The organism is Pseudomonas sp. FP215, from assembly GCF_030687795.1.
Lineage (GTDB): Bacteria > Pseudomonadota > Gammaproteobacteria > Pseudomonadales > Pseudomonadaceae > Aquipseudomonas > Aquipseudomonas salmasensis.
In genome coordinates this window covers 4,981,853-5,039,523 of sequence record NZ_CP117447.1, presented here as the reverse complement: position 1 = coordinate 5,039,523, position 57,671 = coordinate 4,981,853, and the positions used below count along the sequence as shown (strand labels likewise).

The window sequence follows — 57,671 nt, the reverse complement described above, 5'->3', positions numbered from 1 at the left end:
TCGTCGGGAATTCCGCTTCCGGCAATGGCGCGACGGCCAGGTTGGGGAAGGCAATAATTCCCAGCAACACCAGGGCGAATGTCAGCAGCAGGGTGGCGACTGGGTGATCAACGCACCAGGCCGAGGGCGACCGGCTGGCGCTCATGGTTGCACCTGGGCGTCGGCGGTGTGGATCACTTGCGGCGGCTCCTTGAGCACCTCCACCTGCGCACCGGCCTTGAGCCGCGATTGCCCATCGCTGACCAGCACATCGCCGGCCTGCACGCCTTTGATGATGTTGATGTCGCTGTTCTGGTAGGCGACCTGCACCGGCACCACCTCGACTTTGTCAGCGCTTACGCGGTACACGAAATGTGAGTCCAGGCCGCGCTGCACCACGGTGGGCGGTACCACCAGGGCGTTCTTGTCGAGGGCCGTCTGGATCTTGATGGTCACCAATTGCCCCGGCCATAGCTTATGCGCCGGGTTGCTGAACTCGGCCTTGGCCCGCAGGGTGCCGGTGGTGGAGCTGATCTGGTTGTCGATCAGGCTCAGGTGGCCTTCACCGAGCAGGTCGCCGGTCTGGCCATCGGTGTCGGCGCCCAGGTACGCATCGACGGTGGCCCGGGTGGGGGCGGCGATCAGGCCCTGCAAGGTTGGCAGCATTTGCTGAGGCAGGGAGAACTCAACGGCAATCGGGTCGAGCTGGGTGACGGTAAACAGCCCCTGGGTATCGCTCATGCGCAGGAAGTTGCCTTCGTCCACATTGCGGATGCCCACGCGGCCGCTGACCGGAGAGCGGATCTGGGTATAGGAAAGTTGTACTTGAGCCGCATCAATGGCCGCTTGATTACCTTGCGCCGTGGCCTTGAGCTGGTTGACCAGTGCCTGTTGCTGGTCATAGGTCTGTTTGGACACGCCGTCGTCGACGCTCAGCGCTTTGTAGCGCTTGAGGTTGACCAACGCCACTTGCAACTGCGCCTGGCTTTCACCGAGTTGCGCCCTGGCCTGGTCGAGGTTGGCTCGGATCGAGCGGTCATCAATGGTGGCCAGCAGGTCGCCGGCCTTCACCGATTGGCCTTCCTTGACCAGCAGTTGGGTGAGAATGCCGTCGATCTGCGGGCGAATCACCACGCTGTGCAATGACAACACCGAGCCGATGCCGCTGACAAACCGAGGCACGTCCTGTTGCGTCACGCTCACCACCCGCACAGGAATGGCGGTAGGCGCTGCCAGGCGGGCCTTGGCCGGCCGGGTTAACGCCCAGGCTGCAACGGCCAGTATCAGGAGAGCACCCAGCATCAGGGCCACGTTTCGTTTGATCTGCATAGGAGGACGCCGGCGCAAACTGCAAGTTGGAGTTCGGAACGTCCTTTATAGCGCTGTTCCGCCGTCAGCACGGTGACGGCAAACTGACAGCCGTGACAGTTAGGCCATGTGAGCTTGTCGCTTGAAGTTACTGCTGACCACTCAGGCCCCGTATACTCGCGCTTTTACACCTATTAGCTGTGCCGGAGCCCTTATGACTTCCCCAACCCAACCCGCTGTCGACGCGGCCGACCTCGTCGATCCGGCCACCGCCGACGGCGTTGAAAAAGCCGAGATCCCGGCGTTCAAGTTCCCTTTCAACCCAGGTGAACTGGCTGGCGCCAAGAATGCCAGCCAGCCTTGGTACAAAGGCGGCGCCAAGAACGGCCATACCAAGACGCCAGGCATGGCGCCGCCGGGCACTCGCCGCTCGATGGGTAAACGCTGAGATTAAAGCGTTGAGTGCGTTATAGGCAGTTGCCTACATCGTGCGTAGACATTTCTGCTTGTAGGGCCGTCACCGATTCTTGAAAGCTGCACAGCGTTTGCTTCGTCCCGATGACGCTCATCGGGGCGTGGCGAGTCAGCTTTCCGGAAAAGGACATTCCCGTGGCCCTGATACACCTCTGTGCAGTGCTTGCTCTCTTGCTCTCGACGAGTGCCGTCGCCGCCGACGTTCAACCGCGGCGTGAAATCCGTTTCGCCGTTGCTGCGCATTTTCCGCCCTTTCAAAGCCGCAATGCCCAAGGGCAATTGGTGGGGTTGAATATCGAACTGGGCAATGCCCTGTGCGAGCAGCTCAACGTGCGCTGTACTTGGGTTGACCAAATCGTCATGGAAAACTTCCCGGCTCTCGAGGCCAGGCAGTTCGACGCGATCATGGGCATGGCGACCACCTGCCGTCGGCGGCAACGGGTGAGCTTCACCGATGACCTTTACCCGATCACCACCCGGCTGGTGGCGCGTAAAACCTCGGGCCTGCGTCCTGATCGACGGTCCCTCAAGGGCAAGCGTGTCGGGGTGCTGGTGCGCAGTAATCGTGAAGCTTTTGCCCTGTCGCAATGGGCGCCGGCGGGGGTGATCATCAGGAGTTTCTGGCTCAACGACCAACTGGTGCAGAGCCTGGTTTCGGGCGATATCGATGCGACCCTGCAAGGCGCGGTGGAGATCCGTGAAGCCCTGCTCGACACGCCCCAGGGGCTGGACTTCGATTACATGGGGCCGCCTGTGTCGTCGGGCCTGCTGGGTAATAGCGTGGCGATTGCGGTGCGAAAAACCGATACTGCGTTGCGTAATGAGCTTAATCATGCGCTTGAGCAATTGATGCAGAATGGCGAGTACCAGCGCATTCTCCAGCCGTATCGGCTCGATGTATTGCCGCCCCATTCATGATCGCGAATGTGTGAGTGCCGCTCTGTACCCGTGAGGCGCCTATCGACCTGACACGGCGAGATCCAAATGTGGGAGCTGGCTTGCCTGCGATGGCGGCCTCCCAGCCGACACTTCTCTACCTGACACCCCACAATCCAACTGTGGGAGCGGGCTTGCTCGCGAAGGCGCCTGACAGTCAACACAGTTGGGTTGTGGGCATATCCATTGCTGCGGTAACGGCTACTTAGGGTTCCGCCCTGACGGCGGGTCACTTTGGAAAAGCCCCAAAGTAACCAAAGGGCTCTTGCCCCACCACTCGGCACCTCGCTTAGGCTCGGTGTGCCCGTAATCCGCCAGCGATTTGGGGGGCCGCCGCCACGCGCCATCCATGGCGCGGGGCGGCTAAACCGGCATCCCTGCCGGTTTACCCCCCAAATCCCTGTCGAATTCCGGCCAGCGTGGTTTGACGGGGCGCCTGAAATCAAAAGCAGATCAAGATCAAGAGCGGCTCGCTTCGCATCGTGGTTAGCGTTGGTTGCTGCGAACTACAGTTGTGTCGCTCCCTATGCCGCCATGAGGCCCCAGCGGCCTAGGCCGCTCTCAACGAGATAAACGCATAATTGGCCGGCACTTCGGTGGCAATTTGTGCCCCGGCATCCAGCACCTGTTCGGCGATGTCCATCCCGGACACATGAAACACCCATTCATTGGCCACCGCCGGTTGTTCAATCGCCTGTTCAATGGCCTGGGCAAACGCCTGCATGTCCGGCAAGTACGCGGTAAACCCGTCGCCCTTGAGGGCGGTCGTGCGGATGCCGAGCAACGCGCATACGGCTTCCTTGGTCTGTACGTCATCACGGTCGGCTTGGCGCGAACGGTGAATCAGTTCGGCCAGTTGCGCGTCCATCAACTCGCCACCGACGATCAGCGCGGGGCCTTGCTCCCAGGATTCCGGCGGGCAGTCTTTGGCGCTTGGGTTCAGTGGGATATGCGGGTTGATCTCCATCGGGTAAATGCGGCACACCAGCGGGCGCCGTTCGTAGATGCGGCAGCGGTTGTCTTCGTCAAGATTCCGGCAGCGTCCGGCGTTGTAGGCGGCAAAGGTGATTGCCACAAATGCCTCGGTAGTGCCGCTGGGCACGATCACTGAACGGCGCTCGGCGTGTTCCCGTTGTTGCAGGGGCAGGCCCAGGCCGTTGCCAAGAAAGCCCTCGACCAGAACGATGACGTTGCCGCCGTCCGCCGCCCAGCTGCGGGCTTCTTCGAGGGTCAGGGGCACGTGATGGTCACTGCAGCATTTGCCGCAACCGACGCAGGAAAAGTGTGTGTTCATGGCGGATCTGTCACCAGGCAAGGTCAGAGGGCACGCTTGAGGGGTGACGGGTTTTTACCTCTATCGACCGCTCAGGGGCTCTGGAAGCAAGTTATGCGCCAGTGAGGGTCAGCCGTTGGATAGGATGTCGCGCAGCACAAACCCCATGCCCGCACTTTCATACAGGTGCCGGGCGCGCAGGTTGCTCTCCAGCACCTTGAGGTCCACATAGGGTTCGCCGCGCTGTTTGAACACCTGGAAGCTGTGCAGCAGCAGGGCGCGGCCCAGTCCTTGGCCTTGGGCACAGGGGTGGACGGCCAGGTTCTTGATAAAGGCGCTGGTCCAGCATTGGGCCACGCCGAGAATACCGTCGCGGTTACTGGCCACCAGGCACAGCGTCGGGTCGTACTCGGCATCGGTGACGAACTGCCGACGCCACTCATCCAGATGGCCGACACGGCCGCCGCCTTGGTCCTGGGTCATGCGCAGTACGGCATGGATCGCCGGGGCCAGTTCATCGCGATAATGATCCAGGCGGGTATCTGCTGGCCACTGCGGGGCGGGCAGGCTGCCGGTGAGGTCGCGACGCAGCAGCTGGTAATACTCGGCCAAGGCTTACAGGCCCTTTTGCGCCACGGTTTGCGCGGCGATGACCAGGCATTTGGTCAATTCGGGGGATGAGAATTTGGTGAGTACCGAGTCGGCACCGGCCAGGCGTGCTTTTTCGCTGTTCATCGCACTGTCCAGGGAGGTGTGCAACAGCACGTAGAGGTCCTTGAAATCCGGAGTTTCGCGCAAGGTGCGGGTGAGGGCGTAGCCGTCCATCTCAGACATCTCGATGTCCGACACCACCACGTTGATCTGTTCAACCGTGCCTTGCAGCTCCAGCAACACGTCGATGGCTTCCTTGGCGCTGCGGGCGGTGTGGCAGGTCAGGCCGAGGTTGCGCAGGGTGTGTACCGATTGCTGCAAGGCCACCTGGCTGTCGTCCACCACCAGGATGCGGGCGTTGCCCAGCACTTCGGCTTCTTCCATGGTCAGGTCGGTCGGCGCCGCTTCAACCGGTGCCGGGGCGATGCCATGGATGACTTTCTCGATATCCAGCACCTGCACCAGGCCACCTTCCACCTGAGTAACCCCGGTGATAAACGCCCGATTGCCGCCGGAGCCGTAGGGCGGTGGGCGGATATCGGTGGTCAGGCAATGCACGATCTTACTCACCGCCTGCACATGCAGGCCCTGCTTGGAACGGCTGACATCGGTGACGATCAGGCAGCCGCCGTCCGGGTCTTGCAAGGGCATTTCACCCAGGGCGCGGCTCAGGTCGATCACTGACAAAGACGCGCCGCGCAAGGTGGCGATGCCTTTGACGTGCGGGTGTGACTCCGGCAGCTTGGTCAGCGGCGGGCAGGGGATGATCTCGCTGACTTTCAACAGGTTGATGGCCATCAGCTTGCCGCTGCGCAAGGTAAAGAGCAGAAGCGAGAGTGAGTCTGCGCGGGCTTTGGTGGTGGACATAAAAACCTTCTGTGGATCAGGGATGACGATCTATAGAGAGTTATCGACTTGGCTGGCCGGGGCTTTAACCGGATTTTGTGTCGGCCACTGTTTATGTGCAAGCTGGCTTGCCTGCGATGGCCATAGGTATCTACACAACTGTGCAGTTCGCCGCAGCCACCGCTAACCACGATGCGAAGCGAGCCGCACTTGATCTGCTCTTGATCTGCTTTTGATCTTAGGCGCCCCGTCAAACCACGCTGGCCGGAATTCGACAGGGATTTGGGGGGTAAACCGGCAGGGATGCCGGTTTAGCCGCCCCGCGCCATGGATGGCGCGTGGCGGCGGCCCCCCAAATCACTGGCGGATTACGGGCACACCGAGCCTAAGCGAGGTGCCGAGTGGTGGGGCAAGAGCCCTTTGGTTACTTTGGGGCTTTTCCAAAGTGACCCGCCGTCAGGGCGGAACCCTAAGTGGCCGTTACCGCAGCAATGGATATATACACAATCCAACTGTGTTGACTGTCAGGCCGCCTTCGCGAGCAAGCCCGCTCCCACAGTGGGATTGTGGGGAGTCAGGCAGAGAAGTGTCGGCTGGCAGGCCGTCATCGCAGGCAAGCCAGCTCCCACCTCAAGTCCGGTATCAGCCCTTCCAGACCTGCGGGTTCACCAGGTCCTGGGGGCGTTGACCCAGCAGCGCGCTGCGCAGGTTGTCCAACGCGCGGTTGGCCATGGCTTCGCGGGTTTCACCGGTTGCCGAACCAATATGCGGCAGGGTCACCGCATTGCTCAGTTGGAACAACGGCGATTCAGCCAACGGTTCCTTTTCATACACATCCAGCCCGGCACCACGAATCCGTTGGGTTTGCAGGGCTTCGACCAGCGCCGGCTCATCCACCACCGGCCCACGGGAGATATTGATCAGGATCGCGCTGGGCTTCATCAACGCCAGCTCCCGCGTGCTGATCAGGTGACGAGTCTTGTCGCTCAACGGCACCACCAGGCAAACGAAATCCGCCTCGGCCAGCAGCTGATCCAGGCTGCGAAACTGCGCGCCCAGTTCTTGCTCCAGCGCGGTCTTGCGGCTGTTGCCGCTGTAAAGGATCGGCATATTGAAGCCCAGACGCCCACGCCGGGCCACGGCTGCGCCAATATTGCCCATGCCGACAATGCCCAGGGTCTTGCCGTGCACATCGCAACCAAACAACGGCGCGCCCACGCTGGCTTTCCATTGGCCGGCCTTGGTCCAGGCGTCCAATTCGGCCACGCGGCGTGCGCTGCTCATCAGCAACGCAAAGGCCAGGTCGGCAGTGCTTTCGGTGAGCACATCGGGGGTGTTGGTGAGCATGATCCCGCGTTCGTTGAAGTACGGCACATCGTAGTTGTCGTAGCCCACCGACACGCTGGACACCACCTCCAGCTTGCTCGCGCTTTCCAGTTGCTCGCGGCCCAACTTGCGGCCCACGCCGATCAAACCGTGGACATGGGGCAGGGCTTCGTTGAACTGTGCGTTGATGTCACCCAGCTTGGGGTTAGGCGCGATCACCTCGAAATCCTGTTGCAGGCGTTCGATCATCGGCGGGGTAATACGGCTGAAGGCCAGGACAGTCTTTTTCATTGTAGAACTCCACTCAACATGTGGGAGCTGGCTTGCCTGCGATGGCGGTGTGTCAGCCACTATTGTGTTGGCTGATTCACCGTCATCGCAGGCAAGCCAGCTCCCACAATGAATTTATAGGGGTTGGGAAGCAGCATTCCAAAATCAGGTCGCCATCCGCACGCCACCCACACCACCACTCAACTCATACGCCACCAACTCCGCCTGGTGCGCCGCCAGAATCTCCGGCAACGAACCGCGCAGGTATTCCACCCAGGTCTTGATCTTCGCATCCAGGTATTGGCGCGAAGGGTAGATGGCGTACAGATTCAGCTCCTGGGAGCGGTAGGTCGGCATCACCCGTACCAGCGTGCCGTTGCGCAGCCCTTCGATGGCGGCGTACACCGGCAGCAGGCCGACGCCCATGCCGCTGGTGATCGCGGTTTTCATCGCGTCGGCCGAATTCACCAGAAACGGCGAGCTGTTGATTGCCACGCTTTCCTGGCCTTCCGGGCCGTTGAAGGTCCATTTGTCCAGCTGGACCACCGGGCTGACCAGGCGCAGGCACGCATGGTTGAGCAAATCCTGGGGGCGTTGCGCGCAGCCCTTGGCCTTGACGTAGTCCGGCGAGGCGCAGGCGATGCTGTAGGTGATGCCCAGGCGCTGGGACACGAAACCTGAGTCCGGCAGTTCGCTGGCCAGCACGATGGACACGTCGTAGCCCTCGTCGAGCAGGTCCGGCACGCGGTTGGCCAGGGTCAGGTCGAAGGTCACGTCGGGATGGGTGCGGCGGTAGCGGGCAATTGCGTCAATGACGAAATGCTGGCCGATGCCGGTCATGGTGTGCACTTTCAACTGCCCGGCGGGGCGTGCGTGGGCGTCGCTGGCTTCGGCCTCGGCTTCCTCGACATAGGCGAGGATCTGCTCGCAGCGCAGCAAATAGCGTTTGCCGGCTTCGGTCAGCGCGATGCGTCGGGTGGTGCGGTTGAGCAAGCGGGTTTGCAGGTGGGCCTCAAGGTTGGAGACCGCGCGCGAGACGTTGGCCGTGGTGGTGTCCAGTTGCACGGCGGCGGCGGTGAAGCTGCCGGCCTCGGCCACACAACTGAAGGCGCGCATGTTTTGCAAAGTGTCCATGGAGTGTTCTCAAGGGAGATAGCAAATTGTGACAGAAAGTTACGCTTTGAGTGATCCCTACCAACGGATTATCGCCTGAACGGTAACAAAGATTCACAGGAATGCCAGCTTATCGTCCTCCCTGCCGCCGCCTAGAATTGCGCCACCTCTTGCGCAACACCCTCTCAGGAATTCGCTTGCCGTGCCGCGTCGCATCAGCAGAGAGCTGAAGACTCTCAGTGTTTGGGCTTTAACGTCAGTCATCAGCGGTTGCATCGGAACCGGAGGAATCGCCCCCCAAGGCCAGGCGATCAACGCCACTACCCTGGCCACCGACGCCGCGATCCAGAGCGCCGCCCGCGACGCCCACTGGCCCACCGCCCAATGGTGGCAGGCCTACGGCGACCCGCAGCTCAACCGTTGGGTCGAACTCGCCACCCGCAACAGCCCCAGCCTGGCCGTGGCCGCCGCCCGCGTGCGCCAAGCCCGGGCGCTGGCCGGGGTGGCCGAGTCGGCCGAGTCGCTGCAGATCAACAGCGACACCACCCTCAAGCGCCACAACTGGCCCAAGGATCAGTTCTACGGCCCCGGTGAACTGAGCGGCGCCAACACTTGGGACAACAATTCGTCCCTGGGCCTGAGCTACGCTCTCGACCTGTGGGGCCGGGAAAGCAACAGCACCGAACGCGCCGTCGACCTGGCACACGTGAGCGCCGCCGAAGCGCGCCTGGCCCAGCTCGAACTGCAAAACAATGTGGTGCGCGCATACATTCAGCTGTCGTTGCAGTACGCCAACCGCGACATCGCGGCCGCCACCCTGGCCCAGCAACAGCAGATCCTGGACCTGGCCAGCAAACGCCTGAGCGCCGGGATCGGCACTCACTTTGACGTCAGCCAGGCCGAAACCCCGCTGCCGGAAACCCACCGCCAACTGGATGCCCTGGACGAGGAAATCGCCCTGAGCCGTAACCAACTGGCGGCGTTGGCCGGCAAAGGCCCGGGGGAGGGCGCGCAGTTGCAGCGCCCGACCCTGGCCCTTGCCGCGCCGTTGAAACTGCCCTCCAGCCTGCCCGCGCAGTTGCTCGGCCAACGCCCGGACGTGGTTGCCAGTCGCTGGCAGGTAGCGGCCCAGGCGCGGGGTATCGATGTGGCTCATGCAGGCTTCTACCCCAACGTCGACCTGGTCGGCAGCCTCGGCTACATGGCCACCGGCGGCGGCATGCTGGAATTTCTCGCCGGTAAGAAATTCAACTACAACGTCGGCCCGGCGATCACCTTGCCGATCTTCGACGGCGGCCGCCTGCGTGCGCAATTGGGTGAAGCCAGTGCCGGCTACGACATCGCGGTGGCCCAGTACAACCAGACCCTGGTCAATGCGCTCAAGGGCATCAGCGACCAGTTGATCCGCCGTGAATCCATGGACAAACAGTCCGCCTTCGCCGCGCAGTCGGTGGCCTCGGCGCAGAAAACCTACGACATCGCCATGATCGCCTATCAGCGTGGCCTCACGGACTACCTCAACGTGCTCAACGCCCAAACCTTGTTGTTTCGTCAGCAGCAGATCGAACAACAGGTGCAGGCCGCACGCCTGAGTGCCCATGCCGAACTGGTGACCGCCCTGGGCGGCGGCCTCGGCGCTGGCGACGATGTGCCCACGGCTGCCAAGACACGCCCAAGCAAGACCCCGGCGGCGCTCGCCGTGTTTGATCACTGAGTAGGATTCGATGACTCCCTTGCCTGCACCGCTGCGCTGGCTGCATTCCCTTGAGTGGCGCCGTGGTTTCTTCGACTGGGCACGCAGCGATGGCGTGACCTGGGTGTATATCTTCAAGGTGCTGGTCGCCGCGTTCCTGACGCTGTGGCTGGCCATGCGTCTGGAACTGCCGCAACCGCGCACGGCGATGATCACCGTATTTATCGTGATGCAGCCCCAGAGCGGCCAGGTGTTCGCCAAGAGTTTTTATCGCTTCCTCGGGACCTTGGCGGGCTCGGCGGTGATGGTGCTGTTGATCGCCCTGTTTGCGCAGAACACCGAACTGTTCCTCGGTGCGCTGGCGATCTGGGTGGGCATTTGCACCGCTGGCGCCACGCGCAACCGCAACTTTCGCGCCTATGGGTTTGTGCTCGCCGGCTACACCGCGGCAATGGTCGGCCTGCCGGCCCTGGCCCACCCGGACGGCGCCTTTATGGCGGCGGTGTGGCGGGTGCTGGAAATTTCCCTGGGGATACTGTGCTCGACGCTGGTCAGCGCCGCCATCCTGCCGCAAACCTCCAGCGCCGCCATGCGCAACGCGCTGTACCAGCGCTTTGGCGTGTTCGCCTTGTTCGTGACCGACGGCCTACGCGGGCGCAGCCAGCGCGAAGGCTTCGAGGCCAGCAACGTGCGCTTTATTGCCGAAGCTGTGGGCCTGGAAGGCTTGCGCAGTGTCACCGTGTTTGAAGACCCGCACATGCGTCGGCGCAACGGGCGGCTCAGTCGCCTCAACAGCGAATTCATGAGCATCACCACACGCTTCAACGCCCTGCACCAGTTGCTTGAACGCTTGCGCGCCGATGAGGCCGACCATGTGGTGGCAGCGATCAAGCCCGGCCTGCAAGACCTGGCCGAAGTGCTCGACAGCTTCTCTGGCCGCGCCCTCACCAGCCCCGATGCCGCGCGCCTGGTCAACCAGCTGAGCGCCTACAAGGACGGCCTGCCCGCCAAGGTGCGCAGCCTGCGGGCGAGCTTTCAGGAAGACAACCCGACGGACGCCGAGCAGTTGGATTTCCACACCGCCTACGAGCTGCTGTACCGCTTCGTCGACGACCTGCACAACTACGCGCAAACCCACGCGTCCCTGGCCGACCATCGTCATGCGCGGGAGGATTGGCACGAAGCCTACACGCCAAAAACCAACTGGTTGGCCTGCGCCGCGGCCGGTGTGCGCGCCTCGTTTATCTTGGTTGTGCTGGGCAGTTACTGGGTGGCCACGGCCTGGCCCAGCGGCGCCACCATGACCTTGATCGCGGCGGCCACGGTGGGCCTGTCTGCCGCCACGCCCAACCCCAAGCGCATGGCGTTCCAGATGGCCTGCGGCACCTTGATCGGCGCCTTGGTCGGCTTTGTCGAAATGTTCTTCGTGTTCCCCTGGATCGACGGTTTCCCGCTGCTGTGCGTGATGCTCGCACCGGTGATTATCTTCGGTGCCTTTCTGTCGTCACGCCCCCGATACGCCGGCGTGGGCGTGGGCCTGCTGATTTTCTTCAGCACCGGTTCGGTGCCGGATAACCTCACGGTCTACAACCCCTACACCTTTATCAACGACTACATCGCCATGGTCATTGGCATGCTGGTGTGCGCGGCGGCGGGGGCGATCATTCTGCCGCCCAACAGCCGCTGGTTGTGGCGCCGCCTGGAGCAAGACCTGCGTGAGCAAGTGGTGTATGCCATCAGCGGCAAGCTCAAGGGCCTGGCGTCGAGCTTTGAAAGCCGTACCCGCGACCTACTGCACCAGGCCTACGGGCTTGCGGTCGGCCAGCCGCAGGTGCAGCGCGATTTGCTGCGCTGGATGTTCGTGGTGCTGGAGGTCGGCCACGCGATCATCGAGTTGCGCAAGGAACAGGCGATTTTGCCGGTGCACCCGGCGTATGCCGAGTCCCAGCCGTGGCGCCAGGCGATCCGTGTGATGGGGCGCTCGTTGGTGCGGCTGTTCCTGCAACCCAGCGCCAGCAACCTGGAGCGCGGGTTGATTGCTGTCGACCATGCGATCAGTCGCGTGCAGGCCACCGACGAACCCTTCGCCCCGCACTTCGACACCTCGGCCCTGCGCCGGGTGAAGAGCTACCTGCACTTTATTCGCACCTCGTTGCTGGACCCGCAATCGCCTCTGGCCGCCCTCAAAGGAGCCCCGAATGCCGCGTGAAATTGCATTCCACGGCATCTATATGCCGACCATGACCCTGATGTTCTTGATCGCAGCGGGGCTGGCCTGGGCGGTTGACCGCTTCCTGGCCGGGTTCGACCTGTATCGGTTTTTCTGGCACCCGGCGCTGCTGCGCCTGAGCCTGTTCGCTTGCCTGTTCGGCGCCCTGGCGCTGAGCGTCTACCGTTGAGAATGCCCCGATGAAAAAGTTTTTCAGCCTGCTCGCCACCTTGCTGGTTCTGGCCTTGGCGATCTGGATTGGCCGCACGTTGTGGGTGCACTACATGCAAACGCCGTGGACCCGCGATGGCCGGGTACGCGCCGACATCATCAATGTGGCGGCTGACGTCACCGGTGAAGTGGTGGACGTGCCGGTACGCGATAACCAGTTGGTGAAAAAGGGCGACCTGCTGATGCAGATCGACCCCGAGCACTACCGCATTGCCGTCAAGCAAGCGCAATCGCTGGTGGCTTCACGCAAGGCCACCTGGGAAATGCGCAAGGTCAACGCCCACCGCCGTGCCGACCTGGACGCTTTGGTGATCTCCAAGGAAAACCGCGACGACGCCAGCAACATCGCCGACTCGGCTCTGGCCGATTATCAGCACGCCTTGGCGCAACTGGAGGCCGCCGAACTCAACTTGAAACGCACGCAAGTGCTGGCGGCGGTGGACGGTTATGTCACCAACCTCAATGTGCATCGCGGCGACTATGCGCGCATCGGCGAAGCCAAAATGGCGGTGGTGGATATGAATTCGTTCTGGGTCTATGGCTTCTTCGAAGAAACCAAGCTGCCCCATGTGAAGGTGGGTGACACAGCCGATATGCAATTGATGAGCGGCGAGACCTTGAAGGGCCATGTGGAAAGCATCTCGCGTGGCATCTACGACCGTGATAACCCCGAGAGCCGTGAACTGATCGCCGATGTGAACCCGACCTTCAACTGGGTGCGGTTGGCCCAGCGTGTGCCGGTGCGGATTCACATTGATGAAGTGCCGGAGGGCGTGTTGTTGGCGGCAGGCATTACCTGCACTGTCATCGTGAACCCAACGCAAAACTAAACTGTGGGAGGCTGGCTTGCCTGCGATGGCGGCCTGACAGCCGACACTGATCTACCTGACACAGCACCATCCAAATGTGGGAGCTGGCTTGCCTGCGAAGACTGCCTAACAGTCAACACAGTTGGACCGTGTACATATCCGTTATTTAGGTAACGGCCACCTAGGGTTCCGCTCTGACAGCGGCTCACTTTTGAAAAGCGCAAAAGTAAGCAAAACGCTCTTGCCCCACCACTCGGCACCTCGCTTGGGCTCGGTGTGCCCGTAATCCGCCAGTGATTTGGGGGGCCGCCGCCACGCGCCATCCATGGCGCGGGGCGGCTAAACCGGCATCCCTGCCGGTTTACCCCCCAAATCCCTGTCGAATTCCGGCCAGCGTGGTTTAACGGGGCGCTTGAGATCAAGATCACAAGCAGATCAAGATCAAGAGCGACTCGCTTCGCATCGTGGTTACCGTCTGCTGCTACCTCACGAAGTTGTGTAGAAACCTATGCCCATCGCAGGCAAGCCAGCTCCCACATTTGACTGCGTCAGGCTTTGATAAAGGTCTCGTGCAAGTGCCGCCAAAGCAGCGCGCCACTGGCCTGTTTCTCAAACACCACCGTGGCGCGACGGTCGGTGTGGGTGCCGCTGTCGTCAATCTGATGCTCGCGATACGTCACCGTGGCGCCGCGTGCATGGCGGTCGATGCCGGTCATTTCGCTCAAGGTGATTTTCAACCCCGGACGCATTCCGCCCAGGCGCGTAAACAACGCATTGACCCCGGCCCTGTTGACCCGCGTTCCGGTGGCGGGCGCGATCATGCTGAACTCCGGTGAGAAGCGCGCGAGCAGATTTTCCAGCGTGCCCTGAGGCGCAACCCCGGCAAACCATTGCTCGATCTCGACGTGGGTCTGGATCACTTCTTCAAAAAAATCGCTGTAGTCAATCATGCTTGGGCTCGCTGCAAGGGTGAAGCAGCATACGTACTCTGGAAGCATCCAGGCGCAACACTGCGAAAAGCGGCAACAGGGTCAGAGCTGCCGCCATCGTGAAGGTTATGGCGAAGGAATCCAAGGCCGACAGGATTGCACTGAGCACGGCGGCGCCGACGCAGAAGCTTACTTGGCGGTTCATGTTCCACAACGCACTGGCGTGGCCCATGCGCTCGGCGGCAATATCCAGAAAGGCCAGGGTTTGCGCGGTGCTGCTGCACAGGCTGCCGCCCAGGCCCATCAAGACGTAGGCCGCAATAATCAGCGCGGGCTCGTTGAGCAACAGGATCCCAGCGCATTGCAGCGCCATGCCCGCCAGCAACAGGGGTTTGGGGCCGCAGCGATTGAAGAGTTGCTTGCTCAGGTAGATTGCCACTGCCGAGGCCAGCGCCCAGGGCAACATCAGTGCGCCGGTTTGGGTGGCGTCATAGCCCAGGCTGCGCACATAAAGGATGGCGATCAGGCTCGTGCCGATAAACACGCCGGGTATGCACAGGTAGACCAGCATCGCCACGCGCAGCATCGGGCTGGCAACCTGTTTGAAGATACTGCTCAGGTCCAGAGGTGGGCGCACGCGGGTGGGCGTGTCGGGTTTTATCCACAGCAAGGCCAGCAGCAGGGTGATCAGGGCCAGGGGCAGGTTGGCGTAGAAAATCCAGCGCCAGGACACACTGTCGACGATCACTCCACCCAACGTCGGCGACAGCGCTGGCACCAGCAACGCCACCGACATCACCCGCGCCGTCAGCTGGCTGCGCTCGGCGGCGGGGAAGTGCCGGTACGCCATGGCCTGGCCCACGGGAATCAGCAAGCCGCCGCCGAGCCCTTGCACCGCGCGCCAGCCTATCAACGCCTCGATGGAACCGGCCTGGCCCACCAGCACCGAGGCGCCGGCGAACAGCAGCAGGCTGGTGGCGATCAGCGTGCGTTCGCCCATGATCGCTGCCAGCCAGACACTCAAGGGAATGATCAGGGTCAGCCCGAGCATGTAAGCGTTGCTGATCCACGCCAGTTGCGTGACCGAGGCGTGCAGCTCGCGGGCAATGTCCGGGTAGGCGACGGTGGCGACAAACATGTTCACCAGGTCCAGGGCAAAACCCAATAAAAAGATCCAGGCGACTTTCGAGCGGTAGGTCATGAACGCGTTCCTGCGAGTGAAGCCGGCAGGGTAGGCCGCACGCAGGGGTTGGGATACGTCGGTTTGCCTGCTAGTTTGTCAAAAATATTTTGACAAAGGAGGGCGTCCACCATGGTTAGCCTGGACCGTTTTGACACCTTCAAGGCCGTGGTCGAGGCCGGCTCGCTCACCGCCGCCGCGGACCTGCTCGGCCAGACCCGCGCCGTGGTCAGCTTCAACCTCAAGCGCCTGGAGGCGGAACTCGGCGTCACCCTGCTGACCCGCAACACCCGCCAACTGGCGCTCACCGACGCCGGCGAACGCTTCTACCTGCGCTGCACGCGCATGCTTGAAGAGGCACGCCTGGCGGTAGAAGAGGCCCGCAGTGAGCATGCCCAACTCAAGGGCACCCTGCGCATCACTACCACCGTCGAATATGCCCTGGCTGTGGTCGGCCCTGCGGTGGAAGCCTTTCGGCGCCTGCATCCGGACCTGAACATCCACTTATCCACATCCTCCACCCACGCGGATCTGATCTCCGAGCGTTTTGACGTGGCGATACGGCTGGGGCGCTTGCTGGACTCCAATCATCGGGCGGTGCAGTTATCGACGTTCGAGGTGTTTGCCGTCGCGGCGCCGCAGTTTGCCGGGTTGCAGACCCTGGAGGAGTTAGAGCAGGTGCCCAGGCTGGGCCATGGCCGCTTGAGCGAATTGAGGGTGACCGACCCGGCAGGTCTCGAACACCCTTATCGAGCCGGCCCGGCAGCCTTGGTGGCCGACAGCGCGGCGGTGCTCCAGGCGTTTGCGGTACGTGGCCACGGTGTGGCGGTTTTACCGCAATGGTTGGTGCAGGAGGATCTGGACGCGGGACGCTTGGTGCGCCTGTTGACTGACCACCGTTTTGCCCCGCAAGGGGTTTACGCGATGTATCCGGACACGCGGCATTTGCCGCTGAAGGTGCGGGCGTTTATTGATTTCATGAAGCCTTAGAGCGTACCGCCCAGGCCAAAGCGCTTCTTCAACACCTTCTCCAACAGCCCCTTGGGCAACAGCGCCGCCATCAACGGCAGCGCTCGGCTGCCGTTGCCCGAGCGCAGCAGGCGCGGTGGTTGTCCTTGCTGCACCGCCTTGAGCACGTCTGCGGCAAATTCACTGGCTGGAGTGGGTTTGTCCTGGGACGCCTGGCTGCGTGCACGAATGCCCTCGCGCAATGGCCACCATGGCGACTGCTCGTGGATCAGCAATTCGGCCTGGGCGCCGGCATTCTTTGCAAAACTGGTATTGATCGCACCCGGCTGGACTTCCATCACGCGCACGCCAAACGGTGCAAGCTCCATGCGCAGGGCGTCGCTCAACGCATGCACAGCGGCTTTGGACGCGCAGTAGGCGCCGGCGAACGGCGTTACCAATACCCCGGAAACGCTGCCGATATTCACCACAATGCCCTTGCTGCGACGCAAGGCCGGAAACAACGCCTGAGTGACGCCGACGATGGAAAACACATTGGTCTCGAATTGGCGCTGCATCGCCTCGGTGCCGCCGTCGAGCAATGGGCCCATGGCGCCGTAGCCGGCGTTGTTGATCAGTACATCCAACTCGCCCCACTGCTCCGACAAGCGTTGCAGGGCAGCGCTGTCGTTGACGTCCAGTTGTAGGGCATTAAAGCCTGCGGCGGTAAGCGCGGCGACGTCATCGGGTTGGCGGGCGCTGGCCCATACCTCGAAACCTGCGGCTTTGAAGGCGTCGGCGAGGGCGCGGCCGATGCCGCTGGAGCAACCGGTGATCAGTACATTGGGCATGGGTCCATCCTTTGTCAGTCCGAGAAACTGCCTTGCAGGTGCTCGGCGCGAAATTCCAGGGTTTGTGGGCGATAGCCAGGGCGCAGCGGCGGGGTGGGCAGGCAGTCATCCCAGGTGGCACCTGCCTGCAACTCGCCGGGGCCACGATAGCGCGGGGCGGCGTAGACATTGTCGGCCAGGTTGACCGTATCGCCCGGTGCATAGGCAGCGACGCGCCAGCGCAGTTCGGTGAGCGGTACGTCGTTGCCGTTGTTGAGGGTCAGTTTGAGCGGTCGGTCGGCGGGGCAGTCTTGCGGCGCGTAGGTGATGCGCAGCTCAAGGCGCGCCAGTTGCGACGCTTCGCGGTTGTCCAGCCATACCACCCACACTGCGACAAACCCCAGGCCGACGGCAGCGGCCAACGATACCGGCAGCGCCTTGGCGGGGTAGCGCAGCAGCAGGACCAGCCAGGTGATGATCAGGAGAACGCCGAAGAACATGGAGACCACCTCGAGTAGGGAACCAGCATCCTAACTTAAGCTTAGGTGGGATTGGTTACCTTGAGCATTGTGTTGGCCGGGCGGACGCTATCGCAGGCAAGCCAGCTCCCACATTCGACCGCATTCTAAAGTGGGTACGCGGTCAACTGTGGGAGCTGGCTTGCCTGCGATGAGCATAGGTATCTACACAATTTTGTAGGTTGTAGCAGCCAACGGTAACCACGATGCGAAGCGAGTCGCTCTTGATCTGCTTTTGATCTTGATCTCAAGCGCCCCGTTAAACCACGCTGGCCGTAATTCGACAGTGATTTGGGGGGTAAACCGGCAGGGATGCCGGTTTAGCCGCCCCGCGCCATGGATGGCGCGTGGCGGCGGCCCCCCAAATCACTGGCGGATTACGGGCACACCGAGCCTAGGCGAGGTGCCGAGTGGTGGGGCAAGAGCGTTTTGCTTACTTTTGCGCTTTTCAAAAGTGAGCCGCCGTCAGGGCGGAACCCTAAGTAGCCGTTACCGCAGCAATGGATATGTACACAATCCAACTGTATTGACTGCCAGGCCGCCTTCGCGAGCAAGCCCGCTTTCACAGTTTGATCGCGGGGCGTCAGGTAGATAAGCAGCGGCTGTCCGGTCGTCACGGGAGCAAGCTCCCTCGCCACAGGTTCGGCGCAATACCCGAAGTTGTGTAGATACCTATGCTGCGATGAGGCCTGTAAAGGCACCACAAACCCCAAAAAAAAGCCCCCACCCAACCCACTGCGGATAGGGGACGCAATGGGCTGGGCGAGGGCTTCTTGTACGACTGTTTTACTGCGCGATAGTTTTCACCGATACGCCACGTTCAACCGGTGTCGAGCGACCGTAGATATCTTCGAAGCGCTCGATATCGTCCTCGCCCAGGTAGCTGCCCGATTGCACTTCGATGATCTCCAGCGGGATCTTGCCCGGGTTGCGCAGGCGGTGCACCGAGGCGATCGGGATGTAGGTGGACTGGTTTTCGCAGAGCAGGAACACGTTCTCGTCACAGGTGACTTCGGCGGTGCCGCTGACCACGATCCAGTGTTCGGCGCGGTGGTGGTGCATTTGCAGCGACAGGCACGCGCCCGGCTTGACCGAGATGTGCTTGACCTGGAAGCGCCCGCCCATATCCACCGAGTCGTAGGAGCCCCACGGGCGATAGACTTCGCAGTGGTTCTGGGTTTCGCTGCGGCCTTGCTCGTTGAGGGTGTTGACCATCTGCTTGACGCCCTGGACCTTGTCCTTGTGGGCAATCATCATCGCGTCCTTGGTTTCCACCACCACGATGTTATCCAGGCCGATCACCGACACCAGTTTGCCGTTGCCATGCACCATGCAGTTGCGGCTGTCCTGGATCACCACGTCGCCTTTGCTCACGTTGCCGTTGGCGTCTTTGTCATTGACCGCCCACAGCGAAGCCCAGCAGCCCACGTCGCTCCAACCGGCGGCCAATGGCACGACGCAAGCGCGTTGGGTTTTTTCCATCACGGCGTAGTCGATGGAGTTGTCCGGGCAGCAGGCGAAGGTGGCGTCGTCGAAGGTCACGGTGTCGGCGGTCTGCTCGCTGCGTTCCAGGGTCAGCACGCAGGTGTCGTAGATGTCCGGATCATGCTTTTTCAGCTCTTCGAGGAAGCGGCTGGCGCGGAACAGGAACATGCCGCTGTTCCAGAAGTAGCCGCCACTTTTGACGAACTCGACCGCACGTTTTTCATCGGGCTTTTCCACGAACTGTTGCACGCGGCTCACGCCTTCAGGCAGCAGCGAGTCGTTGGTGGACTTGATGTAGCCGTAGCCGGTTTCCGGGCGGGTGGCCGGCACGCCGAACAGCACCATCTCGCCACGCTCGGCGGCCACGGTGGCCAGGGCCAGGGCGCGTTGCAGGGCTTTCTGGTCGTCGATCACGTGGTCGGCGGGCAGCACCAGCATCAAGTCGTCACGGCCTTCGTTGACCAGCATCATCGCGGTCAGGGCCACGGCCGGCGCAGTGTTGCGGCCGAAGGGCTCCATCAGGATGCGTTGGCAGTCGAGCTTGCGTGCGCTCAGTTGCTCGTTGACGATGAAGCGGTGGTCTTTGTTGCAGACCACGATAGGGGCGTCCATGCCTTCGAACACCAGGCGCTCCAGGGTTTGCTGGAACAAGGTGTGCTCGCCGGTCAGAGCCAGGAACTGCTTGGGGAACTGTTTGCGGGAAAGCGGCCAAAGACGTGAGCCGCTACCACCGGAAAGGATTACTGGGATCATGGGTGTTTCTCCTTGAATCAGTTTGGGTCAGAGCTACGAAGGTTTGTCGTTTCACTCTTGTTTTTGTCTCGGTCCTGAGTTGAAACCCGGTCAGTGTGGGAGCTGGCTTGCCTGCGATGGCGGTCTTATAGGCGCCATCGCAGGCAAGCCAGCTCCCACAAGGGGGCGTGTCAACTCAGGGAAATAGTTAGCGGGTCGACACGGGGCGTTTCACCCACACTGGCGACAGGCTTGAACCTGAGCCGGTGACATACAGCACCGCCGCTTCACCGCGTTCCAACGCAACCGGCTTCACATCGCCGACTTTCTTGTCACCGTCATACAACGCCAGGCTTACCTTCACCGGGTTGATCTCACGCTCGCCACGGCCCTTGGCTGCTACCGACTTGACCACATCGGTCTTGCCGTCGGCGGTTTTCAGGGTCAGGGCCTTGTCGCTGAGGTTCTGCACGCGCACCAGGGATTTCTGCTTGTTCTTGAACGGCGGTTCTTCGATCAACTGCGGCTGGCCGCTGCCGCTGTTGACCAGGGTGTAGTAGTGGTCGGCGGCCAGCTTGACCGGCAGGGTCTGGCTGCCGACCTTGGCGCTGTAGTCACCGCCGGGCATGAAGCTGAAGTCGCTGCTGGCCAGCGGCGCAACGTCGCTGAGGTTGGTGCTGCCAACGGTGGCGCTGACTTCCTGGTTGCTGGCGTTGTAGATACGCACAAAGCTGGAGCCTTTTGGCGCGGTCGGGCCGTACAGGGCGGCGTCACCGGCAGCGAAGGCCGACAGGGATACGACGCTCAGGCCCGCTGCGATAGCCAGGGTTTTAGCGAGACGACGAGGAGTAGTAGTGAAAGTCATTGTGAGTTACCTCTCTTTCAGTTTTGCGCCCGGTCGGGCGTCTCGGATTTAGATGTGTTGATTGCCATGTTCTGTTGGCGCGAACCGGCTTGTTTAAGCTGCGCAACCCAGGCCGGGTCGGCATCACCGATTTCGTTGTTAACGGGCAGATAACGTTCAGGAAACTCCCAGATCAGCACCTGCGGCGGGCTGTTCTTGAAGTCATCACTTTTGAGGTAGCTGAGCATCGGCAGAATCGGGCCATGGCCGTCTTCGGCGTAGCTGACCACGTCGCTGTGCAAGGCTTGCTTGAGCGCACCGACGAAGTTCCAGTTGGGGTTGGCGCTGTAGCTGGTGCCCACCAATGCCACCGGGGTTTCGCTGTCGCTGAACAGCGCGTCGTCACCTTTCTCTTCGGCCAGGTGGGTCACGCGTTTTTCCAGCGGCTCTTTAGGCGGCATCAGGTTTTCGAACAGCGGGTCCAGGGGCAGGAACAAACGCAAGTCGCCTTTATGCGGCTCGGTTTTCTCGGCTTCGGTGACAAAGCGCTGCGGCTCGCCGCTCAGTGGGGTATTGTCGGCAATCGCCTTGGCCAATTGCTTGGCGGCGACTTCGGCACCGTCTGGGGTCCAGTGGGTGTCGGTGCGCAGGAACACTTGCTTGCCACTCAGCTTGGCCTGTTGCAGCGGGCCAAGCAGGTCCGGAGCCGGGATGTTATCGGCAGCCACTCGGGCGTGGAAATCCTGGTACAGATTGGCGTGCACGCTGGCCGGTTTTACTTCACCCAGATGCTCCGGATACAGGCGCACCTTGGCCGGCACGATGGCCATCACCAGTTGGATGCCCTGGGCCTTGAGCTTCTGGCGTACGCCTTCGACCAGCGCGTAGTTGCCTTGCAGGTTCTGGTCTTCGTTGACGGCGGGGTTGAATTCCTCGTCGCTGTACAACCAGTGATCACGGCCCAGCACCACGCCAGGACGGCCTTCATTGAACAGCTTGTAGTCCAGCGCCGCCCACAGGTTGGTGCCCAGACGCTTGATCGGGAACTCGTCGTCGTAGTGGGTCTCGACGGCTTTGGTCCAGCGACCATTAAGCACGGTGGCATCGGCGTTGGTGCTGAAGCCAAAGAAGCTGCGCAGCGACCAGGCGCCAAGTGCCATCAACAGCACCAGGAACAGGCTTATGTAGAGGACGCGTAATGAACGGGTCATGGTCGGCTCCCTCAGAATTGGAAGTAAAGGAACGGCGAGAAACTCTGCGCCGACAGTTTGAGAATCGACGCCACGAACAGCAGCAGCACCGCGCCGCGCATGGCGTAGCGTGGCCAGTCAGCCGTCCAGTAGGCCGGTTGCACGGCAGCGTCACGGCCCACGCTGAAACCGGGCTCGTGGATGCTGCCAGGGTTGTCGCCGGGTACGGCCTTGATCAGGCTCGGGTCGGCTGGCTTGGTCTTGTCGGCAGGGCGGTTGGTGTAGAAGTCGCGCAGGCCGAAGAACGCCAACGTTGCATAGGCCACCACCAGGGTTGCCACTTGCAGGCCGGTGAGGTTGGCGCGGTTGAGTTCCGACAGCGACCATTCGCCAAAGCTGAACATCGCACCGTACATACGCCCGGCGACGTGCAGGTTTTCGGCGCGGAAGATCACCCAGCCCATCACCACCAGCAGGAAGGTGAAGGCCCAGCGCAACACATTGAAACTGCGCGGCGCGGTGTTCAGGCCGATGGCTTTTTCAATCGCCAGCCACATGCCGTGCCAGGCACCCCACACGATGTAGGTGATGTTGGCGCCGTGCCACAGGCCACCGAGCAGCATGGTCAGGAACAGGTTGCGGTAGGTGGTCAGCGTGCCTTTGCGGTTGCCGCCCAGGGTGATGTACAGGTAGTCACGCAGCCAGGTGGACAGGCTGATGTGCCAGCGCCGCCAGAACTCGGTGATCGACTGGCTGATGTAGGGCTGCTTGAAGTTTTCCATGAAGCGGAAACCCATCATCAAGCCCAAGCCAATGGCCATGTCGCTGTAGCCGGAGAAGTCAAAATACAGTTGCGCGGTGTAGGCCAGCGCGCCGAGCCAGGCATCGCCCGTGGTGGGGTTTTGCAGGGCGAAGCAATGGTCGGCCACCACCGCAAGGGTGTCGGCAATAAAGACCTTCTTGATGAAACCCTGCATGAACCGCGTGCAGCCCTCGGAGAATTTATCCAGGGTGTGGGTGCGGTTGTTGAACTGGTCGGCCAGGTCGCGAAAGCGCAACACGGGACCGGCGATCAGGTGCGGGAAGATCGCCACGAACGCCGCAAAGTCGATGAGGTTGCGGGTCGCCGGGGTGTCGCCACGGTACACGTCGATGATGTAGCTGATGGACTCAAAGATGTAGAACGAGATCCCGATCGGCAACAGCACGTGGGTGAGGATGAACGGCTCCAGGCCGGCCGACTTCATCATCACGTTGATGCTGTCGACGCCGAAGTTGGCGTACTTGAAGTAGCCGAGGATGCACAGGTCGACCGCCACGCCGAGCAACAGCCAGCGCTGCGCCGGTTTGGTGCGAACGCCCGCGGCACCGACCTTGAGGCCGATCCAGTAGTTCCACAGCGTGACGGCCGCGAACAGCGCCAGGAAGTCCACTCGCCACCAGGCGTAGAACACGTAGCTGGCAATCAGCAGCAGCAGATTGCGATAGCGTTGCCCGCTCAAATAGTACAAGCCGAGGAAGATCGGCAAGAACAGAAACAGGAACACATTGGACGAGAAAACCATCCCGATCTCTCCATGTTTAACCAACAGTCAAGGGCCAGAGCCCCCCCAAACCCCCCACGATGTCGGGGGAGGTTGTGATCGTTCCCACGCTCTGCGTGGGAATGCCTCTTGTGGCGCTCTGCGCCACGCTTTGGGACGCACAGCGTCCCGTGCTGCATTCCCACGCAGAGCGTGGGAACGATCAGCGACTAGCTGCCTTTGTTGCCTTTTTCATGCGCCGGGTCGTAGACCTTGGTCAGGTCACCCCCCAGGCGGAAGGTCTTAAACGGTTGCATACCATGCTTGCGTTCGATCACATCCGGCGCGCAGGTATAGAGGGTGCAGAAGGGCTCAAGCCAGGCAAATTTCATGTCTTCCTTGAGGTCCTTCATGTCCTGCTCTTTGCCGTTCTTCTGTTCGAAGATGTCCGGGTCTTTCACCCCGGCCAGCACCTTGTCACCCAGGCGCTTGAGCGCGCTGTTGTTTTCCTGGCGCAGGTCCACGCCGTTGACCAGGGCAAAACTGGCGATCATCGACAGCGGCGGCAGCGCGTAGTTGTGGTACGACAGGGCGCGTTGCTGGCGCTTCAATTCGTTCGGCAGGAAGCCCTGGTCATCGACCTGGTTCACGCCGACCTTGTATTCCTTCACCGCCCAATCAAACAGGTCGCGACGGTTGGTGGCGATGGACGTTGCCATCACCGACCAGGCGGCCCAGTAGGAGTGGTTGTTGGTTTTTTCCAGGGGCAGGTTGTCCCAGTCACTCACCACCTGGTCGGCGAGCTTGTTGAACCAGGCTTCGATCTGCTGGGCTTCCTGCGGGTGCTTGGCCAGTGGCTGCGACTCGGAGAACTTCAGGCGCACATAGGCCGAGGCCATGCTGCCCAATGCCCATTTGCGCATGGACTTGCCGGTGTGGTTGAAGTCCTTGGACATCAACGCATCGGCCTTGGCCCAAGACACTAGCCAGTTCAGGGTGCACTCAAGTTGCTGCGGGCGACCGTCACGCATGAACTGCATCACGCGCTTGCTGGTGTCTTTTTCCAGCTTGGTGATATCGGCGGTGCTGTCGCGAAAGGCTTTTTCCGACTGCACATTCAGGGTCGAACGGGCCTTGTCGGAGCCTTCGTACTTGCTGCGAAACTGCAACGGCCCGGTGTAGGGCGTTGGCATGGCGTCGCAGTTTTCCTTGAAGTCGCCGGTCTTGAACGCTTCGATCGGTGCGAAATAGCCCTGGGGCGGACGCAACGGCGCCGCCGCATTGACGGAACCTGCGAACATGGCCAGGCCCAGCAGGCCAGGGAGCAATAACTTTTGCATAGGTAACCTCACTTCCCGAGTTGGGCGGTCTGCTGACCACCGCTTGGAAATACGTTGCGTGTGCAAATTTTCGCTTCAACCTTCTGCGCCGCAGCGCCCGCTTCGGGGCCCTGCACTTCCACGGCCAGCAAGTTCTGCGAGGCCCAGTCTTCATCGGTGCGCAGTTCAAAGGCGAAACGCCCGTCTGTATCGGATGTTTCGGGTTTCTCGATCTTGATGTCCTCGTGGCGCCCGTTCATGTACCAGAGGGTGGCTTGCAAGGTTTTCACCGACGGATCGGCGAAGCGGATATCCACCTGGTGGTTGGCGTTGCGCAGGTCTTTGTTGGCGCTGTTGACCATCAGTTCGTTTTTGCCGGGTTTGAGCGTGGTGCTCGCCGACATCTGCGCGGTCTTGCCTTCGCAGCCGTTGTCCAGCAGCGCCATCATCTGGCGGTAGATGGTTTCCTGGTCGAGGCGGTACAGCGGCGAGAATTCCCAGATCAGGATCTTCGGCGGGCTTTTCTGAAATTCATCGCTGCCCAGGTACTGCAGCATCGAACCTTCCAGGCCTCCGCCGGGGAAGGCGACGTTGAGGATGTCGGCACCGATTTCTTCTTCCAAGAAGCCGGCGAAGTTGTAGTTCTTGCCACTGTGGCTGGTGCCCACCAGGGTGATCTGCGGGTTGCCCGAATCGCCGAACAGGTCGCCGTCACCGGCTTCGCCCTTGGGCTCGGTGGTGAACTGGTCCATGTACTGGATCGCATAGCTGGTGCCACACAGTTGCCCGGCCATGTTGTGCAGGGTGCCGGTCTTGCCCATGCGGCCCGAGCGCTTGGTCTCGAATTCACGCTTGGGAATCTCGGCATATTCCGGCATCTGCTTGACCTTGGCCGCGACGATTTTTGCGGTGCGCTGGGCGCCGTACGGGGTCCAGTGCTGGTCGCCACGGAAGTAGAAATCGTGGGCTGGCAATTCATCCGGCAGTTGTTCGTTGGTCAGCGGCGACAGGTCTGGCACCACGTAGCCCATCTTGGCGAAGCGGCCGAGCATGCTCTTGTAGTTGCCCAGGGCCTTGTCGAAATCGAACGCGGCTTTCTCCGCCGGGTTGAGCTTGTTGCGGTTCACCAAGCCACGGGTTGGCTGGTAGACCACCACCAGTTCCACGCCCTTGCTCTTGAACGCATCGTGCAACTGTTGCATGCGCTTGTAGCCGGCCGGGGTGGTGTCGAACTCGGTGCGCAGGTCTTCCTGGGTACGGAACAGCCAGTCGCCCTGGGCTTGTACCAGGGTAGTGAAGTTCTGCTGGTAGCGCGTGGTGTAGTTCTTCGCGTCATGGGCGGCCGGGCACAGGCTGCAGCACGGTTCGGCGGTGAAGGTTGGGGCTTTGACCTCATCGGCGCGTAAGCCCTGGCTGGCCGCCAGCAGGCCGAGGGTCAGACCCGAGAGGCTCAGCAGTTTGATCATGTGTGGGTGCATAAGGGTCATCCTCAGTCCTGCAATTCGGTCTGGCGTTCGACGGGGTCGATCAGCACGGCTTTCTGCTGGCGTACCAGCAGGTCGAGAATTTCTTCCTGGCGGTCACCCAGGATGCCGGAGAAGCTGATGCCGCTGGATTTGGTCGGCGCCAGCATCGACACGCGATACAGCTCGATACTCAACGGCGAGTCGATGGACAGCGGCCCGCTGCCGTTACCCGCCAGTTCACCGCCAACCACGATCAGCGAGACCTTGGCGTCGAACGGGTCGAGGGCGATGTCGCGGTCGGTGTCGGTCAAGTCTTTGATGTGGCCGTACACGCCGGTCAGCCCGTTGGCCATCGAGGTGTTTTCGTAGAGCTTGATGTTCACGCTGTTACGCACGCGGATCCCGTGGCGACGGTTGCTGATCACTTTGTTGCCCCACAGCAGGTTGTCACCGCTCTCATAGAGGGTGATGCCGTCGGTGTGGTTGCGGTAGATCTCGTTGTCGGCGATCAGGTTGTTGACGCTGTTACGGTCGATCACCAGGCCCGAGAGCTTGTTGTCATAGCTGCGGTTGTTGAAGATGAAGCTGTCGTTCACTTCCCGGGAAATGATGATGCCGTGCTTCTTCTTGGTGCCGTACACGGTGTTGTCCGCGATAATCAGGCCGTGGGAACGGTCATGGGGGTCAATGCCGTAGACGATGTTGTCTTTGTAGGTATTGCCCTTGATCACAAAGCCTGTGGTCTCGTAGCAGTAGAAGCCGTACCACATGTCCGAGAACTCGGAATCGATGATCCAACCGGTCGGCTCAGGGCGCTTGAGCACTTTGGCCATGTTCGGCGTGTACTGGGAAATACTCACCCCGTACGACTTACTGTTGGCGTAACCGAAGCTGGCCATCTTGGTTTTGGAGATATAGGTCTCGGTGCCGCCCCAGGCCAGCAGGAACGGGCGGAACTCCTTGGCCGACTTGAACAGCGCCGGGCCGTTGGCTTTTTCGTCCCAACCGGTGACCTTGGTATCGCGCACGAACAGTTGGCCGTCGTTGATCAAAAACGAACCGGCTTGCTGGGACAGGCGCAGCTCCTGGGTGTTTTTGTCGATATCGAGGATGCCTTTACGGCCTACCACGATCGGCAACTTGGCCAGGAACACGCCCGGCGAGGTTTCGCTGAAGTACTGCTTGGGCACCTTGCCCAGCAGGTCCTTGAGGTTCATGTAGCCGTCGTCGACGAAGATCGCCTGGGGAATGCCGTGCTGGCGCACCACCCATTCGGCCATCTTGTTATCGCCGCCGATAAAGTCCTTGAGCGCGTCTTCCTGCATCATGCGGCGGATGCTGATTTTGCCCGTCTTGGTCTTGACGATCTTCTTTTCCATCGCCTGCGCGGTGTAGCCCGACAGGTCGGGCAGCGCCGGCTTGGCCATTTCCAGCGGCGCGGTGGGTGGGCTGGAAATGGTGTAGGTCTTGGCCTGTTGCAGTTCCTTGGCGATGGTCGGCGCCTTGGCCGCCGTATCGGCGAACGCTGTGGCGCTGGCCATCAGCATTGCCGCGACGAGTAGGCTTTGAGCATTCATGGCGCGGGCTCCCATCAGAATTTCCAGACCACGTCGACAAACGCGCGGTGCATGTAGGAGTCGACCTGGCTGCCATAGGCATCGCCGGGCTTGAACACGCCGGCACGCAAGCGCACCAGGGCCGATGGCTCGTCGATCGACTGGCTCAGCGCCGCAGGCAGCAAGCCTTTCTTGAAGTACTTGGTGACCACCAGGTCCATCTCTTGGCCGAGGTCTTTCTTGCCGTCTTCAAGGGGCAGGGAGGTGCTGGAGAGGATCGCGCCGGTGACGTCATCGGTGTTGTTCTGCACCGCGTCGATACCGTTGCTGCCCACCGGCTTGTTGCCGTCCACGCGCCAGAACTTGTGGTACACCAGGCTGGCGTCGTAGTCCTCGCGCAGCTGCCAGGAACCGAACAGGCTCATGGACTGCATGTTGTTCATCTCGCCGCGAAACGCTTCACCGAAGCGATGCACGCGCGATTGGGTGCCGGTCCAGTTCGAACGGTTGCTTTGCAGGCCGTTCTGCTCGTACTCGGCACTGGCGCGCGAATAGGCCGCGCCGACTTGCCACTGCGGGTCCAGGCGCAGGCGCACGCCGATGTCGGTGGCCCAGCCGCTCAGGTCATCGCTGCGCTTGGCGCTGGTGGGGCGCGTGCCGTCGGCGTTCAAGGCGTTGACCTTGTCGCGGTCGCCGCGCATGCCGGTGATGCTCGCCCAGTAGTTGACGGTGTTGGTGTTGCGCCAGTTGTAGGCGTCGCTGTTGGCTTCGATGCCCAGCCAGGTCAGGTCGCCGTTTTCGCGCTTGTCCAACGGGTCGCTGGCCACACCCGGTTCGGCGTAGTCGAGCTTGCCGTCGTCGTGGGTGTGGTGGCCGCGCACGCCGATCCACTGGCCCGGCGTCCACTGGTAGGCGGCGTCGGCGTAGAAGTGCTGGCGGTCTTTGTCGACCGGTGACAGTTCCTTGAGGTCGGTGCGGTATTCGCTGAAGCGTTCGGCGGCGCCGACATTGGCCTTGAGCAAGGTGGTGTCAAAGGTCCAGTTCAACGCTTCGATGTTGGTGTCGCGCCATTGGCCGTCGTCATTGCGCAGGCGCTGGCGGCCGAACTTGAGGATCTCGCCGGGGTAGGGCGTGAAGCCGCTGTAGCCGACCCAGAACTCACGCAGGGCCAGGTAGTTTTTCTTGGCCTTGCGGTCGTCGTTGCTCGACTGCTGTTCGGTGGTGTCATCGGCCGACTGTTGCAGGGTGTCGGTCTCGATGATGTCGCTGGACACCACTGCCTGGCCCATGGCGTAGGCGCTCCACGCGCCGCTTTCGCCGTAGATCCAGGGGCGCAGGTCCAGACCGATGCCGTTGACGTCGCCGCCTTTCTGGGTGCCGAGGTCGCGGTCATCTTCAGACTGCGCGGTGGCTTTGACTTCCAGGCCGAAGTTCTTCGCTTCGGTGAGCGCGGCCAGGGTCGGGCACGACCACAGCAGGGCGAAGGACAGGCCGATGCCGGCCTTGACGAATGGGTTGAGCTTCATAGGGATTCCTCGCCGTCTTCTTCTTGCAGGGCGTGCAGTTGCAGCGTGCTTTGGGCCAGGGTGCCGCGGGCGGCCAGTTCCTGTTGCACCAGGCGTTGGCCTTCGGCGCGTTGCGCAGGGGTCAGCGGCGCTTCGAGCTGGGTGGCCAGGTCATTGGCTTCTGGCGTGTCCTGGGCCTTGGCCAACTGGCTGAAGACATAGGCGTTCAATGGGTCGGGCTTGGTGCCCTTGCCTTGGGAAAACAGTTGGGCGATGGCGAAGTCGGCGCTGTTCTGGCCGTTGCGCGCTGCGGTCAGCAGGTGGTCCAGGGCTTTTTGCGGGTAAACCTTGCCCAGGTAGCCACGGCGGTAGATCTGGCCGAGGTAGTAATCGGCGGCCACTTCACGGCCCACGGCTTTCTCGAAATGCGCCTCGGCGGCCTTGGCATCGGCGGGCACCCACTTGCCTTCGTAGTAGAGCTTGCCCAGCAACAATTCGGCGCGTGGTTGGTCGGCGGCGCGGCCGTTGTCCAAGTACTTCATCATCTGGTCGACGTCGCCCAGTTCGGGGAAGTCGTAGAGCAGTTGCGCCAGGCTGACCCAGGACGCCGGGTAGCCGGGGGCGATTTTTTCAAGCAACGCCTGGGCGGTTTTCTCGTCCGGGGTGCCAAGGGTGGCATCGCCGAGTACGCGGGCGACGCTGTCGACGCGCTGGGCGGTGACGGTGCCGCGGCTGTAGCCTGCTTCCATCTGCTTGAGCAGTTCGGCCTGTTGTTCCGGCTGCTGTTTTTTCTGATAGACCGTGGCCAGCTCGACGTAGCAGATATCGGTGGTGTTCAGCGCGGCTTTGCAGATGCGCTCCACGTCATCCAGATGCTGGTCGTAGGTACCCTGGGTGCGATACAGCAGCACCTGGGCCAGGCCGGCTTCCGGGTAACCGGCTGCCTGCCATTGGCTGATCTGCTGCTGGGCATTCACGTTGGGAAAGCTGTGCGGGTATTGCAGGTACAGCATTGCCAGCGGGATCAAGGTATTGCCTTCGCCATTGGCAAAGGCTTTTTTCAGTAGGCTTTCGGCTTCGTGGTGTTCGGCCTCGGTGGCGCCGGGCTTGGCCACCAACAGGCGGCCGAGGCGTGCCTGGGCGCGGGGCGAGGTGTCTGCCGCTGCACGGTAGGTGGCTTCGGCCTGCTTGATTTGCGCCGGGTCGCGGGTGCCGACCTGGATATCGGCCAGGCCCACTTGGGCCTCGCTGTAACCCAGTTCTGCCAGTTGCTGGTAATTCTGCTGCGCGGTGGCGGTGTCGCCGCGTTTCAGCGCTTCATTGGCCAGGCGTTGGTCGGGCAGGCCGGCGCAACCGGCCAGGCTCACGGCCAGTGCCAGCGCGCAGTACGCAGAGGCCAAGTGAAATCTGCTCTGTGTGGGAGCTGGCTTGCCTGCGATGGCATCGCTGCGGTGCAACTGATGCACCGAGTCGCCTGCATCGCGGGCAAGCCCGGCTCCCACATGGGTCAACGGTGTATTTGGAAGAGTCACAGGCATGTCCTCGCTTACAGACCGTGAGCCATGGCTTTGTCGATCAGCCAGTTCAGCGATGGGCCACGGTCGCTGGTGACTTCCACCGGGCGGCCGGCATAGGTGCTGTCCAGCGGTGCATCAGGCTTGATCTGCACGCGGATGTCAGAAGACAGGTCGGCGCTGTTCAGGCTGGTGCTGCTGACGATGGTGCCGGTGCGCACTTGTTCTTCGTCGGCGACCTGGAAGTTCACCTGCGTACCTGGGCGCACATCACCGAACTGGCGATAGCTGAAGCGCGCTTCCACATTGGCCTGGCTGCCGCGTGGCACCAGTTGGAAGATCACATCACCCTTGCTGGCGTACTGGCCGTCGGCGACCAGTTGCTGGGCCACCACGCAATCGCAAGGCGAGGTCAGGGTGCCGGTCATTTGCTTGCCGAACAGTTCCTCGACCTTGGCCGGTTGCAACTGGTCTTCGTCCAAGTGGCCCTTGAGCACATCGAGCATGCTGGTGCTGAAGGTCGCCAGTGGCGCACCTTTGGCCGCTACCGAATCACCTTTGAGCAGGCTTTGCACGGTGCCGTCACGGGGCATGGTCACGTTCATGCCCGGTACGCTGACGAGGCCGGCCTGGGCGTGGCTGACGAAGTACATGCCGTAGAGCGACTTGACCACAAAACCGAAGGCCGCCAGGCCCACCAAAAAGATCGCCAGGCTGAAGGTCACGGCGCGCAGACGACCGAACGCGGTCATGCCGCTGCCGCCGTCCTTGACCTTGCGTGCCTTGGTGAAGTTGTCGCGTTGCAGGGTCGCGAGCACGTCGCCCATGGTCACGATGTCGCCGGACAGGTGCGAGGTGATCAGGTGGCGCAGGGTGGAAATATCCTGGGCATCGAGGTTCTGGAACTGGCAACCGGTGCGGCCGGTCTGGCGGTCGTAGGAGCGAATCTGCAGCTCCACGTCCATGGCCAGGCCGAGGTTATCGATCACGAACTGCAGGCGGCCTTTGTGCACTTGGCCGATGGTGAGCGGCTGGGTAGCGGTGAAGGCCAGGCCGCCGGCGGACAGGTCGATAACCTTCGCCTCAGTCGGCGTGCGGTCGCTGTTGAAGAAGCGAAGCTTGGCCGGGATTTTGACCCGGGCGTGTTGGCGCTGAGCTTCGGATTCATGGACAACGTTGGCGTTTACTTGGCTATTCATCGGGTGTAATTCCTAGGTTAATTCAGGCTTGGCTGGGTCAGACCATCATCAGCAACACGGCAACGAAGATGCTGCCGGCGGAGAAGGTCATGGTCCGAGACGACCAGGTGTTGAACCAACGTTGAAAGCTGGCCAAATCGCGGGTCAGTTTGGTGTCCTGGCGGGTCCAGGACTGTTGATCAAGGCGGAAGAACACGTAGATCTTCACCAACGCGCCCATGATCTGGTTGTAATAGAGAATCAGCGGGTAGGCCGGGCCGATCTTGTGGCCGGAGCACGACAACAGCAGGGTGAGGATCAGGCGGGTAATGCCGATCCACAGCAGGTAGGCGAGGATGAACGCGCCGCCGTACTTGAAGGTGGCGATCATTGCCACGGTCAGGCCGAGCAGGGAGGTCCACATCGACACGCGCTGGTCGAACAACACCACGCTGGTGAACAGGCCGAGGCGACGCACGCCCAGGCCGAGCGCGCGGGAGTTCTGGCGCAGGTTGTTGCCGTACCAGCGGAACATCAGCTTGCGGCTGGCCTTGATGAAGCTCTTTTCCGGCGGGTGTTCCACGGTGTTGATCGCCGCATCCGGCACGTAGAAGGTGTCGTAGCCCAGGCGCATCAGGCTGAACCAGCTGGACTTGTCATCCCCGGTGAGGAACTTGAACCGGCCCAGGCGCCAGTGTTGCAGCGAGTCACTTTCCACGTCGGCGATAAAACCCGGGTCGGTCACTACGCTGGCACGGAACACCGACATGCGCCCGGTCATGGTCAGCACGCGCTTGGACAGGGCCATGGAGCACATGTTGATGTGGCGTTGGGCGAAGCGCAGTTTGTGCCATTCGCTCATGATGTAGCCGCCGCGCACTTCGCAGAATTCGTTGGTGGTCAGGCCACCGACATTGCCGAACAGCTGGAACCACGGCACGGTCTTGCGCACCACGCCTTCGGCCAGCACGGTGTCGCCATCGATCACGGCGACCACGGCGCGGTCGTCGGGCAAGTGGCGGGAGATGGCGCGGAAACCAAACGCCAGGCCGTCACGCTTGCCGGTACCGGCGATGCGCACGAAGTCGAGCTTGACGTGAGCCGGCGGGTTGAGTTTTTCCCAGAGGCTTTTGACCAGCAGCTCATCGGACATTTCTACCAGCGAGCACACCACGGTGGTGGGGAAGCCGCAGTCGATGGCTTCGCGAATCACCGAGCTGTAGACCTGGGCGGTGGTCAGCGCGTCGATACGAAAACTGGTGACCATCAGGAACACATGGGACGGGTCGGCGGCTTTGCCCAGCTTGCGCACTTTGCGGCGCAGGTGCGGGTACACCACGTACAGGAACAGCATGCCGCGAAAGAAATGCGTCGCGCCCATCGAGTAGCGCCAGATACCCACGGCACCAATCAGGAAAATAAAATTCTTCGATTGCGAATCGAAGGTGCTCGCCGGCAACAGCAGGGCGAGACCCATCAGCAGGCTGAGAAAGAACAGCCAGCCGGCCGATTGCAGAAATACATGTTTTAACTTGGACATAAGCGTCATCCGCAAGGTGAGGAGGCTTCAGGCTGCAAGCGCTGGGGATAAAGCCACTTGCAGCCTGAAACTTGCCGTTGCTGTTACCAGCAAATACCTTCGGTACGGCCGCTCACGCTGGTGGCCTTGGACATGAAGCCCACCAGGTCGACCACTTGTTTGCCTTCCGGAGCGTTATGCGCCAGGGCACGGAACTTCTCGTCACGGTTACCGAGGATGATCACGTCGGAGTTGTTGATCACATCATCGAAATCCGAGTTGAGCAGGGACGACACGTGGGGGATCTTGCCCTCGATGTAGTCCTTGTTCGCGCCGTGCACACGGGCGTATTCGACGTTGCTGTCGTAGATGCTCAGGTCGTAGCCCTTGCCGATCAGCATTTCTGCCAGTTCTACCAGCGGGCTTTCGCGCAGGTCGTCGGTGCCGGCCTTGAAGCTCAGGCCCAGCAGCGCAACTTTGCGTTTTTCGTGGCTGGAGACGATGTCGAAGGCGTTCTGTACCTGGGACTCGTTGCTGCGCATCAGCGAGTTGAGCAGCGGCGCTTCCACGTCCAGAGAGCCGGCGCGGTAGGTGAGGGCGCGCACGTCTTTTGGCAGGCACGAGCCACCGAAGGCGAAGCCTGGGCGCATGTAGTACTGGGACAGGTTGAGGGTCTTGTCCTGGCAGACCACTTCCATCACTTCGCGACCGTCGACGCCGACAGCCTTGGCAATGTTGCCGATCTCGTTGGCGAAGGTGACTTTGGTGGCGTGCCACACGTTGCAGGTGTACTTGATCATTTCGGCGACGGCGATGTCCTTGCGGATGATCGGCGCATCGAGTTCTTCGTACAGCGACTGCAGGACATCGCCGGAGGCGGTGTCGAACTCACCGATGACGGTCATCGGCGGCAGGTCGTAGTCGGCGATGGCGGTGGATTCACGCAGGAACTCCGGGTTGACCGCGACGCCGAAATCAACGCCGGCTTTCTTGCCGGAACAGTCTTCGAGGATCGGGATCACCACGTTGGCCACGGTGCCTGGCAGTACGGTGCTGCGCACCACGATGGTGTGGCGGGTGGTCTTGTCACGCAGTACAAAACCGATCTCGCGGCATACCGACTCGATGTAGTTCAGTTCCAGGTCGCCGTTTTTCTTGCTCGGCGTACCCACGCAGATCATCGATAGGTCGGTGTCGCGGATGGCTTCGGCGAAGTTGGTGGTACCGCGCAGTCGACCGGTTGCGATGCCTTGGCTCAACAGTTCGCCCAGACCTGGTTCAACGATGGGGGATTTACCCGCATTGATCAGGTCGATCTTTTCCTTGGAGATGTCTACGCCGACCACTTCATGGCCACGGGCAGACAGGCAACCGGCACACACGGCGCCAACGTAACCCAAACCAAATATGCTGATGCGCATCGCAATTACCTCTATGTTTAAATCATGCCATTAGATGGCCGGAGTTCATGTTTGCAAGCGTCACTGATGCCGCGAAAGTTAGGCGAATAGACGCCGACTTACCGCGTGCAGGCATGTTAAATAGCGAGTGACTAACTATTGCACTCAAGTTGTGCGCAACGTGGCCTTGTTATTGGGGCTTGCCCTGAAATGCAGCCGGTTTTCCGTGGCGGAAGGGTCCGGCGCCAGTGCCGCTGGGCTTTGATACAGGCAATAAGCCTTTTGATATCAATGCCTTGGGTGTTAACACTGGCTCATTTAGGTCAGCGCTGCCTTGGCCTTTAGGGGGTTGGCAATGAGTCCTTATCGCCGCCCTCAACTCAATCAGTTGATGATATGACCCTCGAGCCAAAGTGCTTTATGACAACTTGGCTACTTCCATTGGTCGGTATGTAAGTCATCTCTTACGTAAACAGAGAATTTCGTTACCGGTGGTATGAGCGGTGCTTCAGGACGAAGTTCCGGGCCGCTCATCCCCTTTCCGGAAATTTTTTGAAATATTAGAAAAGATGGCACTGGTACTATATTGATAGCACTTGCTATTTAGGCCAGTAGTTATGGGGAGTTGGTGCGAGAGGATAGTTTTGTGCCACTACCGTTAAAAAAAAGTGGTGCCACTACGAAAAAAACCGACGAGTGTCGAGTGAAGAAATTGTTAGGGATGTGTCGAAATATTTTTTGACGCCAAATAAATGACGATTCTGGGGCTGAAATGCAGACAAAAATGTGGGAGCTGGCTTGCCTGCGATAGCGGTGTATCAGCAACAGGTGAGTCGGCTGACCCACCGCTATCGCAGGCAAGCCAGCTCCCACAGTTGATGTGGGTGGCTGTACAGGCCTTATTCCGGTGCGTGATCGCGCAAAAACACCAGGTTGTCCGGCTTGGACTGCTCCGCATTGAAGCGGTAACCCTGCACATCGAACTGCTTGAGCTGTGCCGGGTCGCTGATGCGTTCTTCAATCACAAACCGGCTCATCATGCCTCGGGCTTTTTTCGCGTAGAAGCTGATGATCTTGTACTGACCGTTCTTCAGGTCCTTGAACTCGGTATTGATGATCCGCGCCTTCAACGCCGTGCGCTTGACCGCCGAAAAATACTCATTGGACGCCAAGTTGAGCAGCACATCGTCGCCTTGCTCGGCCAGTGCTTCATTCAACCACTCGCTGATGCGCGTACCCCAGAAGGCATAGAGGTCCTTGCCACGGGCATTGGCCAGCTTGGTGCCCATCTCCAGGCGGTACGGCATCATCAAATCCAATGGGCGCAGCAAGCCGTAGAGCCCCGAGAGCATGCGCAGGTGGTCCTGGGCGTAGCTGAAATCGGCATCGCTGAACGTCTCGGCATTCAGGCCGGTATACACATCGCCCTTGAACGCCAGCAGCGCCTGCTTGGCGTTGTCCGCAGTGAAGGCCGGCGTCCAGCTGCCGAAGCGCGCGGCGTTGAGGCCACCGATCTTGTCGGAGACGTGCATCAACTCACTGATTTGCGCCGGGCTCAGTTCGCGCAGTTGCTCGATCAGTTCCTGGGAGTGGTCCAGGTACTGCGGCTGGGTGAAGCGCGCAGTGACCGGCTTGGACTCGAAGTCGAGGGTTTTGGCGGGGGAAATCACCATCAGCATGAAGTTGGCTCCTGGAATCGTGGCGTGTAGCGTGGGCGCGATTCTAGGGGGTTGGGCGTTTTGACTCCACCTATGATGGTGATAGGCACTGTCTTCGCCTTCCTGCCTTTCGCCGACCCAGTTCCTGGCGGACGCCTTCTTCGCCAATACGGGACCCCACTTCGCGAGGCTGCTTGGGTTGACGGCTTGTAGTCAGGGGGCGGTGCGTGACTCCAGGTCTAGTTCGGCTGGCCATCGCACTTTGGGCGCCAAGCGACGCGCGAGATTGAAGGTCACGTCTTCGTTGTTCCAGTCACGAGGTGGGCGGGGAAAAGCGGGCAGGGCTTGCGGGCCTTGTTGCATGAACAGTTGGGCCATGGCCCAGTACATTTCGCCTTGTTGAATTTCGTGGGCGAAATGAAAACGATCTATTACTTGGTGGGTGCCAGGTTTCACCACGGCAAGGGTGACGGTTTCGATGAGGCCGCCACTGCCCATGGGGCCGTACACGCTGCTGGCTTCGGCACGCAGGTTATCCCAGTCATAGACTTCGGCCCGAACGCCCCAGGCGGTGCGGCTGAAGGGTCTGAGGCCGTCGCGGTAAAAGCGGTAGACGTAGACTTTGCGTCGGAAGCGGTTGAAGCGGATGGGTTCGTCGCGGGGAGGGTCAACGTCCATTCGCCAGATATAAATGCCTAGCCATATGCCAGTAATAAATACGATGGGGCCTAGCAAACTTAGCACTAAGGGAGGGAGGTGTTGCTCCGTGACAACATAGCTAATCATACCTGCTGGTGTAACCATGGACAGCAGGAACATAAAAAGAGCTATCCAAATACCAATCCCCCGAGTTCGCACTGTGGCGCGTGCCAGTTCAAAATATACATCGTCAACATGATTGGGCGGATTCGATAGTACGGGTGGATACGGTTCGTTGGAGGGCGATTCGTTGGGTCCCGGCAGATCGTGCTTCCAGCCAGGAGCAGGTTTGTCGAGTAAAGGTGTTTTAAATACCATGATGAGCTGTTCCAAGTTCGGGCTGAACGCCGCTTGTAATCTTTAGCCTGTTGTATCGAGGCTGCTTCGGTTGATGGCTTGTAGTCAGGGCTCGGTGCGTGACTCCAGGTCTAGTTCGGCTGGCCATCGCACTTTGGGGGCCAAGCGACGCGCGAGATTGGAGCTCACGTCTTCGTTGTTCCAGTCACGAGGTGGGCGGGGGAAAGTGGGCAGGGCTTGCGGGCCTTGTTGCATGAAGAGTTGGGCCATGGCCCAGTACATTTCGCCTTGTTGAATTTCATGGGCGAAATGAAAACGATCTATTACCTGGTGGGTGCCAGGTTTCACCACGGCAAGGGTGACGGTTTCGATGAGGCCGCCACTGCCCATGGGGCCGTACACACTGCAGGCTTCGGCACGCAGGTTATCCCAGTCATAGACTTCGGCCCGAACGCCCCAAGCGGTGCGGCTGAAGGGCCTTAGGCCGTCGCGGTAAAAGCGGTAGACGTAGACTTTGCGTCGGATGCGGTTGAAGCGGATGGGTTCGTCGCGGGGAGGGTCAACGTCCATTCGCCAAGCGTAAACGCCCAACCATATGCCTGTGATAAATCCAATAGGCCCAAAAAAAATCAGTACTAAGGGGGGCGCGCTTTGCTCTGTCACAACAAACATGATCAAACTGATCGGAAAAGCCATGGACATCATGAATATAAAAGGGGCTATCCAAACACCAACCCCACGAGTCCTTACTGTGGCACGTGCCAACTCAAGGTACACATCGTCAGCATGATTGGGTGGATTCGAGAGTGCTGAAGGGTACGGCTCAATAGAAGGCGACTCGTTTGGTCCCGGCAGATCGCGCTTCCAGCCAGGAGCAGGTTTGTCGAGTAAAGGTGTTGTGAATAGCATTGGAGTAGTTCCAGTTGGGGTGAGAGCTGTTTTTTTACCTTCGTTTCAAGCGGGCAGCAGGCAACCATAAGCAGGCACGCGATTGTTGCTATGGGAAAAGTAGGCAAATGCCCATGCCGAGCTCACCCAAGGCTGTGGTTTACAAGCTATCCATCAAGATGAGCTCGGCGTAGGCATCGTGAATGTCGCGATCGGGCCAGTAGGTTACCGACAAGGTTGCCGCTTCAATGTTGTGCCGGCGGCGGTCGGGCAACAGTACAACTGCGCCTTTAATGTCGTTGACCTGCGAGGTACGGTTATCGGGCAATGAGACGGTGCGAACCTCCTGCGTGGGCAGGGTGCTGTCGGCTCGGTAATCTGGCTTGTTCGGGCGTTTGGGTACAGCCAGCGCTGCTCGGCGCTCGCTGGCTGCGGTTGCCAGGGTGGGGGGATTCAACTCGCCTTCGGCCAGCACTTCTCCGCCGGTGTACTGGTTGGCCGTGCCGTCGCCGTGGCGATGCACTGTCAGTGACCAACGATAGGCCGACCGGTTGGCATCGAAGAACGGCAGAACCAAGCGATATTCGAGGTGCTGTTCATGGACCTGCGCGCCAACGCTGCCCATGGGACCGCCCCAGCCATGCGAGCCGCTATCGACGATTCGCAAGCGAAAGTTGACGCCGGCCTCAACGCCAATGGTCGCGGCATTGAGTTCTGCGATGGCGATGTGGGCATGTTCAGATTTAATCCAATGAATGGGCGGGTTTTCGTTGTGTTTTCCGAAATAACAACGGCGTGCCCAGTGGTCGAAGCGTGTTGACTCTTCGTCTTCGGCCCATCTGTAAAATGCATAACCTACTAGTCCGAGCAGTACGGCTATACCCAACGGCCCCAGCAGAACCATGTTTCCTGATGCTGCGGCTAGAACACCTGCGACAGCTCCGAAACCTGAAGCAGCGGAAGAGAAGACATATCCTGCTGCAGCCGAGGTATCACCCGCTTTGGAGGCACGATTAGCAGCAAACCCTGCTCGCGTAGCATCGTACAGTCCCGCCACAGCACCAATACTCCCCCCGGCCCGTACGAATACGTTGCCCACCCGTGAAGTCGCTGTTGCGTTAGCTATCGCCCTGGTAGACAAGCTGCTGACCTGTTGCACCCGTTCCGCCCCCTTTTCCAATGCAATGCCTACAATTTCCACCCCTCCACCCAACACCCCCAAGCTACTGCCATACACCGCCAACCTGGCCTCAACGGCCTTTTCGCCCATGGCTTTCTCCGCGTCCTTGAGACTTTTGTTCAGAGAGTCGCTAAGCAGGTACATCCCGCCCATCGCCATCAAAAACTCGCTACTGCCGACCGCGCCACGCAGCCCGGTAAAGCCGGTGCGAACCCATCCAGCCGCCAGGTACGAGGACACCTTGACCCCCTGCAACACCTTGCGCGCCTGCGGGTCCAGGGTGCCAACCCCAACTGCGATTTCGACTAGCGCAGCGTGGGCACCTTTGCCCAGTTGATCCACGCCGAGGTTGGCCTGGCGCATCAGGCTGTCCTGCAGCTCGGTGACCTGGCCTTCCACCCAGACGCTGAGGGTCACGCTGAGGTTGGCTATTTTTGGGTCCAGCACTGCCAGGCTGAGCAGGCCGCCCTGAATCAACGGGCGCACCTGTCTGCGCACCTTGCGGGCCTCTTCGTCGGTTTTGCCCAACTCGTCCTTGAGGCCTTCCCAGGTGCGGTCGATGGCATCCGCGGCCTTGCGTTGCAGGTTGCGCAGGTGCTCGCATTGCAGGGCGTAGTATTCACCGAGCTTCATCTTCACCTTGAGTTCGGTCAGATGAATGCCGTTGTAGAGCAGTTGGCTGGCACTGTTGAGACGCGAAACCGCCCGCCCCACGCCAGGGCCGAGTGACGGTTGCAAGCGGGCGGCAGCGGCATTGAGGGCGCCGAGGAGCTGCGCCATGGCATGCTGTAGACGGGGGCGGACATGCTGCTTGAAGTCGTCGTTGGCGATGAGCTTGGTAAGGGTAGAGTAGAGCTTTTCGCTGTCGTTCCAGTCGCCATCACCTGTTGCATTGAAACTGGGCAACAGATCGGCCAGCAAGCCTTTGTCACGCAAGAGAAGGGCGCGGTAGATCGGGCTCTGTGGGTCGTTCAGCCATTCACTCCACAGGGAGGCGGTATGGCCGTTATCTTGCGTTGCGGGTGCTTCACTGATACCACCTTCAAGGCACAGCGCCATGGTCTGGCTGTAGGCCCGTCCTGATGGGCGGTCATTACCGTCGTAGTCATTTTGCTCGACACACGCAAACAGGCTGGAGCGGCAGGCTGCCGCGTAGGCGTGTGCGCTTTGGTCGATGTAACGCTGATAGTTGGCCCATTCCTGCTCATACAGTTGGTGAAACAGGGCACGGCTCTGTTCATCGTAGCGTTCCTCCAGTTTCTGGTTGTGGGCGAGTGTGCGCTTCTGGACGATTCGCTCGCGTTGCTGCTCAGGGCTGGAAAATACCGGTGGGCCATCGCCGGTCATGGGCTCGACAGACGCCGGTAGGGGAGTCTGGCCTTCTGCCTGTTCGCGATGGACTTCGCGAATGGCCAGCAGTAACTGAGAGGTCTGGTAGCGATAAGCCCGGTCCGGGTCGTTCATCCAGGCCTGGCGCTGCTGCACCCAGCGGTTGCGCGTGTCGTTGAGTTCCTGCACCAGGCCAACGATGTCATCCAGTACAAACGCGAGGACGCCTTGTTGGAGCTTGTGCTGTGGGATGGCGCTGCGCAGGAAGCCCTTCAGCGCGCCCAGGCGATGGGCGCGGCTATGGAAACCGTGCACGCTGTCGAATCTTGGCGCTGCCTCTTGCGGGGGATGCTCATAAAAACGCCAGTCGGGTTCGGTAGGGATGGGCAATGGGCTCGTCGGGTGATGTTGGTATTCGTAAACCTGCTTGTCCACCTGCAGGTTTTCATCGGTCATGGCCAGGCCAACGCTGGCGGGGTTGTCGCGTGCGCTGGCGAGGTCGAGTGTCTGGAACCGCTCTGAAGCCTGACCGGCCTTGTAGGCGTCCAGCACGCTGGCGGGCCACGGGTCATTGGCAAAGGCCAGCCACGCTTGGGTGTGTTTTTCAGTGTCGATGTTGAGGAACGAGGCCGGGCAGTCGTGGTTGGCCGCGACGCACGCATCGGACAGCGGGGTCTCGTTGGCGGGCGGCGGTGCGTAGGGGTTGAATTGACGTAGATAACCGTCCGGGCTGATCTGGTAAGCCTGCCAGATTTTGCGATCCAGCAAGACATACAGGTAGCCGGCGCGCAAGGTGCGCAAGCCCAGGCGCGTGTCAATATGCACGGTGTCCGGGCGCACAGGCTCGTTCGGTGAGCGCGGCACCAGCGCGTGGCGCAATGGCAGGATGGGCAACCCTTTACGTTGGCAAGCTTTGCATTGATCGTTTGAAATGGCGGTTTCGGCTATAACGATGCCCAGTTGTGTGCCCAAGGTCATTGAGATGCTCCGGCATAGGTCAGGTCCGACACTGCCCTTTGCAAGGCGATGTCGTTGTAGGGGACCAGCAGTTGGCTGAGCGGCGCTTGCCCCTGAACCGCTTGTTCAATCACGGCGCGAAAGCCGGTGTGCTGGTGCAGATGCGGATGCAGCATCAGGCGATGCAAGGCGAGTGTCAGGATGTCGTCCTGGCGGCTAAGCCCAAGCTGACGGGCTTGCTGGATATGGATATAGGCGTGTGCCGCCGCTTGGGGCGGCAGCGCAGTAGTGCCGCTCCAGCGAGCCGGGGCATACGCCAGCGGCAATTGGAGTACGCGACGCCAACCGCTCAACAAGGCCGCAACCAAGGGGGCGTCCTGCTGTACCGCCGTCGTGTGGCTGCCCGGTACGGTGCGACGTTCGGGCGCGCCTACCAATACGCTGCCGGCACCGCTGCTTGTGGGCAGGAGCCAGCGTCGAATTGGCCACCAGGGCCCCTCATTTTTGTCGAAGGTGCCAGCCAACAACTCCAGCCGAACGGGCTCATGGATCGGGAAAAACACTTGGCCTTGCTTCGAGGGCAGTAGCCCGAGCGAAACGATGTGGGCACTTAGCTCCTGGGAGGGGGCGCTGCTACTGAGCCAGCCGCACACGTAACGCTTGTGACGATCCATCTCCTCATGAGCGCGTAAGGCAGATAGCGCCAATAGTTCCTGCGACGGCGAAGTTCCGGGTGTCGCGAGGGCCACCAGCGCCGGGCAGGCCGACGGCGTATGGATCAGATCGGGCCGATGCACAGGCGTGACGGCATCGTCGCCGAGCGTTTGGCGCAATACCTCTATGCGTAATGGATCGTCTGCGGCGCAGTCGGCCAAGGGGTCGAGTAATAAATACAGGGTGCATCGGGCATGCTGTTCGGCCACGAACGCCTGGACGCTCGCCGGCCTCATCGGTTTTTCTCCACACAGGCCTGACCTGTTTCGGGCTGTAGCTGCAGCTTCAGGGCTTGGCCGTTGCCTGGGTTTGTGGCGTTGACCGGGCCACGCAGGGTTATCGCTATGCCATTGAGGTGAATGCCTTGCGCGTCGAGCGTGAGGCTACCTCCCGGGCTTTGGAAGACCACACGCTCACTGGCTTGCAGTTGGTAGACCGTGGTGGTGTGGTGTATGCCTTGGCCGGCAGTTAGACGATGTTGCCCCGAGATCGTTTGCTGGCAGTGACCGCCCACTTCGCTGTGGTGGTTGGCCGTTGTGGTGTCGTAGCGGTTATTGCCGACCCGCTCACTGCGATCCCGACCGACAGTTGTCTCATGGTCACGTCCCGACGAGAGCGTGTGGTCCCGGCCGATCACGTGGGACTGGTCGTTCCCGATAGTGATCTGCTCGTCATTGCCTACTTCTTCTTTGCGGTTATTACCTACAAACGTTGTGTTGTCATGTTTGACATGAACGTTCTTGTCCTTTTCAGCATGGATAAACACCTCCTCGTGCCCTAGCTCATCCTCAAAACGCAGCTCATTGAAGCCATTGCCTTTATGGGTTTGGCTCTTGATGGTCATCCGCGTCTTGTGTTTGGGCAGCTCATACGGCGGCAGATTGGTCTCGCGGTAGGTGCGGCCCGTGGCGATGGGCTGGTCAGGATCGCCATCCAAATAGCCAATAATCAGTTCCTGACCGATTCGCGGCACGGCCATGGCGCCCCAGGTCGCACCGGCCCAACCCTGCGCTACACGAATCCAGCATGAGCTGTGATCGTTGTTTTTGTCCGAGCGATCCCACGGGAATTGCACCTTGACCCGACCCCATTCATCGCAATAAATCTCCTCGCCTGGAGGGCCGACCACCGTGGCAATCTGCGGGCCGTCGATGCAGGGTTTATCGCGTAGTGGGGCTTTCCAATCCGAGGTCCAGCGGATGGCGCTGGCTTTCAACGAATAAGACGTACCGAGGCCGCTACCAAAGGATTCTTCCTGCAAGCTGGTGTGCTGTTTGCCTTCGTGGGTGATGGCGATGGTGCGCCAACGGTCGTTGAAGTCTTCGCGGGGATGCTCGTTGAGGTCGAACGCCAGCCCCGGTTGCAGGCGCGCGTCGTCACCGGCCAGGTGCGCCAGTTTGGCGTCATTGCGCAGGGCGGTCAGCCGGGTCTTGGTGAAGGGTTTGCCGGCGATGTCGCGTTTATAGCGGCCAGGGTAGTCGTAGCGCTCGTAGTCCTTGTGCTGGTTTTTCAGGTCCTGGTCGCCGGTGGCGGTGTGCTGTTGGTCGTAGCGCGGGTGGGTGAAGGTGTAGTCGCGTTGTACCTGGCGGGCGGTGCGTACTTGTTCGGTGTAGTGAAAACGGGTCAAGGCCGGTTCCGTGGCCTCGCCGCCGGCCATGGGTTGGTAGATCACGGGGCAATGTTTGTGCGTGCCGATGGTGCCCAGGCCGCCGACGCGGTCGGTGAGGACGAGGGTGTGGCCGTCGTCGCGGTGTTCGAAGGTGTAGAGAAGGCCTTCCTCGGCCGCGAGGCGGGCGATGAAATCGAGGTCGGTTTCGCCGGCCTGTACGCAGTATTCGCGGCGTTGGTGGTCGAAGCAGATTTCGCGGCGGATGTCGGTCAGTCGGTGCTCGGCGAGCACACTGGTGATGATGTCGGGCACTGTCTGGCCCTGAAAGATGCGCCAGTTGGAGCGCAGGTCGAAACGCGCCAGGGTCGGTTCGATGACGGCGGTGTAGCGGGTGCGATGGAAGCCGGTGTCGCCCTGGGTGAACAGGCTGACCAGGCCGTGTACGTAGCGCACCGGCATTTCGCCGCGCCAGATCGTAAACAGCCCTGCCAGGTCGAGCACGTTATTGAAGTCGATGGCGGCGTTGTGGCTGGCCAGTTCCAAATGCAGTTTGAACGGCTGGGACAGGCCTTCTTCAAGCGTGAAGGACACCACATCGAAGGCATCGCCTTTCAAGGGCTCGAACGTGAATCGCAGGTCGCTTTGGCGGGGCATGGAGCTTCCTTTTTTCCTGTTGCCCCGCCAATTGCAATTGCCGTCAGCCGGGACACGATGGGGAACATGCTGCTCGCAGAGCCGCAGGTAGGGGCCGATCTTAGGAAGCCGTAAGCGAGCCCTTCAATAGGGTGGAGGGAATCAAGAGGTCTCTTACTTATTGGAGGGGCAATAGCTGTAGGACTTATCCGTCATGGCCAGCCAGAGGCCCGTCGAACCTGGCCAATGCCATCTGGGCGGACGTGATCAGCTATAGTGGCCGACGACTCTGCAGAGGGAGACCCCGCGTGCGATTAGCGCTTTTATTGTCCGCTTACCTGCTGTGCCTGAATGCCCAGGCCGCGCCGGTGGATGTCGCCAGCCTGGACCGTGGTACCTGGCCGGAAAAACTCGTCAGCCCGGCGCTGTTCGATGTGGCTTCGCGTGCGGAGATTCTGATGTTTGCCCATGGCCTGCTCGCCAGCGAAGCCCTGGACGACGCCGCGCTCAAGCAGCGCTTGGGGTTGAAGATCATCAACCTGGCTGCCATCGACGACCTGCGTCGCCAGCTCTGGCAACGGCTGTTGGAGAACTACACGTTCGCCCAGCAGAGCTGCGAAGAAGACGCCTCGTTCTGCTACCTGGTGGAAAACATGGACGACCTGCGTGAGCAGGCCGGCAAGTTCGAGGTCGGTGACAACTCTTTCTATATAGGCTGGGCCGCCCCCAGCCGGCACTTCCACGCACGCTATCTGGACGAGTTGTTGCGCAAGGCCGCGCTGTTTCCGCAGATCAGCAGTGAAGTGGCGCGCTTTGGCGATCATGAGCGCAACGGTGATGAACTCAATGACCGGATGTTTTTGCTGACCTTCGACGGTGGCCCTGCACCGGTCAGCGGCAATACCGACTGGCTCACCGATTACCTGCGCAAGCAAAAGATGAACGCGACGTTCTTTGTCCTTGGCAGCAGCTTGCAAACCCGCGTGGAGCGCAGTTCCGCTGCCGATGTGCAGGCGCTGTACCAAGGGCAGTGCGTGGGTCTTCAGGGCTGGCAGTACCGCTCCCACAGCCATTGGGTCGACTGGCAAAGCTCCATCACCCGCAGTGCCGGGCTGGTACAGAACCTGATGCCGGAAAATTATGTGCCCTTGTTCCGCCCACCGTATGGGCAGCGCCGCGCAGACAGCCAGGGCTTCTTCCAGCAACAGGGCTTGCAAGTGGCGTTATGGGACATCGATTCCCAAGACGAGCCGGGCAAGCTCAAGGCCGATGAGTCGGCGCAACGGGTGCTGACGCTGATGCTGCTGTGGCGCAAAGGCGTGATCGTGTTTCACGACACTCAGGACAAGGCGCGGGTGGCATTGCCGATGGTGCTGCAGGCGACGGCGCAGAGTGGCTTGGGTTGGCAGGAGTGTCGCGAGGCATTTCGATGAAGTGCCCGAATTTGCTGGGGATGGGGTGTTTTCGGGGCGATTTGCTGCGACATTTCGATGCAGGCGGACTTCCGACTTTAACGGGGTACATGGCACTCGGCTAGTGCTATTCGTCATCCTGAAAAATAAACTTCAAAAAAGCGTCAAAGTGCTTTTTCCTGTCATGGGTTTTGCGGTATTACGAAGTCAGATCGCCGAAACCTGCAGCACAGGTGGCGTCTTCCAAGACTCCTCCTGTGGGCACTGCACTTGACCTTACTCAAGGTGCAATCGGTGGTCGAATCGAGGCGCAGCACCGCCCAGGTATTGCGTCGAATGGCTCCCACAAAGGTGACCGAGTATGGATGATCATGGACGTAACCCTTCTTCCGACCAGCCAATCCTTTATGTGCTTGATACCAATGTATTGATCCACGATCCAAACGCACTGCTGAACTTCGAAGAACACCACGTCGCCATCCCGATGATCGTGCTTGAGGAGCTCGACAAACTCAAAAGCGGCCACCACAGCGTTGCCGCCGAATGCCGCCAGGCCATCCGCCTGATCGACAAGACCCTGGGTGAAGCCTCGCCCGAGGACGTTGAAGTTGGCGTACCGATCCAGCGTGGCAAGGGCGGGCCCAAGGGCTTGCTGTCGATCCTGATGAGCAAGCGCAGCGAGCCCAACAGCCTGCTGCCGGAAAACCTGAACGACAACAAAATCATCAACCAATTGATCGACCTGCATGCGCGCGACAAGGACCTGCGCGTGGTGCTGGTGACCAAAGACATCAATATGCGCCTCAAGGCACGAGCGTGTGGGATCGCTGCCGAGGACTACAGCACCGACCAACTGGTCGACGACGTGTCGATGCTGTCCCGTGGTTATCACATGATGACCGGCTCGTTCTGGGACCGTGTGAGCAAAGTCGAAACCCGTCAGGACCACGGCCGCACCTGGCACCAGGTACAGCTGATCGACAACCTGCCGGCCGTGCATATCAATGAGTTCATCGTCGATGAACAGGGCTTCGTGGGCTGGATCAAAGAGATCCAGGTCGACAAGCTGCTGATCCTCGACCTGCATCAGGAACCCCTGTTGCACCAGGAAGCCTGGGGCCTGAAACCGCGTGATATCTACCAGAGCCTGGCGCTCTACGCGCTGCTCGACCCGGACATCCACCTGGTCAACCTGACCGGCGCCGCAGGTTCAGGCAAAACCATCCTGGCCCTGGCCGCCGCCATCGAACAGACCATGGTCACCAAACGCTATCGCCGCATCATCGCCACCCGCAGCGTGCAGGGCCTGGACCAGGAAATCGGCTTTCTGCCCGGTACCGAGGCGGAAAAAATGGAGCCGTGGCTGGGGGCGATTACCGACAACCTCGAAGCCTTGCACATGGATGACGAAAACACCCATGGCAGCGTCGACTACATCCTCAGCAAAGTGCCGTTGCAGTTCAAATCCCTCAACTACATCCGAGGTCGCAGCTTCCAGCAAAGCCTGATTCTGATTGATGAATGCCAGAACCTTACACCGCACCAGATGAAAACCATCATCACCCGTGCGGGCGCCGGTTCCAAAGTGGTGTGCCTGGGCAACCTGGCGCAGATCGACACCCCTTACCTGTCCGCGACCAGCTCCGGGCTGACTTACCTGACGGAACGCTTCAAAGACTTCCCGAACGGCGTGCACATTGCGCTGCAAGGGGTACCCCGTTCGATTCTGGCTGAATACGCCGAGTCCCATTTGTAACTACAGCGAACCTGCGACGAAAAGCCCCGGATTTTTCACGAAGTCCGGGTTTTTTGTTTTGTGCGACATTTGCCTGCGTTAACGCGTCCCGGGTGCTTGTGGTCTCTGTAATTATTTTGTTACATTTTTTCTTGCGGTAAAAACTATAAGAACACTGCAAGACCCCGTCGGAACACCACCTCCTTGATTCGACGAACGTTTAGAAAACCTGTCCAGGGTTTTCACCGTGACCCTGCCTATTACAAAAGCCCGAAACACCGCTCATTGATGACGCACATATCCAAAGGGAAAGGAAAATGGACGTAGCAGGTAATGGCTTCACTGTGTCGCAACGCAATCGCACCCCCCGTTTCAAGACCACACCCCTCACACCCCTCACACCCATAGCACTCGGCCTGGCCTTATGGCTGGGCCACGGTTCCGTGGCCAGGGCAGACGACAACCCTTACACCCCGCAGGTGTTGGAATCGGCGTTCAGGACAGCCGTCGCCTCATTCGGCCCTGAGACTGCCGTGTACAAAAACCTCAGGTTTGCCTACGCCGATATCGTCGATCTTGCGGCCAAGGACTTCGCGGCCCAGTCCGGCAAGTTCGATTCGGCCCTCAAGCAAAACTATGAGCTGCAACCCGAAAACTTGACCATTGGCGCCATGCTCGGCGACACCCGTCGGCCACTGGACTACGCCTCGCGCCTGGATTACTACCGCAGCCGGCTGTTCAGCAACAGCGGCCGCTACACCACCAATATTCTGGACTTCTCCAAGGCCATTATCGCCAACCTGCCGGCCGCCAAGCCTTACACCTACGTCGAGCCGGGCGTGAGCAGCAACCTGAGCGGGCAATTGAACGCAGGCCAGTCTTGGGCTGGCGCAACCCGTGACTGGAATGCCAACGCGCAAACCTGGAAGACCCCGGAAGCTCAGGTCAATTCCGGCCTGGAGCGCACCAACGCGTACTACGCCTATGCCTTGGGCATCACCGGCAAGGGGGTGAATGTCGGCGTGCTGGACTCTGGCATCCTCACCGAACACTCCGAGTTCCAGGGCAAAAATGCCCAGGGCCAGGACCGGGTGCAGGCGGTGACCTCCACGGGCGAGTACTACGCCACCCATCCGCGCTACCGCCTTGAAGTGCCCAGCGGCGAGTTCAAGCAGGGTGAGCCTTTCAGTATCCCAGGGGAATACGACCCGGCGTTCAACGACGGGCATGGCACGGAAATGTCTGGGGTGCTGGCCGCCAACCGCAACGGCACCGGTATGCACGGCATTGCTTTTGACGCCAACCTGTTTGTCGCCAACACCGGCGGCAGCGACAACGACCGCTACCAAGGCTCCAACGACCTCGACTACAACGCATTCATGGCCAGCTACAACGCCCTGGCGGCGAAGAACGTGGCGATCGTCAACCAGAGTTGGGGGCAGAGCTCGCGCGATGACGTGGAGAACCACTTCGGCAACGTCGGCGACAGCGCCGCGCAAAACCTGCAGGACATGACCGCCGCCTATCGCCCGTTCTGGGACAAGGCCCACGCCGGGCACAAAACCTGGATGGACGCCATGGCCGATGCGGCCCGGCAAAACACGTTCATCCAGATCATCTCGGCGGGCAACGACAGCCACGGCGCCAACCCGGACACCAACGCGAACCTGCCGTTTTTCAAGCCGGATATCGAAGGCAAGTTTCTCTCGATCACGGGCTATGACGAGACCAGTGCCCAGGTCTACAACCGCTGCGGTACCTCAAAATGGTGGTGTGTGATGGGCGTGTCGGGCATTCCGTCTGCCGGCCCCGAGGGCGAAATTATCCCGAATGCCAACGGCACCTCGGCCGCCGCGCCGAGCGTTTCCGGGGCCTTGGCGTTGGTGATGCAGCGCTTCCCCTATATGACGCCCAGCCAAGCGCGGGACGTGTTGCTGACCACCTCCAGCCTGCAAGCGCCGGATGGCCCGGACACGCCGGTTGGCACGCTGACCGGTGGCCGCACCTACGACAACCTGCAACCGGTGCACGATGCGCCGCCGGGTACGCCGCAAGTGCCCGGTGTGGTCAGTGGTTGGGGCTTGCCCAACCTGCAAAAAGCCATGCAGGGGCCGGGGCAGTTCCTCGGTGCGGTGGCAGTGGCGTTGCCCAGCGGTACCCGCGATATCTGGGCCAACCCGATTTCCGATGAAGCCATTCGCGCCCGTCGCATAGAAGACGCTGCCGAACAGGCGAGCTGGGCCGCCACTAAAGCGCAGAAAGGCTGGCTCAATGGTCTGCCCGCCGATGCCTCGGCCGATGATCAGTTCGAATACGACATCGGTCATGCTCGCGAGCAGGCGACACTCACCCGCGGCCAGGACCTGCTCACTGGCAGCACCTACGTCGGTAGCCTGGTCAAGTCCGGGGATGGCGAGTTGGTGCTGGAAGGCCAGAACAGCTATTCGGGCAGCACTTGGGTACGCGGTGGCAAATTGTCGGTGGACGGCGCGTTGACCTCTGCCGTGACGGTAGATGGCAGCGCCGTGGGCATGCGCAATGCCGACAATGGCGTGATGACCACACTGGGCGGCACCCTGGCCGGCAACGGCACGGTGGGCGCCTTGACCGTCAACAACGGCGGGCGCGTGGCCCCGGGGCATTCGATTGGCACGCTGCGCACCGGCGATGTCACGTTCAATCCGGGTTCGGTGTATGCCGTCGAAGTCGGCGCCAATGGTCAGAGCGACCAGCTCCAGAGCAATGGCGTGGCGACTCTCAACGGTGGTGTGGTGAACGTGTCCCTGGAGAGCAGCCCCAATCTGTTGACCGCCGCCGAGGCGCGCAGCTTGCTGGGCCAGCAGTTCACTATCCTCAGCGCCAGCCAAGGTATCCAGGGGCAGTTTGCGGCGTTCGCGCCCAGCTACCTGTTCATTGGCACTGCGCTCAACTATCAACCGAACCAGTTGACCCTGGCGATAGCCCGCAACCAGACCACCTTCGCCAGTGTCGCGCAAACCCGCAATGAGCGGTCGGTGGCGACGGTAGCCGAGACATTGGGCGCTGGCAGCCCGGTCTACGAAAGCCTGCTGGCGTCGGATTCCGCCGCTCAGGCGCGGGAAGGGTTCAGGCAACTGTCGGGGCAACTGCACTCGGATGTGGCGGCGGCGCAAATGGCCGACAGTCGCTACCTGCGTGAAGCGGTCAACGCTCGCCTGCAACAGGTGCAGGCACTGGACTCCAGCGCGCAGATCGACAGCCGTGACAACGGCGGCTGGGTACAGCTACTCGGTGGACGCAACAACGTCAGTGGTGACAACAACGCCAGCGGCTACTCCTCGTCCACCAGCGGCGTACTGCTGGGCCTGGACACCGAGGTGAACGACGGCTGGCGCGTGGGCGCGGCGACCGGTTATACCCAAAGCCACCTCAACGGCCAGTCGGCGTCGGCTGACAGCGACAATTATCACCTGTCGGTCTATGGCGGCAAACGCTTCGAGGCGATTGCCCTGCGCCTGGGCGGTGCCAGCACCTGGCACCGTCTGGACACTTCGCGACGGGTGGCCTATGCCAATCAGTCGGACCATGCCAAGGCCGACTACAACGCGCGTACCGACCAAGTGTTTGCCGAGATCGGTTACACCCAGTGGACCGTGTTTGAACCCTTCGCCAACCTCACGTACCTGAACTATCAAAGCGACTCGTTCAAGGAAAAAGGCGGTGCCGCAGCCTTGCATGCCAGCCAGCAAAGCCAGGACGCGACACTCTCCACCCTGGGCGTGCGTGGCCATACCCAGCTGCCGCTCACGTCCACCTCGGCGGTGACCCTGCGCGGTGAGCTGGGTTGGGAGCACCAGTTTGGTGATACCGATCGTGAAGCTTCTCTGAAGTTTGCCGGCAGTGACACGGCCTTCGCCGTCAACAGCGTGCCTGTGGCCAGGGATGGCGCGGTGATCAAGGCCAGTGCGCAAATGGCGCTGACCAAGGACACCCTGGTGTCGTTGAACTACAGCGGCTTGCTGTCCAACCGCGGTAACAACAACGGGATCAATGCCGGGTTTACCTTCCTGTTCTAACCTTGAATGTAGGAGCGAGCTTGCTCGCGAAAAACGTCAACGATAACGCGTGCACCCTGGGTAAACGCGGCGCCTGTGAGTTTTTCGCGAGCAAGCTCGCTCCTACAGGGTGGGATAAACAGCCTTGCGCAAATTTTGACCCACAGGTTTACAATCGCTGCTCCTGATCAGGAGTATCCCTGTGCTGACTCATCTCGATTCCCAAGGTCGCGCCCATATGGTCGACGTCACCGACAAAGCCGTGACGTTCCGTGAGGCGGTGGCCGAAGCGCGGGTGCGCATGCTGCCCGACACCCTGCAAATGATTGTCGACGGCGCCCACCCCAAGGGCGACGTGTTTGCCGTGGCCCGCATTGCCGGGATCCAGGCAGCGAAAAAAACCAGTGACTTGATCCCCCTGTGCCACCCGTTGATGCTCACCGGCGTCAAGGTGGAACTGCGTGCCGACGGCGCGGACGCTGTGCATATCCTCGCGCGCTGCAAGCTCTCCGGCCAGACCGGCGTGGAGATGGAAGCCCTGACCGCCGCCAGTGTCGCGGCGCTGACCATCTACGACATGTGCAAGGCGGTGGATCGCGGCATGACCATTGAGAGTATTCGCCTGCTGGAAAAGCTGGGCGGTAAGAGTGGGCATTTCAAGGCGGATGAACAATGAGTATCAACGTGCTGTTTTTTGCGCGCTACGCTGAAGCGGTGGGCTTCGATTCGCTGGAAATGGAAGGTGAATTCGCCACCGTTGATGCCGTACGCCTCGCGCTGGCTGCTGACCCGGAGTTCGCCGTGCTCAACGAAGCGAGCCTGATGTGTGCGCGCAACGAAGAGCTGTGTAGCCTCGACGAGCCGGTGCAAGCCGGCGATGAAGTCGCCTTCTTTCCCCCCGTGACCGGAGGCTGAACATGGTCATTCGTGTGCAGGTCGAAGCCTTTGATCCCGGTGCCGAAGTCAACGCCATGCATGCGGCCAACGTGGGCGTGGGCGCGGTGGTGAGCTTTGTCGGCTATGTGCGCGACTTCAATGACGGGCGCGACGTGTCAGGGATGTTCCTGGAACACTACCCCGGCATGACGGAAAAAGCCTTGGCCAAGATTGCCGTCGAAGCCGAGCAGCGCTGGCCGTTGCTCAAGCTGGAAGTGCTGCATCGTATTGGCGCGCTGGAACCGGGTGAGCCGATTGTGTTTGTCGGCGCGGCCAGTGCGCACCGGCAGGCGGCGTTTGAGGCGTGTGCGTTTGTGATGGATTACCTGAAGACGCGGGCGCCGTTCTGGAAGAAGGAAAATACCTGCGAGGGGCCGCGTTGGGTAGAAGGGCGCAGCAGTGACCACGCCGCAGCGGATCGCTGGAAATAGGACCTGAGGCTATTGGAGGTCCACATGTGGGAGCGGGCTTGCTCGCGAAAGCAATCTGTCAGTTAAAGATGTACTGACTGGTTCACCGCTTTCGCGAGCAAGCCCGCTCCCACATTTTTACCGCATTTCAGCTTAAGGCCGCTTGCGCTCCACCGCCCGCAACAAATGCGTTGGCGGCGTCTCACAGCTGATCTTGCGCCCCAGCAACGCCTCGATGGACGGCAACTGGTACGAGTCATCTTCGCCTGCAAAGCTGATCGACACACCCGCAGCCCCCGCACGCCCGGTACGGCCGATGCGGTGTACGTAGTCGTCCGGCACTTCCGGCAGGGTGAAGTTGATCACGTGGCTGATGCCGTCGATGTGAATACCACGACCGGCCACGTCGGTGGCTACCAGCACGCGGATCTTGCCTTCACGGAAGCCTTCCAGGGTCTTGATGCGCTTGTGCTGCGGCACGTCGCCCGACAGTTGCGCGGCGTTGACGCCGTCGCGCACCAGGCGTTCTTCGATGCGGCGCACCTCGTCCTTGCGGTTGGCGAACACCATTACGCGCTCCCAGCCGTTATCGTTGACCAGGTTGTAGAGCAGCTTGTACTTGTCGGCACCGGCGACGGCGTAGATATGCTGCTCGACGTTTTCGCTGGCGACGTTGAGTGCTTCGATCTCGACGATGGACGGGTCTGTGGTCCACTGCTTGGCGAGGTTCATCACGTCTTCGGTGAAGGTCGCGGAGAACAGCAGTGTCTGGCGCTCGGTTTTCGGCGGGGTCTGGCGAATGATCTGGCGTACTTGTGGGATAAAGCCCATGTCGAGCATGCGGTCGGCTTCGTCCAGCACCATCACTTCGACCATGTCCAGGTGCACGTCGCCGCGCTGGTTGAAGTCGAGCAGGCGGCCCGGGGTGGCGACGAGGATGTCGCAATGGCGGGCTTCAAGGTGCTTGAGCTGCTTGTCGAAGTCCATGCCACCCACGAACGTCATGACGTTGAGGCCGGTGTACTTGGTCAGGTCGGCGGCGTCCTTGGCGATCTGCACCACCAGTTCACGGGTCGGCGCGATGATCAGCGCACGCGGTTCACCCATGTAGCGCTCTTTGGGCGGCGGCGTTTGCAGCAGTTGGGTGATGATCGAGATCAGGAACGCGGCGGTCTTGCCGGTGCCGGTCTGGGCGCGGCCGATGGCGTCTTTGCCCGCGAGGGTGAAGCCCAGCACTTGCGCCTGGATCGGCGTGCAGTACGGGAAACCCAGGTCCTGGATGGCGTGCATCAGTTCCGGGGCCAGTTTGAAATCGTGGAAGCGGGTCTTGCCTTCCTGAGGTTCGACGACGAAGTCTTCGAGCTTCCATGGGGCCACGGGCGGCTTGGGCGCACGTTCGCGACGGGGCTTGGCCACAGGCATCGGGGCCGGCTCGGCAGGCTTTACCTGTTCAGGCGGCGTCACCGTGGTTGTGTTCGGTGAGGCGGCGGGCGCGTTCCGGCCGGGCTGTTGACCGTCATTGCGGTTGCCGGGCTTGGGGGCAGGTGCACTGGGAACAGGCGCGAGCGGCTCAGCCTCGCTTTTGCCGAACATCTTCTTGAGTGCTTTGAGCACGGTCATCTCATTAATTGATTAAGGAATGTACGCCGGCCAGTGTAATGCAAGAATCGGGCGCGGCGTAGTGCGTCTGTCATACGGCTACATAAACACGGGGTTCAGCGCAGGCGTTCAGTCAGCCAGGTGCCGATATCGTGTACCTCTTGGGGTAACACTTCGTGGCCCATTGGGTATTCCTGCCATGTCACGGTGACACCACGGCCCTTCAAATGTTCGTAGGCGCTGCGGCCCATGGCGTTCTGCACCACTTCATCGTACTGGCCGTGCAGGCACAACGTCGGAATACGCTGCTGGCTGGCGGATAACTCCAGTTCATTATCGAAGGTGGGCGCATAGGTGGAGAGGGCGATCACGCCACCCAAGGGTCCCTCCCATTTCTTGAACGCGGTGTGGAAAACCACCGCGCCACCTTGAGAAAAACCGGCGAGGAAAATTCGCGAGGTGTCTATTCCGGTTCTCTGTTGCGCCTCGATCAGGTCTGTGACCATTTTTGCCGACGTTTCCAGTTCTTCCAGGCTGATCGAACGGGCCGGGCTCATGGCCTTGATGTCGTACCAGCTCGGCATCTCGTAGCCGCCATTAATCGTCACCGGACGCGTGGGCGCTTGCGGCAAAACAAAGCGGGTGGTCAGCAAGGTTTCCTGCAGCGCTTCGGCCACCGGCAAGAAGTCGTAGCGATCGGCGCCCAGGCCATGCAGCCAGATAACGCAGGCGTCTGCGGGCTTGGCAGGCTGAAGAATCAAGGGTTCGGTCATGTTTGCTCCATAGATGTGCGGGCGCTCCGATTAGGTGCGTCGGAACGGTGCGCGACAGGTTGATCTGTTAAGAGAATGTCGCAAGGCTGAATCTTTTGCCATTGAAGCGCAGTTGCAGCCACTCGGCCAAGACTCTGGTACGCGCCTTGCTATGTGTATCTCGATGTCAGAACTCTCCTAGGACGGTAACACTATCAGTGACTGCCGCTCGTGGGAAAGCAACTGGAATTACCGCAAAAACCTCATGCTGCTTGGCCCCAAAAAAAACCAACACGGGTCGATATCGCCTCATAAGGGTGCGCTGAGGTTGGAGCTCCGACACAACAAGAGCAATTGGAGGTTTGTAATGAAGGTATTGAAATCCACCCTGGCCATCGTCACTGCGGCGGCTGTACTGGGTGTCAGTGGTTTTGCCCAGGCGGGCGCCACCCTGGACGCCGTGCAGAAGAAAGGCTTCGTGCAGTGCGGTGTGAGTGACGGCCTGCCGGGTTTCTCGGTGCCGGATGCCAGCGGCAAGATCCTCGGGATCGACGCTGACTATTGCCGCGCTGTGGCGGCTGCCGTGTTTGGCGATGCCACCAAGGTCAAGTTCAGCCAGTTGAACGCCAAGGAGCGTTTCACCGCGCTTCAGTCCGGCGAAGTCGACATCTTGTCGCGCAACACCACCATGACCAGCTCCCGCGACGCGGGCATGGGCCTGAAATTCCCGGGCTTCATTACCTACTACGACGGCATCGGCTTTCTGGTGAACAACAAGCTGGGCGTCAAGAGCGCCAAGGAACTGGACGGTGCAACCATCTGCATCCAGGCCGGTACCACCACCGAGCTGAACGTTTCCGACTACTTCCGCGCCAACAACCTCAAATACACCCCGATCACCTTCGACACCTCCGATGAAAGCGCCAAGTCGCTGGAGTCCGGGCGTTGCGACGTACTGACGTCCGACAAATCCCAGCTGTTCGCCCAGCGCAGCAAGCTGGCTTCGCCGAAAGACTACGTGGTGCTGCCGGAAACCATTTCCAAGGAGCCACTGGGCCCGGTCGTGCGTAATGGCGACGACGAGTGGCTGGCCATCGTGCGCTGGGTGGGCTACGCCATGCTCAACGCGGAAGAGGCCGGTGTGACCTCCAAAAACGTCGAAGCTGAAGCCAAGGCCACCAAGAACCCGGACGTTGCGCGTCTGCTCGGTGCCGACGGCGAATACGGCAAAGACCTGAAAGTGAAGAAGGACTGGGTAGTACAGATCGTCAAGCAAGTGGGTAACTACGGCGAGATGTTCGAGCGCAACCTGGGCAAGAGCACGCCATTGGAAATCGACCGTGGCCTGAACGCCCTGTGGAACAACGGCGGCATTCAATACGCACCCCCTGTGCGCTGATCGCTGATGGTTCTGTCACCCGGTAGGCCAACTGCCGGGTGATGTTCTGTTCCATTATTTTCGGGGCACTTCATGCAAAATCAAATCGGCGCACCCAAGCAGAAGCTCAGCTTCAGCGACCCCAAAGTGCGTGCGTGGCTGTTCCAGATCATCACGATCGTGGCAGTGGTCTCGCTGGGCTGGTACCTGTTCCATAACACCCAGACCAACCTGCAACACCGGGGCATCACCTCGGGTTTCGACTTTCTTGAGCGCAGTGCCGGCTTCGGCATCGCGCAGCACTTGATCGACTACACCGAATCGGACAGCTATGCCCGGGTGTTTGTGATCGGCCTGCTCAATACCTTGCTGGTGACCGTCATCGGTGTGGTGCTGGCAACGCTGCTTGGCTTCATCATCGGCGTGGCGCGCTTGTCGCCCAACTGGATGATCAACAAGCTGGCGACGGTGTACGTGGAGGTGTTCCGCAACATTCCGCCGCTGCTGCAAATCCTGTTCTGGTACTTCGCGGTGTTCCTGACCATGCCAGGGCCGCGCAACAGCCATAACTTCGGTGACACCTTCTTTGTCAGCAGCCGTGGCCTGAACATGCCCGCAGCGCTGGCGTCCGACGGGTTCTGGCCGTTTGTGGCCAGCCTGGCGGTCGCCATCGTTGCCATCGTGCTGATGACCCGCT

46 protein-coding genes (2 of these 46 running past the window's edge) are annotated in these 57,671 nt (G+C 60.8%); 15 read left to right on the top strand and 31 right to left on the bottom strand.

Annotated features, from left to right (window positions below):
- A protein-coding gene (locus PSH76_RS22795; RefSeq protein WP_305492978.1) for a multidrug efflux RND transporter permease subunit crosses the window boundary here: on the bottom strand, positions 1-145 show its 5' portion. Its footprint begins 2,951 nt before the window's first position; the window shows 145 of its 3,096 coding nt (coding positions 1-145); its start codon is at positions 143-145; the stop codon falls past the left edge of the window.
- Entirely contained in the window at positions 142-1,308 is a 1,167-nt protein-coding gene (locus tag PSH76_RS22790) for an efflux RND transporter periplasmic adaptor subunit (protein WP_305492977.1), read from the bottom strand. Before PSH76_RS22790 ends, PSH76_RS22795 begins: the two co-directional genes overlap by 4 nt.
- Before the next feature lie 193 nt (positions 1,309-1,501).
- On the opposite strand from PSH76_RS22790, the gene PSH76_RS22785 reads away from it, so the two are divergent.
- On the top strand, positions 1,502-1,735 hold the full coding sequence (locus tag PSH76_RS22785; protein ID WP_098949539.1) for a hypothetical protein: 234 nt from the start codon (positions 1,502-1,504) through the stop codon (positions 1,733-1,735).
- Positions 1,736-1,896: 161 nt separating this feature from the next.
- Positions 1,897-2,679 carry a transporter substrate-binding domain-containing protein gene (locus PSH76_RS22780; RefSeq protein ID WP_032897617.1) on the top strand — a complete coding sequence of 261 codons (783 nt, stop codon included), beginning with the start codon at positions 1,897-1,899 and terminating at the stop codon, positions 2,677-2,679.
- A gap of 568 nt (positions 2,680-3,247) precedes the next feature.
- On the opposite strand, the gene PSH76_RS22775 is transcribed toward PSH76_RS22780, so the two are convergent.
- From PSH76_RS22775 to PSH76_RS22755, 5 genes are all read right to left on the bottom strand, one after another.
- Positions 3,248-3,991, bottom strand: a complete 744-nt coding sequence (locus PSH76_RS22775) for a YkgJ family cysteine cluster protein (RefSeq protein WP_138761317.1) — start codon at positions 3,989-3,991, stop codon at positions 3,248-3,250.
- Positions 3,992-4,099: 108 nt separating this feature from the next.
- Positions 4,100-4,582, bottom strand: coding sequence for an N-acetyltransferase (locus PSH76_RS22770; protein ID WP_305492976.1), 483 nt, complete (start codon positions 4,580-4,582; stop codon positions 4,100-4,102).
- Positions 4,583-4,585: 3 nt separating this feature from the next.
- Positions 4,586-5,488 (bottom strand): chemotaxis protein CheV, encoded by a 903-nt coding sequence (locus PSH76_RS22765; protein ID WP_044271959.1) that lies wholly within the window; start codon positions 5,486-5,488, stop codon positions 4,586-4,588.
- 621 nt (positions 5,489-6,109) lie between these two features.
- A complete protein-coding gene (locus PSH76_RS22760; protein WP_044270485.1) occupies positions 6,110-7,084 on the bottom strand; it encodes a D-glycerate dehydrogenase in 975 nt (324 codons plus the stop codon).
- A 144-nt stretch (positions 7,085-7,228) separates the two neighbouring features.
- The gene (locus tag PSH76_RS22755; protein ID WP_032893503.1) at positions 7,229-8,197 is read right to left on the bottom strand and encodes a LysR family transcriptional regulator; all 969 of its coding nucleotides are present in this window, start codon (positions 8,195-8,197) and stop codon (positions 7,229-7,231) included.
- Between the two features lie 181 nt (positions 8,198-8,378).
- Here PSH76_RS22755 and PSH76_RS22750 point away from each other — a divergent pair, with 181 nt between their 5' ends.
- Genes PSH76_RS22750 through PSH76_RS22735 form a run of 4 tightly spaced genes read left to right on the top strand, consistent with a single transcriptional unit; the run spans position 8,379 to position 13,139 of the window.
- Positions 8,379-9,890 carry an efflux transporter outer membrane subunit gene (locus tag PSH76_RS22750; RefSeq protein WP_305492975.1) on the top strand — a complete coding sequence of 504 codons (1,512 nt, stop codon included), beginning with the start codon at positions 8,379-8,381 and terminating at the stop codon, positions 9,888-9,890.
- A gap of 10 nt (positions 9,891-9,900) precedes the next feature.
- A complete protein-coding gene (locus tag PSH76_RS22745) occupies positions 9,901-12,078 on the top strand; it encodes an FUSC family protein (protein ID WP_305492974.1) in 2,178 nt (725 codons plus the stop codon).
- On the top strand, positions 12,068-12,268 hold the full coding sequence (locus PSH76_RS22740; RefSeq protein ID WP_003188711.1) for a DUF1656 domain-containing protein: 201 nt from the start codon (positions 12,068-12,070) through the stop codon (positions 12,266-12,268). The genes PSH76_RS22745 and PSH76_RS22740 overlap by 11 nt, the downstream gene beginning before the upstream one ends.
- A gap of 10 nt (positions 12,269-12,278) precedes the next feature.
- Positions 12,279-13,139, top strand: coding sequence for an HlyD family secretion protein (locus PSH76_RS22735; protein WP_044270477.1), 861 nt, complete (start codon positions 12,279-12,281; stop codon positions 13,137-13,139).
- Positions 13,140-13,666: 527 nt separating this feature from the next.
- On the opposite strand, the gene PSH76_RS22730 is transcribed toward PSH76_RS22735, so the two are convergent.
- Both PSH76_RS22730 and PSH76_RS22725 read right to left on the bottom strand, forming a co-directional pair.
- A complete protein-coding gene (locus PSH76_RS22730; RefSeq protein WP_032893499.1) occupies positions 13,667-14,068 on the bottom strand; it encodes a nuclear transport factor 2 family protein in 402 nt (133 codons plus the stop codon).
- Positions 14,061-15,248 (bottom strand): MFS transporter, encoded by a 1,188-nt coding sequence (locus PSH76_RS22725; protein ID WP_305492973.1) that lies wholly within the window; start codon positions 15,246-15,248, stop codon positions 14,061-14,063. The genes PSH76_RS22730 and PSH76_RS22725 overlap by 8 nt, the downstream gene beginning before the upstream one ends.
- Positions 15,249-15,359: 111 nt before the next feature.
- Between PSH76_RS22725 and PSH76_RS22720 the strand changes: the two genes are divergently transcribed.
- A complete protein-coding gene (locus tag PSH76_RS22720) occupies positions 15,360-16,217 on the top strand; it encodes a LysR family transcriptional regulator (RefSeq protein ID WP_305492972.1) in 858 nt (285 codons plus the stop codon).
- Here the strand turns inward: PSH76_RS22720 and PSH76_RS22715 are convergent.
- From PSH76_RS22715 to PSH76_RS22620, 20 genes are all read right to left on the bottom strand, one after another.
- The gene (locus tag PSH76_RS22715; RefSeq protein WP_305492971.1) at positions 16,214-17,026 is read right to left on the bottom strand and encodes an SDR family oxidoreductase; all 813 of its coding nucleotides are present in this window, start codon (positions 17,024-17,026) and stop codon (positions 16,214-16,216) included. The two genes, PSH76_RS22720 and PSH76_RS22715, sit on opposite strands and share 4 nt — an antisense overlap.
- Before the next feature lie 14 nt (positions 17,027-17,040).
- Entirely contained in the window at positions 17,041-17,505 is a 465-nt protein-coding gene (locus PSH76_RS22710) for a hypothetical protein (protein WP_032893495.1), read from the bottom strand.
- Positions 17,506-18,309: 804 nt separating this feature from the next.
- A complete protein-coding gene (locus tag PSH76_RS22705; protein WP_032893494.1) occupies positions 18,310-19,761 on the bottom strand; it encodes a mannose-1-phosphate guanylyltransferase/mannose-6-phosphate isomerase in 1,452 nt (483 codons plus the stop codon).
- Positions 19,762-19,948: 187 nt separating this feature from the next.
- Entirely contained in the window at positions 19,949-20,605 is a 657-nt protein-coding gene (locus PSH76_RS22700; RefSeq protein ID WP_014717000.1) for an alginate O-acetyltransferase AlgF, read from the bottom strand.
- A 17-nt stretch (positions 20,606-20,622) separates the two neighbouring features.
- Positions 20,623-21,795 carry an alginate O-acetyltransferase gene (locus PSH76_RS22695; RefSeq protein ID WP_305492970.1) on the bottom strand — a complete coding sequence of 391 codons (1,173 nt, stop codon included), beginning with the start codon at positions 21,793-21,795 and terminating at the stop codon, positions 20,623-20,625.
- 11 nt (positions 21,796-21,806) lie between these two features.
- Entirely contained in the window at positions 21,807-23,339 is a 1,533-nt protein-coding gene (locus tag PSH76_RS22690) for an MBOAT family protein (protein ID WP_032893491.1), read from the bottom strand.
- Positions 23,340-23,527: 188 nt separating this feature from the next.
- Complete coding sequence (locus PSH76_RS22685; protein WP_032893490.1) at positions 23,528-24,637, bottom strand: mannuronate-specific alginate lyase; 1,110 nt, start codon at positions 24,635-24,637, stop codon at positions 23,528-23,530.
- A gap of 8 nt (positions 24,638-24,645) precedes the next feature.
- Positions 24,646-26,094, bottom strand: a complete 1,449-nt coding sequence (locus PSH76_RS22680) for an alginate O-acetyltransferase (RefSeq protein WP_305492969.1) — start codon at positions 26,092-26,094, stop codon at positions 24,646-24,648.
- A gap of 11 nt (positions 26,095-26,105) precedes the next feature.
- Complete coding sequence (gene algG, locus PSH76_RS22675) at positions 26,106-27,674, bottom strand: mannuronan 5-epimerase AlgG (protein ID WP_138761328.1); 1,569 nt, start codon at positions 27,672-27,674, stop codon at positions 26,106-26,108.
- A complete protein-coding gene (locus tag PSH76_RS22670) occupies positions 27,674-29,164 on the bottom strand; it encodes an alginate export family protein (RefSeq protein ID WP_032893487.1) in 1,491 nt (496 codons plus the stop codon). The genes algG and PSH76_RS22670 overlap by 1 nt, the downstream gene beginning before the upstream one ends.
- A complete protein-coding gene (algK, locus tag PSH76_RS22665) occupies positions 29,161-30,681 on the bottom strand; it encodes an alginate biosynthesis TPR repeat lipoprotein AlgK (RefSeq protein ID WP_370874607.1) in 1,521 nt (506 codons plus the stop codon). Before algK ends, PSH76_RS22670 begins: the two co-directional genes overlap by 4 nt.
- Positions 30,682-30,689: 8 nt before the next feature.
- Positions 30,690-31,856 carry an alginate biosynthesis protein Alg44 gene (locus PSH76_RS22660; RefSeq protein ID WP_032893484.1) on the bottom strand — a complete coding sequence of 389 codons (1,167 nt, stop codon included), beginning with the start codon at positions 31,854-31,856 and terminating at the stop codon, positions 30,690-30,692.
- A 37-nt stretch (positions 31,857-31,893) separates the two neighbouring features.
- Entirely contained in the window at positions 31,894-33,375 is a 1,482-nt protein-coding gene (gene alg8, locus PSH76_RS22655; protein WP_003188740.1) for a mannuronan synthase, read from the bottom strand.
- Positions 33,376-33,458: 83 nt separating this feature from the next.
- Positions 33,459-34,775, bottom strand: coding sequence for a nucleotide sugar dehydrogenase (locus PSH76_RS22650; protein WP_032893483.1), 1,317 nt, complete (start codon positions 34,773-34,775; stop codon positions 33,459-33,461).
- 878 nt (positions 34,776-35,653) lie between these two features.
- On the bottom strand, positions 35,654-36,433 hold the full coding sequence (gene yaaA, locus PSH76_RS22645) for a peroxide stress protein YaaA (RefSeq protein WP_305492968.1): 780 nt from the start codon (positions 36,431-36,433) through the stop codon (positions 35,654-35,656).
- Between the two features lie 192 nt (positions 36,434-36,625).
- Positions 36,626-37,090 (bottom strand): DUF6708 domain-containing protein, encoded by a 465-nt coding sequence (locus tag PSH76_RS22640; protein ID WP_305492967.1) that lies wholly within the window; start codon positions 37,088-37,090, stop codon positions 36,626-36,628.
- 423 nt (positions 37,091-37,513) lie between these two features.
- Positions 37,514-37,978: a DUF6708 domain-containing protein gene (locus tag PSH76_RS22635; RefSeq protein ID WP_305492966.1), complete on the bottom strand. Its 465-nt coding sequence runs from the start codon at positions 37,976-37,978 to the stop codon at positions 37,514-37,516.
- 478 nt (positions 37,979-38,456) lie between these two features.
- Positions 38,457-41,783, bottom strand: a complete 3,327-nt coding sequence (locus PSH76_RS22630; RefSeq protein WP_305492965.1) for a T6SS effector BTH_I2691 family protein — start codon at positions 41,781-41,783, stop codon at positions 38,457-38,459.
- The gene (locus PSH76_RS22625) at positions 41,780-42,712 is read right to left on the bottom strand and encodes a hypothetical protein (protein WP_305492964.1); all 933 of its coding nucleotides are present in this window, start codon (positions 42,710-42,712) and stop codon (positions 41,780-41,782) included. Before PSH76_RS22625 ends, PSH76_RS22630 begins: the two co-directional genes overlap by 4 nt.
- The gene (locus PSH76_RS22620) at positions 42,709-44,739 is read right to left on the bottom strand and encodes a type VI secretion system Vgr family protein (RefSeq protein ID WP_305492963.1); all 2,031 of its coding nucleotides are present in this window, start codon (positions 44,737-44,739) and stop codon (positions 42,709-42,711) included. The genes PSH76_RS22625 and PSH76_RS22620 overlap by 4 nt, the downstream gene beginning before the upstream one ends.
- Before the next feature lie 287 nt (positions 44,740-45,026).
- Between PSH76_RS22620 and PSH76_RS22615 the strand changes: the two genes are divergently transcribed.
- The 6 genes from PSH76_RS22615 (at position 45,027) to moaE (ending at position 53,266) form a co-directional block, all read left to right on the top strand.
- Entirely contained in the window at positions 45,027-46,151 is a 1,125-nt protein-coding gene (locus PSH76_RS22615; RefSeq protein ID WP_305492962.1) for a polysaccharide deacetylase family protein, read from the top strand.
- Between the two features lie 340 nt (positions 46,152-46,491).
- Positions 46,492-47,886, top strand: coding sequence for a PhoH family protein (locus PSH76_RS22610; protein WP_003188745.1), 1,395 nt, complete (start codon positions 46,492-46,494; stop codon positions 47,884-47,886).
- Between the two features lie 296 nt (positions 47,887-48,182).
- Positions 48,183-51,920, top strand: coding sequence for an autotransporter domain-containing protein (locus PSH76_RS22605; RefSeq protein ID WP_305492961.1), 3,738 nt, complete (start codon positions 48,183-48,185; stop codon positions 51,918-51,920).
- Between the two features lie 181 nt (positions 51,921-52,101).
- Positions 52,102-52,575: a cyclic pyranopterin monophosphate synthase MoaC gene (gene moaC, locus PSH76_RS22600; RefSeq protein ID WP_032893473.1), complete on the top strand. Its 474-nt coding sequence runs from the start codon at positions 52,102-52,104 to the stop codon at positions 52,573-52,575.
- Positions 52,572-52,814, top strand: a complete 243-nt coding sequence (gene moaD / locus PSH76_RS22595; protein ID WP_014717016.1) for a molybdopterin converting factor subunit 1 — start codon at positions 52,572-52,574, stop codon at positions 52,812-52,814. Before moaC ends, moaD begins: the two co-directional genes overlap by 4 nt.
- 2 nt (positions 52,815-52,816) lie before the next feature.
- Positions 52,817-53,266 (top strand): molybdopterin synthase catalytic subunit MoaE, encoded by a 450-nt coding sequence (gene moaE, locus PSH76_RS22590; protein WP_305492960.1) that lies wholly within the window; start codon positions 52,817-52,819, stop codon positions 53,264-53,266.
- A 132-nt stretch (positions 53,267-53,398) separates the two neighbouring features.
- Here moaE and rhlB read toward each other — a convergent pair whose 3' ends face one another.
- Together rhlB and PSH76_RS22580 are read right to left on the bottom strand one after the other, a co-directional pair.
- Positions 53,399-54,865, bottom strand: coding sequence for an ATP-dependent RNA helicase RhlB (gene rhlB, locus PSH76_RS22585; RefSeq protein WP_032893471.1), 1,467 nt, complete (start codon positions 54,863-54,865; stop codon positions 53,399-53,401).
- A gap of 95 nt (positions 54,866-54,960) precedes the next feature.
- A complete protein-coding gene (locus PSH76_RS22580) occupies positions 54,961-55,617 on the bottom strand; it encodes an alpha/beta hydrolase (protein ID WP_305492959.1) in 657 nt (218 codons plus the stop codon).
- 346 nt (positions 55,618-55,963) lie between these two features.
- Here PSH76_RS22580 and PSH76_RS22575 point away from each other — a divergent pair, with 346 nt between their 5' ends.
- Both PSH76_RS22575 and PSH76_RS22570 read left to right on the top strand, forming a co-directional pair.
- Complete coding sequence (locus PSH76_RS22575; RefSeq protein WP_057701502.1) at positions 55,964-56,995, top strand: amino acid ABC transporter substrate-binding protein; 1,032 nt, start codon at positions 55,964-55,966, stop codon at positions 56,993-56,995.
- A 72-nt stretch (positions 56,996-57,067) separates the two neighbouring features.
- Positions 57,068-57,671, top strand: the 5' portion of a protein-coding gene (locus PSH76_RS22570; RefSeq protein ID WP_098949510.1) for an amino acid ABC transporter permease. The gene runs 578 nt beyond the window's last position; the window shows 604 of its 1,182 coding nt (coding positions 1-604); the start codon lies at positions 57,068-57,070; its stop codon lies off the right edge, out of view.

Coding starts and splice junctions, on each gene's coding strand:
- PSH76_RS22620 (WP_305492963.1), bottom strand. CDS start 44,739: ATGCCCCGCCAAAGCGACCTGCGATTCACGTTCGAGCCCTTGAAAGGC.
- PSH76_RS22690 (WP_032893491.1), bottom strand. CDS start 23,339: ATGGTTTTCTCGTCCAATGTGTTCCTGTTTCTGTTCTTGCCGATCTTC.
- PSH76_RS22635 (WP_305492966.1), bottom strand. CDS start 37,978: ATGGACGTTGACCCTCCCCGCGACGAACCCATCCGCTTCAACCGCATC.
- PSH76_RS22630 (WP_305492965.1), bottom strand. CDS start 41,783: ATGACCTTGGGCACACAACTGGGCATCGTTATAGCCGAAACCGCCATT.
- PSH76_RS22730 (WP_032893499.1), bottom strand. CDS start 14,068: ATGATTGACTACAGCGATTTTTTTGAAGAAGTGATCCAGACCCACGTC.
- PSH76_RS22700 (WP_014717000.1), bottom strand. CDS start 20,605: ATGACTTTCACTACTACTCCTCGTCGTCTCGCTAAAACCCTGGCTATC.
- PSH76_RS22685 (WP_032893490.1), bottom strand. CDS start 24,637: ATGCAAAAGTTATTGCTCCCTGGCCTGCTGGGCCTGGCCATGTTCGCA.
- PSH76_RS22610 (WP_003188745.1), top strand. CDS start 46,492: ATGGATGATCATGGACGTAACCCTTCTTCCGACCAGCCAATCCTTTAT.
- moaE (WP_305492960.1), top strand. CDS start 52,817: ATGGTCATTCGTGTGCAGGTCGAAGCCTTTGATCCCGGTGCCGAAGTC.
- PSH76_RS22720 (WP_305492972.1), top strand. CDS start 15,360: ATGGTTAGCCTGGACCGTTTTGACACCTTCAAGGCCGTGGTCGAGGCC.
- PSH76_RS22640 (WP_305492967.1), bottom strand. CDS start 37,090: ATGGACGTTGACCCTCCCCGCGACGAACCCATCCGCTTCAACCGCTTC.
- PSH76_RS22660 (WP_032893484.1), bottom strand. CDS start 31,856: ATGAATAGCCAAGTAAACGCCAACGTTGTCCATGAATCCGAAGCTCAG.
- PSH76_RS22650 (WP_032893483.1), bottom strand. CDS start 34,775: ATGCGCATCAGCATATTTGGTTTGGGTTACGTTGGCGCCGTGTGTGCC.
- algG (WP_138761328.1), bottom strand. CDS start 27,674: ATGGGAGCCCGCGCCATGAATGCTCAAAGCCTACTCGTCGCGGCAATG.
- PSH76_RS22680 (WP_305492969.1), bottom strand. CDS start 26,094: ATGCACCCACACATGATCAAACTGCTGAGCCTCTCGGGTCTGACCCTC.
- PSH76_RS22755 (WP_032893503.1), bottom strand. CDS start 8,197: ATGGACACTTTGCAAAACATGCGCGCCTTCAGTTGTGTGGCCGAGGCC.
- PSH76_RS22695 (WP_305492970.1), bottom strand. CDS start 21,795: ATGACCCGTTCATTACGCGTCCTCTACATAAGCCTGTTCCTGGTGCTG.
- PSH76_RS22745 (WP_305492974.1), top strand. CDS start 9,901: ATGACTCCCTTGCCTGCACCGCTGCGCTGGCTGCATTCCCTTGAGTGG.
- algK (WP_370874607.1), bottom strand. CDS start 30,681: ATGCCTGTGACTCTTCCAAATACACCGTTGACCCATGTGGGAGCCGGG.
- PSH76_RS22575 (WP_057701502.1), top strand. CDS start 55,964: ATGAAGGTATTGAAATCCACCCTGGCCATCGTCACTGCGGCGGCTGTA.
- alg8 (WP_003188740.1), bottom strand. CDS start 33,375: ATGTCCAAGTTAAAACATGTATTTCTGCAATCGGCCGGCTGGCTGTTC.
- PSH76_RS22625 (WP_305492964.1), bottom strand. CDS start 42,712: ATGAGGCCGGCGAGCGTCCAGGCGTTCGTGGCCGAACAGCATGCCCGA.
- PSH76_RS22790 (WP_305492977.1), bottom strand. CDS start 1,308: ATGCAGATCAAACGAAACGTGGCCCTGATGCTGGGTGCTCTCCTGATA.
- PSH76_RS22760 (WP_044270485.1), bottom strand. CDS start 7,084: ATGAAAAAGACTGTCCTGGCCTTCAGCCGTATTACCCCGCCGATGATC.
- PSH76_RS22785 (WP_098949539.1), top strand. CDS start 1,502: ATGACTTCCCCAACCCAACCCGCTGTCGACGCGGCCGACCTCGTCGAT.
- PSH76_RS22580 (WP_305492959.1), bottom strand. CDS start 55,617: ATGACCGAACCCTTGATTCTTCAGCCTGCCAAGCCCGCAGACGCCTGC.
- PSH76_RS22735 (WP_044270477.1), top strand. CDS start 12,279: ATGAAAAAGTTTTTCAGCCTGCTCGCCACCTTGCTGGTTCTGGCCTTG.
- PSH76_RS22740 (WP_003188711.1), top strand. CDS start 12,068: ATGCCGCGTGAAATTGCATTCCACGGCATCTATATGCCGACCATGACC.
- PSH76_RS22705 (WP_032893494.1), bottom strand. CDS start 19,761: ATGATCCCAGTAATCCTTTCCGGTGGTAGCGGCTCACGTCTTTGGCCG.
- PSH76_RS22765 (WP_044271959.1), bottom strand. CDS start 5,488: ATGTCCACCACCAAAGCCCGCGCAGACTCACTCTCGCTTCTGCTCTTT.
- rhlB (WP_032893471.1), bottom strand. CDS start 54,865: ATGACCGTGCTCAAAGCACTCAAGAAGATGTTCGGCAAAAGCGAGGCT.
- PSH76_RS22715 (WP_305492971.1), bottom strand. CDS start 17,026: ATGCCCAATGTACTGATCACCGGTTGCTCCAGCGGCATCGGCCGCGCC.
- PSH76_RS22605 (WP_305492961.1), top strand. CDS start 48,183: ATGGACGTAGCAGGTAATGGCTTCACTGTGTCGCAACGCAATCGCACC.
- PSH76_RS22775 (WP_138761317.1), bottom strand. CDS start 3,991: ATGAACACACACTTTTCCTGCGTCGGTTGCGGCAAATGCTGCAGTGAC.
- moaD (WP_014717016.1), top strand. CDS start 52,572: ATGAGTATCAACGTGCTGTTTTTTGCGCGCTACGCTGAAGCGGTGGGC.
- PSH76_RS22710 (WP_032893495.1), bottom strand. CDS start 17,505: ATGTTCTTCGGCGTTCTCCTGATCATCACCTGGCTGGTCCTGCTGCTG.
- PSH76_RS22670 (WP_032893487.1), bottom strand. CDS start 29,164: ATGAAGCTCAACCCATTCGTCAAGGCCGGCATCGGCCTGTCCTTCGCC.
- PSH76_RS22725 (WP_305492973.1), bottom strand. CDS start 15,248: ATGACCTACCGCTCGAAAGTCGCCTGGATCTTTTTATTGGGTTTTGCC.
- yaaA (WP_305492968.1), bottom strand. CDS start 36,433: ATGCTGATGGTGATTTCCCCCGCCAAAACCCTCGACTTCGAGTCCAAG.